The sequence below is a fragment of the Affinundibacterium flavidum genome, from assembly GCF_014284175.1.
Classification (GTDB): Bacteria; Pseudomonadota; Gammaproteobacteria; order Burkholderiales; family Burkholderiaceae_D; genus Undibacterium; species Undibacterium flavidum.
Map to the genome: position 1 here is coordinate 230686 of NZ_JACOGA010000004.1, position 57671 is coordinate 288356.

General features: G+C 46.7%; 47 protein-coding genes (2 of these 47 only partly in view). 28 read left to right on the top strand and 19 right to left on the bottom strand.

The annotated features are described in order from the left end of the window. Positions 1-1984 carry the 3' end of an Ig-like domain-containing protein gene (locus H8K55_RS05765; protein WP_186941124.1) on the top strand. It extends 4439 nt beyond the left edge of the window, so 1984 of the gene's 6423 nt are visible here — the last part of the coding sequence; its start codon lies off the left edge, out of view; the stop codon is at positions 1982-1984. A gap of 170 nt (positions 1985-2154) precedes the next feature. Here the strand turns inward: H8K55_RS05765 and H8K55_RS05770 are convergent, their stop codons facing one another. Beyond that, entirely contained in the window at positions 2155-2853 is a 699-nt protein-coding gene (locus H8K55_RS05770; RefSeq protein WP_186941125.1) for an ArsR/SmtB family transcription factor, read from the bottom strand. Positions 2854-2927: 74 nt separating this feature from the next. Between H8K55_RS05770 and H8K55_RS05775 the strand changes: the two genes are divergently transcribed. Continuing rightward, a complete protein-coding gene (locus tag H8K55_RS05775; RefSeq protein WP_186941126.1) occupies positions 2928-4154 on the top strand; it encodes a cytochrome P450 in 1227 nt (408 codons plus the stop codon). Next, positions 4151-4495 carry an antibiotic biosynthesis monooxygenase family protein gene (locus tag H8K55_RS05780; protein ID WP_186941127.1) on the top strand — a complete coding sequence of 115 codons (345 nt, stop codon included), beginning with the start codon at positions 4151-4153 and terminating at the stop codon, positions 4493-4495. Before H8K55_RS05775 ends, H8K55_RS05780 begins: the two co-directional genes overlap by 4 nt. A gap of 46 nt (positions 4496-4541) precedes the next feature. Here H8K55_RS05780 and mnmE read toward each other — a convergent pair whose 3' ends face one another. From mnmE to rpmH, 5 genes are all read right to left on the bottom strand, one after another. Further along, on the bottom strand, positions 4542-5954 hold the full coding sequence (mnmE, locus tag H8K55_RS05785) for a tRNA uridine-5-carboxymethylaminomethyl(34) synthesis GTPase MnmE (RefSeq protein WP_186941128.1): 1413 nt from the start codon (positions 5952-5954) through the stop codon (positions 4542-4544). A gap of 165 nt (positions 5955-6119) precedes the next feature. Next, positions 6120-7877 carry a membrane protein insertase YidC gene (gene yidC / locus H8K55_RS05790; protein ID WP_186941129.1) on the bottom strand — a complete coding sequence of 586 codons (1758 nt, stop codon included), beginning with the start codon at positions 7875-7877 and terminating at the stop codon, positions 6120-6122. A gap of 30 nt (positions 7878-7907) precedes the next feature. Continuing rightward, positions 7908-8249: a membrane protein insertion efficiency factor YidD gene (yidD, locus tag H8K55_RS05795; RefSeq protein ID WP_186941130.1), complete on the bottom strand. Its 342-nt coding sequence runs from the start codon at positions 8247-8249 to the stop codon at positions 7908-7910. Continuing rightward, positions 8246-8692: a ribonuclease P protein component gene (gene rnpA, locus H8K55_RS05800; RefSeq protein ID WP_268977990.1), complete on the bottom strand. Its 447-nt coding sequence runs from the start codon at positions 8690-8692 to the stop codon at positions 8246-8248. Before rnpA ends, yidD begins: the two co-directional genes overlap by 4 nt. A gap of 188 nt (positions 8693-8880) precedes the next feature. Continuing rightward, positions 8881-9015, bottom strand: coding sequence for a 50S ribosomal protein L34 (rpmH, locus tag H8K55_RS05805; RefSeq protein WP_061535510.1), 135 nt, complete (start codon positions 9013-9015; stop codon positions 8881-8883). Between the two features lie 686 nt (positions 9016-9701). On the opposite strand from rpmH, the gene dnaA reads away from it, so the two are divergent. From dnaA to H8K55_RS05830, 5 genes are all read left to right on the top strand, one after another. Next, positions 9702-11111, top strand: coding sequence for a chromosomal replication initiator protein DnaA (dnaA, locus tag H8K55_RS05810; protein ID WP_186941131.1), 1410 nt, complete (start codon positions 9702-9704; stop codon positions 11109-11111). 373 nt (positions 11112-11484) lie between these two features. Further along, a complete protein-coding gene (gene dnaN, locus H8K55_RS05815) occupies positions 11485-12591 on the top strand; it encodes a DNA polymerase III subunit beta (protein WP_186891296.1) in 1107 nt (368 codons plus the stop codon). Between the two features lie 328 nt (positions 12592-12919). After that, entirely contained in the window at positions 12920-15445 is a 2526-nt protein-coding gene (gene gyrB / locus H8K55_RS05820; RefSeq protein ID WP_186941132.1) for a DNA topoisomerase (ATP-hydrolyzing) subunit B, read from the top strand. Positions 15446-15465: 20 nt separating this feature from the next. After that, positions 15466-16470, top strand: coding sequence for a virulence RhuM family protein (locus H8K55_RS05825; RefSeq protein ID WP_186941133.1), 1005 nt, complete (start codon positions 15466-15468; stop codon positions 16468-16470). Between the two features lie 205 nt (positions 16471-16675). After that, entirely contained in the window at positions 16676-17977 is a 1302-nt protein-coding gene (locus H8K55_RS05830; RefSeq protein WP_186941134.1) for an MvaI/BcnI family restriction endonuclease, read from the top strand. Between the two features lie 21 nt (positions 17978-17998). Here H8K55_RS05830 and dcm read toward each other — a convergent pair whose 3' ends face one another. Together dcm and H8K55_RS05840 are read right to left on the bottom strand one after the other, a co-directional pair. Continuing rightward, a complete protein-coding gene (gene dcm / locus H8K55_RS05835) occupies positions 17999-19282 on the bottom strand; it encodes a DNA (cytosine-5-)-methyltransferase (RefSeq protein WP_186941135.1) in 1284 nt (427 codons plus the stop codon). Between the two features lie 101 nt (positions 19283-19383). Beyond that, positions 19384-19629, bottom strand: a complete 246-nt coding sequence (locus H8K55_RS05840) for a hypothetical protein (protein ID WP_186941136.1) — start codon at positions 19627-19629, stop codon at positions 19384-19386. A 156-nt stretch (positions 19630-19785) separates the two neighbouring features. On the opposite strand from H8K55_RS05840, the gene H8K55_RS05845 reads away from it, so the two are divergent. The 3 genes from H8K55_RS05845 to H8K55_RS05855 are packed head-to-tail and all read left to right on the top strand — an operon-like array spanning position 19786 to position 21138. Next, positions 19786-20265, top strand: a complete 480-nt coding sequence (locus tag H8K55_RS05845) for a MarR family winged helix-turn-helix transcriptional regulator (protein ID WP_186941137.1) — start codon at positions 19786-19788, stop codon at positions 20263-20265. Positions 20266-20307: 42 nt separating this feature from the next. After that, a complete protein-coding gene (locus H8K55_RS05850; protein ID WP_186941138.1) occupies positions 20308-20700 on the top strand; it encodes a DUF1398 family protein in 393 nt (130 codons plus the stop codon). 42 nt (positions 20701-20742) lie between these two features. Then, complete coding sequence (locus H8K55_RS05855) at positions 20743-21138, top strand: VOC family protein (RefSeq protein WP_186941139.1); 396 nt, start codon at positions 20743-20745, stop codon at positions 21136-21138. Between the two features lie 207 nt (positions 21139-21345). Here the strand turns inward: H8K55_RS05855 and motA are convergent, their stop codons facing one another. Together motA and H8K55_RS05865 are read right to left on the bottom strand one after the other, a co-directional pair. After that, positions 21346-22206, bottom strand: a complete 861-nt coding sequence (gene motA / locus H8K55_RS05860) for a flagellar motor stator protein MotA (RefSeq protein ID WP_186941140.1) — start codon at positions 22204-22206, stop codon at positions 21346-21348. A 174-nt stretch (positions 22207-22380) separates the two neighbouring features. Next, positions 22381-23274 (bottom strand): alpha/beta hydrolase, encoded by an 894-nt coding sequence (locus H8K55_RS05865; protein WP_186941141.1) that lies wholly within the window; start codon positions 23272-23274, stop codon positions 22381-22383. A 734-nt stretch (positions 23275-24008) separates the two neighbouring features. On the opposite strand from H8K55_RS05865, the gene H8K55_RS05870 reads away from it, so the two are divergent. Then, positions 24009-24707, top strand: a complete 699-nt coding sequence (locus H8K55_RS05870) for a DUF3334 family protein (RefSeq protein ID WP_186941142.1) — start codon at positions 24009-24011, stop codon at positions 24705-24707. A gap of 109 nt (positions 24708-24816) precedes the next feature. On the opposite strand, the gene H8K55_RS05875 is transcribed toward H8K55_RS05870, so the two are convergent. After that, positions 24817-26130 (bottom strand): type II toxin-antitoxin system HipA family toxin, encoded by a 1314-nt coding sequence (locus tag H8K55_RS05875; RefSeq protein WP_408057953.1) that lies wholly within the window; start codon positions 26128-26130, stop codon positions 24817-24819. Next, entirely contained in the window at positions 26124-26588 is a 465-nt protein-coding gene (locus H8K55_RS05880) for a helix-turn-helix domain-containing protein (RefSeq protein WP_186941143.1), read from the bottom strand. Before H8K55_RS05880 ends, H8K55_RS05875 begins: the two co-directional genes overlap by 7 nt. A gap of 309 nt (positions 26589-26897) precedes the next feature. Here H8K55_RS05880 and aroQ point away from each other — a divergent pair, with 309 nt between their 5' ends. After that, entirely contained in the window at positions 26898-28229 is a 1332-nt protein-coding gene (gene aroQ, locus H8K55_RS05885; RefSeq protein WP_186941144.1) for a gamma subclass chorismate mutase AroQ, read from the top strand. Positions 28230-28288: 59 nt separating this feature from the next. Here aroQ and H8K55_RS05890 read toward each other — a convergent pair whose 3' ends face one another. Both H8K55_RS05890 and H8K55_RS05895 read right to left on the bottom strand, forming a co-directional pair. After that, a complete protein-coding gene (locus tag H8K55_RS05890) occupies positions 28289-28864 on the bottom strand; it encodes a GNAT family N-acetyltransferase (RefSeq protein WP_222612377.1) in 576 nt (191 codons plus the stop codon). 16 nt (positions 28865-28880) lie between these two features. After that, complete coding sequence (locus H8K55_RS05895) at positions 28881-29774, bottom strand: LysR family transcriptional regulator (protein WP_186941145.1); 894 nt, start codon at positions 29772-29774, stop codon at positions 28881-28883. Positions 29775-29923: 149 nt separating this feature from the next. On the opposite strand from H8K55_RS05895, the gene H8K55_RS05900 reads away from it, so the two are divergent. From H8K55_RS05900 to H8K55_RS21715, 4 genes are all read left to right on the top strand, one after another. Beyond that, the gene (locus tag H8K55_RS05900) at positions 29924-30178 is read left to right on the top strand and encodes a CBU_0592 family membrane protein (protein ID WP_186941146.1); all 255 of its coding nucleotides are present in this window, start codon (positions 29924-29926) and stop codon (positions 30176-30178) included. A 15-nt stretch (positions 30179-30193) separates the two neighbouring features. Next, positions 30194-31198: a GNAT family N-acetyltransferase gene (locus H8K55_RS05905; protein WP_186941147.1), complete on the top strand. Its 1005-nt coding sequence runs from the start codon at positions 30194-30196 to the stop codon at positions 31196-31198. An 82-nt stretch (positions 31199-31280) separates the two neighbouring features. After that, the gene (locus H8K55_RS21710; RefSeq protein ID WP_186941148.1) at positions 31281-31418 is read left to right on the top strand and encodes a hypothetical protein; all 138 of its coding nucleotides are present in this window, start codon (positions 31281-31283) and stop codon (positions 31416-31418) included. Beyond that, complete coding sequence (locus tag H8K55_RS21715) at positions 31393-31851, top strand: hypothetical protein (RefSeq protein WP_230408494.1); 459 nt, start codon at positions 31393-31395, stop codon at positions 31849-31851. The genes H8K55_RS21710 and H8K55_RS21715 overlap by 26 nt, the downstream gene beginning before the upstream one ends. A gap of 19 nt (positions 31852-31870) precedes the next feature. Here H8K55_RS21715 and H8K55_RS22140 read toward each other — a convergent pair whose 3' ends face one another. Then, entirely contained in the window at positions 31871-33802 is a 1932-nt protein-coding gene (locus tag H8K55_RS22140; RefSeq protein ID WP_186941149.1) for a methyl-accepting chemotaxis protein, read from the bottom strand. Positions 33803-34140: 338 nt separating this feature from the next. On the opposite strand from H8K55_RS22140, the gene H8K55_RS05925 reads away from it, so the two are divergent. Together H8K55_RS05925 and H8K55_RS05930 are read left to right on the top strand one after the other, a co-directional pair. Then, a complete protein-coding gene (locus tag H8K55_RS05925) occupies positions 34141-34584 on the top strand; it encodes an ExbD/TolR family protein (RefSeq protein ID WP_186941150.1) in 444 nt (147 codons plus the stop codon). A 250-nt stretch (positions 34585-34834) separates the two neighbouring features. Beyond that, positions 34835-35455 carry a glutathione S-transferase family protein gene (locus H8K55_RS05930; protein WP_186941151.1) on the top strand — a complete coding sequence of 207 codons (621 nt, stop codon included), beginning with the start codon at positions 34835-34837 and terminating at the stop codon, positions 35453-35455. A gap of 104 nt (positions 35456-35559) precedes the next feature. Here the strand turns inward: H8K55_RS05930 and H8K55_RS22145 are convergent, their stop codons facing one another. Beyond that, a complete protein-coding gene (locus H8K55_RS22145; RefSeq protein WP_186941152.1) occupies positions 35560-38151 on the bottom strand; it encodes a PAS domain-containing protein in 2592 nt (863 codons plus the stop codon). A 232-nt stretch (positions 38152-38383) separates the two neighbouring features. Here H8K55_RS22145 and H8K55_RS05940 point away from each other — a divergent pair, with 232 nt between their 5' ends. The 6 genes from H8K55_RS05940 to H8K55_RS05965 all read left to right on the top strand — a co-directional run bounded on the left by H8K55_RS05940 (position 38384) and on the right by H8K55_RS05965 (position 46113). Then, complete coding sequence (locus H8K55_RS05940; RefSeq protein WP_186941153.1) at positions 38384-39166, top strand: tRNA-uridine aminocarboxypropyltransferase; 783 nt, start codon at positions 38384-38386, stop codon at positions 39164-39166. A gap of 152 nt (positions 39167-39318) precedes the next feature. Next, positions 39319-39564, top strand: a complete 246-nt coding sequence (locus H8K55_RS05945) for a DUF3297 family protein (protein WP_186941211.1) — start codon at positions 39319-39321, stop codon at positions 39562-39564. Between the two features lie 25 nt (positions 39565-39589). Beyond that, a complete protein-coding gene (locus tag H8K55_RS05950; protein ID WP_186941154.1) occupies positions 39590-39880 on the top strand; it encodes a hypothetical protein in 291 nt (96 codons plus the stop codon). Between the two features lie 180 nt (positions 39881-40060). Then, positions 40061-41269, top strand: a complete 1209-nt coding sequence (locus H8K55_RS05955; RefSeq protein WP_186941155.1) for a hypothetical protein — start codon at positions 40061-40063, stop codon at positions 41267-41269. Between the two features lie 389 nt (positions 41270-41658). Further along, a complete protein-coding gene (locus tag H8K55_RS05960; RefSeq protein ID WP_186941156.1) occupies positions 41659-44541 on the top strand; it encodes a M16 family metallopeptidase in 2883 nt (960 codons plus the stop codon). A gap of 618 nt (positions 44542-45159) precedes the next feature. Further along, positions 45160-46113 carry an alpha/beta fold hydrolase gene (locus tag H8K55_RS05965; RefSeq protein WP_186941157.1) on the top strand — a complete coding sequence of 318 codons (954 nt, stop codon included), beginning with the start codon at positions 45160-45162 and terminating at the stop codon, positions 46111-46113. A gap of 414 nt (positions 46114-46527) precedes the next feature. Here the strand turns inward: H8K55_RS05965 and H8K55_RS05970 are convergent, their stop codons facing one another. After that, the gene (locus H8K55_RS05970; protein ID WP_186941158.1) at positions 46528-47919 is read right to left on the bottom strand and encodes an FHA domain-containing protein; all 1392 of its coding nucleotides are present in this window, start codon (positions 47917-47919) and stop codon (positions 46528-46530) included. Positions 47920-48230: 311 nt separating this feature from the next. On the opposite strand from H8K55_RS05970, the gene H8K55_RS05975 reads away from it, so the two are divergent. The 3 genes from H8K55_RS05975 (at position 48231) to H8K55_RS05985 (ending at position 56357) form a co-directional block, all read left to right on the top strand. Further along, positions 48231-49634, top strand: coding sequence for an aspartate kinase (locus H8K55_RS05975; RefSeq protein ID WP_186941159.1), 1404 nt, complete (start codon positions 48231-48233; stop codon positions 49632-49634). A gap of 320 nt (positions 49635-49954) precedes the next feature. Beyond that, positions 49955-55411: a DUF4214 domain-containing protein gene (locus tag H8K55_RS05980; RefSeq protein WP_186941160.1), complete on the top strand. Its 5457-nt coding sequence runs from the start codon at positions 49955-49957 to the stop codon at positions 55409-55411. 763 nt (positions 55412-56174) lie between these two features. Next, the gene (locus H8K55_RS05985) at positions 56175-56357 is read left to right on the top strand and encodes a hypothetical protein (protein WP_186941218.1); all 183 of its coding nucleotides are present in this window, start codon (positions 56175-56177) and stop codon (positions 56355-56357) included. A 104-nt stretch (positions 56358-56461) separates the two neighbouring features. Here H8K55_RS05985 and H8K55_RS05990 read toward each other — a convergent pair whose 3' ends face one another. Further along, positions 56462-57514: a polymer-forming cytoskeletal protein gene (locus H8K55_RS05990; protein WP_186941161.1), complete on the bottom strand. Its 1053-nt coding sequence runs from the start codon at positions 57512-57514 to the stop codon at positions 56462-56464. Between the two features lie 26 nt (positions 57515-57540). Continuing rightward, on the bottom strand, positions 57541-57671 hold the 3' portion of the coding sequence (locus tag H8K55_RS05995; protein WP_186941162.1) for an SRPBCC family protein. 352 nt of this gene lie beyond the right edge of the window; 131 of the gene's 483 nt are visible here — the last part of the coding sequence; its start codon lies off the right edge, out of view; the stop codon is at positions 57541-57543.

Consider the following 57671-nt stretch of genomic DNA (forward strand, 5'->3'; position numbering starts at 1 on the left):
TTTGGTGATGTCGTACACACCGCAAACTGATTTTATCGGCAGCGATAGTTTTACCTACCTGGCTAAAAATGCATTTGGCAGTTCAAGCCCCGCTTTAGTTAGTATTCAAGTCAATATAGATCCCGCGCTGGCAGTACCGGTCACCAATCCAGTCAACGCTGAAGTCTTAACCAACAGCAGTGCAAATACGGTCGCGGCGAATATCACCGGCACCTACAAACAGATCAATATCACCAAAGCCGCAACGCATGGTACAGTCAGTATCAACGGCAATAATTTTAGCTACACGCCAGCCAAAGACTATACAGGCGGCGATAGTTTCAGTTACGTCGCTCTGAATATCAGCGGTAGTTCGAATGAGGCACTGGTGAGTATCACTGTCAAACCCGTAGCTCCAGTCGCCAAGCCAGTCAGCGCGATAGTTGAAAGTAATCAGGCCAATGCCCAGATACGTCCGGACATCAGCAACAATACCGATAGGATTGCACTAGATACGCCAGCCAGCCACGGCACAGTAACGATCAGCGGATTAGAATTCCGCTATACACCCGCCCTCAATTTTGTGGGAGCCGATAGCTTTACCTATGTCGCCGTCAACGCCGCTGGCAACTCAAGTCCAGCTACGGTCAGCATCACGGTGAAGGCCAAAGCACCCGTCGTCAGCAATGCGAGTATTCAGGTATTAGCAGGAAGTAGTGCGAGTCTGGAACTAGCAAATTTGGTCAGCCAAACAGGTGGTGCGCCAGTCAGCTTTAGCATACTCACACAACCAACGCATGGCAGCGCGACGCTCGTTGGCACGCGCCTGACAGTGAATGCACATTTAAATTATGCTGGTACTGATCAACTGAGTATCGTTGCAAATGCGAATGGACAGGCATCGAACACAGCAGTGATTGCCATCACCGTCACCGCCCGCCCTGATCCAAGCAAAAATCCGGCAGTGCAAGCCTTGCAGACTTCCAAAGCAGCCGTGATTACGCAATTTGAACGCCTGCAATTGGAAAATTTCAATGCGCGTTTGACCGAAATTGCTACGCAAAATTCAGGACTGCGCAGCAAAGAGGATAGGAAGAAAAATGAAGATGCCTGCAACAAAGTAAGCCTATGGGCAGGTGGTTTAAATTCTTTCAGCACGATTGCCGCCGACTACGAAATCAAGCAGCAAAACGGTGGCGCGAGTTTTGGTGGCGACCGTTGCCTAGGGAGCCCAGATAGCGTGCTTGGATTTGGTGTAGGTTATGCAAATAGTCGTGGTGAGTTGCGGGGCCTAAATACGAACATCAATGCGAATGCGCGCAATGTTGCCAATTATGGTCAGATCAAGCCACTGCCATTTTTCAATTTCTCATGGGTGCTAGGCATCAACGATATCAATAGCGACTACACCAGAACCACTGAGCAAATCAATGACACGATGGCGTGGGCAGCGCCACCAGCATTCGGAATCATGACTGGTGCGCCAGCGAACACGACACAACACAGCGGCAAATGGTCCGGAAAACAAAAGCTCGGTTCAAGCTCTATAGGATTTGATATCACCTTCACCGACTTTAAGATGTCACCGTATCTGCGCCTAGATCGCTCGGCAGTCACGATAGGAGCCTACACAGAAAGTGGTGATCCCCGCAGTGCTTTGCATTATCAAGAGCAAAGCTTTAACAGTCAAAGAACGACGCTGGGCATGAATACTGAAACATCGGTCAAAACCAGTGTGGGTGAACTGACTCCACGCTTACGTTTTGAATATCAAAAAGATGTCAGCAAACGCGATGATGTCAAAATTAACTATGTTGATAATCCAGACAGCACACCGTATATCATCAATGGCAGCAAACAAAATCGCAATTTGATCCACATGGGAATCGGTGGCGATTTGTTACTTGATAGCGGTTGGGTCATCATCTTTAATTACGGCTACTATCGTGCGAGCGAAGGTAATCATTCGAACGCGATACGCCTGCGTCTGTCTTACCGTTTATGATGAATGCGAAATTGAAAATGCTTACTGCTCTGCGAGGTCTTAGTAAGTAAGAAATGAGATTGCTAGGACGTGTTGCTGCGTAACTGTGAGACTGCGAGGCCAGACTTTTCTGGCCTCCGTAGCACAGGTCGATAGCATCACAGAAGAAGGGCGAAAAATTTCAAAACAGCTTACAGCACAGTCACTTCAAAATATTTTGCAAACTGACGCCGTCCTTTTGATGTCAATTGCAAAGCCCGACTATCCAAGTCCATTTCCACCCAGGCATGCTGTACAAAATGTGTGAGTAAAGCAGCACCAACTGCACCGCCTATATGCGGACGGCGCTCGCTCCAATCTAAACAGGCACAGGCAAAACGTCGCCGCCCTTTTCTTAGTGCTTCGACCTTGATACCCATCGCAACAAACAATTGTTCACCGTCCGCACTCAGTTCATAAGCAGTCGTATCTTGTTGCGCTAGCAGATAGGATTTGTGCAATAGGTAATCGTGTATCGCCACTGCATATTCACCCGCCATATGATCGTAGCAAGTGCGCGCCTGACGCAAACGCTCAGGTGTCGATGGTGAAAATTTAGGTGCGACTTTTCCTGCAATCGCCATCAAGGATTCCAAAGCAGCTGCGACTTGTGCGCCCGCCAATTGATAGTAGCGATGCTTGCCTTGGGCCAGCACTTGCACCAGACTTTGATCGCGCAATTTACTCAAATGCACGCTCGCAGTCGACGGGCTAACCTCCGCCAACATCGCGAGTTCAGTACTGGTACGCGCACGACCATCCATCAAGGCACACAACATCGTCGCGCGTGTAGGCTCAGCAATCGCGGCTGCGATTTTGGCTAATTGAATATTGATATCATCTGCAGACATAGTTTGATGGTAAGCGAATTAACGAGGGCAAACAAGACTTATACTGATCTCTTACTTCATTCAAAACAGACACTATGTCATCTATTCCTGTTTTAACATTGCCTTCACATCCAGATCCTTATCCGGCGTATCAATGGCATGTATCCCAAGACAAAATACGTTTTGACGAAGACGCACAGTGCTGGATCGTTGCGCAATTCAATGTCGTACAAGAAGTCTTAGCGTCATCACAATTTGTCGTACGTCCACTCACTGCACAAGTACCACCGCATATCGCTGGCAGCAGTGCTGGCGAATTGTTTTCATTGCTGATACGTATGAATGAAGGCGAGCAACATCGTCTGGGAAAACAGGTTCTACAAACTAGCCTGAATCAACTCGACCTGCGTCAACTCGACCTGCTTCTACTCGACTCGAAAATCGCCGAAGTAATAGAAGATTTATCAGGCCGTTACGATGTTAACAAAGCTGATGAACTGAATGCCTGGATAAGGCGTCTCGCCGTTTCCGTCATCGCCAAGCTTTACGGTTTTTCAAATTCTGAACTCGACAAAATCTGTCTCTGGATCGATGAATTCGTGCAATGCTTTTCACCTATCAGTACGCCAACTCAATTAGGCGCAGCCAGTAAGTCAGCCGTTTCCTTGATGGCGGCATTTCAAAACCTGCTTTCTAACGCGGACAGCGATCCCGATAGTTTTCTTTATCAACTACAAGCAGAGGCAAAAGTAATCGGCTGGGATTCCAGCTCAGCCCTATGCGCCAATTTAATCGGCCTGCTCACACAAAGTTATGAAGCCAGCGCTGGCCTAATCGGCAATACACTGATCGCTTTACATCATGATCCTGTGCTCTATACCGAAGTGAAACAGGAGCCGACGAAACTGCCGCAGCTAATAAGCGAAGTCGCACGTCTGGATTCGCCAGTACAAAACACGCGGCGCTTTGTGAAAAATGAGTTGGACATGCATGGCGTTGCTCTACGGACGGGGGATTGTATTTTACTGTTATTGGCCGCAGCGAATCGCGATCCGGCAGCAAATTATGCGCCAGACGAATTGCTCATCAATCGACGTGACAGGCGCATGATAAGCTTTAGTCATGGTCGACATACTTGCCCTGGACAGGGTCTGGCCGTTCGCATTGCCAGCGCAGGCTTACATCATATTCTAAAATCTTTAGCGCCTAGCTCAAACCATCAAGCTGATGTTTTTCCTTTCGCGCATTTATACTGGACGTATAGACCTTCGGCCAATGGACGCTTGCCAGTTTTTTATACCCACGAAAAGGACATGTCATGATCGCCGTAATTTTTGAAGTACAACCACACGCTGCGCATCAGCAAACTTATCTGGATATTGCCACGGAATTAAAGACGCAATTGAACGAAATGGATGGCTTCATTTCTATCGAAAGATTTCAAAGCCTAAGTGATCCCAGCAAACTCTTGTCACTTTCGTTCTGGCGCGATGAAGCAGCCATAGCACAATGGCGCAACACCGAGGAACATCGCGCAGCGCAGAGTCAGGGGCGTCAAACAATTTTCAGTAATTACCGGATTCGCATTGCTGCGGTCGTGCGAGATTATGGTTTACGTGAGCGACAAGAAGCGCCGCTGGATAGTCAACAACGTCATGGCTAAGACGAAGTTCACAATACCAGGGCGTAACAAAAATGTAGTGGTGAAATTATTTGCCTATGCAAAAACGCGAGAAGATCACGCCTAGCAAATCATCGGAAGTGAATTCTCCGGTGATGCTGTTTAAGCGATCCTGCGTTAAACGCAATTCTTCCGCAAACAGATCGAGTGACTGATCGTTTTGTGCAGCGTAGGCAGCGGCTTGTTCCAAATGTTCATGCGCATGTTTAAGTGCGATCAAATGACGTTCACGCGCCAAATACAAAGACTCGCCAGTTTGCTGCCAACCCGCGATGCGTAACAACTCTTGACGCAAGAGATCCATACCCAGATGTTCTTGTGCGGACAAATACACTTGCGTCAAATCACCGACCGTATCAACACTCGCATGGTGTCCTGAGATATCGATCTTAGTCCAGACACAAATGACCGGAATTTCGCTCGGGAAGCGTGCCGCGATTTCTTCATCGGCACGGGTAGGGCCACGACTGGCATCCAGCAAATGCAAAATCACATCGGCTTTTTGCACTTCATTCCAGGTGCGCTCAATACCTATGCGTTCAACCGCATCAATCTTATCGACGACTTCGCCAAACTCAGGTTCATCGTGATCGTGACGGATACCGGCGGTATCAATAATATTGAGAGGTATTCCTTCAATATGGATGGTCTCTGTCACCTTGTCACGCGTGGTCCCAGCGATCGGTGTCACGATCGCGATATCGTCGCCAGCCAAAGCATTGAGCAAGGAGGACTTACCGACATTCGGCTGGCCTGCCAAGACCACATTCAAACCTTCTCTTAATAAAGCACCTTGCGCGGCTTGTTCAAAGACGGCGCGCAAGGATTTTTGTATCTCGCTGAGTTGACCACGTGCGTCGGATTTTTCTAAAAAATCGATTTCTTCTTCAGGAAAATCTAAAGTCGCTTCCACCAGCATACGCAAATGCACAACCTTTTCGACTAGCGCGTGAATCACTTTAGAAAACGCACCTGACATCGATTGCGATGCGGATTTCGCGGCGGCTTCCGTCGAAGCTTCAATCAAATCCGCAACTGCCTCTGCTTGCGCCAGATCGAGCTTGTCGTTCATGAAGGCGCGTTGCGTAAATTCACCCGGCTCGGCTAAGCGCAAACCTTGTTCTTTGCCTGCCTCTAAACAACGTGCTAATAGCATTTGCATGACGACAGGGCCACCGTGACCTTGTAGTTCCAACACCTCTTCACCAGTATAAGAATGCGGTGCTTTAAAAGCGATTGCCAAACCTTGATCAATCACCGTGCCATCGGCTTGTGTAAAGTCGAGATAAGTAGCGTGACGTGGTTTCAGCACTGTGCTGCCAAACAAGTTTTGTGTGATGGCGCTCAGGTCTTTGCCGGAAATACGCACCACGCCTATGCCGCCGCGACCCGGCGCGGTAGCAATAGCAACAATGGGGGTGCTGTCGTAAGTATGAGTCATGGGGAAATTCTAACCTTGCTATAGGGAAATCTGTGAAAAATCTGTAGAGTTTGATACTGACAGATGTATCGTAAACACGACATGATCTGCAGCAAAAAAGACGCTTGAACAAAACAAAAAAGCCCATGACGTATGGGCTTTTTTGTCTTCAAATTACATGAAATCTTATCGGTGCTCAGGCGGGACGATCTTATTATTGATGACCCATTGCTGACCGATTGATAAAACGTTATTCACGACCCAATACAAGACCAAACCGGATGGGAAGAATAAGAACATCACCGAGAATAGCAAAGGCATAAACAACATCATCTTCGCCTGCACCGGATCGGCTGGTGCTGGGCTCAATTTAGTCGTCACATACATAGAAATAGCGTACAGAATCGGCAAAACCAAATACGGATCAGGCTTAGACAAATCCATAATCCAACCCATCCACGGCGCGCCACGCATTTCAACGGAAGCCTGCAAAACCCAGTACAGAGACAAGAAAATCGGCATTTGGATCAAGATAGGCAAGCAACCACCGAGTGGATTGATCTTCTCGGTTTTGTACAGCTCCATCATCGCCATATTCAATTTTTGCGGCTCGTTTTTGTATTTTTCTTTCAAGGCCGTCATTTTTGGCGTAACGACTTTCATCTTCGCCATACTGCGATAACCTGCTGCAGACAATGGGAACAAAGCTAATTTGATCGCAATCGTAAATACGACGATCGTCCAACCCCAGTTGCCCAAAACTTTATGAATCAATTCCATGATCCAGAACATAGGTTTGGCGATCATGGCGAAGTACCAATAATCTTTTACTAATTCCATACCGGGTGCGACTTTTTCCAAGATGGCGGATTCTTGTGGACCAGAATATAAACGTGCATTCGAAGTGATGCTTGCGCCCGGCGCTACACTGCCCAAAGGAATGACAGAGCTAATTGAATAAATATTGTCACGTACACGTTCGGTACGGATTTCACGTTGCACTTTGTCTTCAGGAATAAAAGCGGACACAAAGAAATGCTGAATCATAGAAACCCAACCGTTATCCGCTTTGATTTCGTGATCTGGCTTCGCGTCGGCTTTGCCCTGACGTTTTTCTATGTCTTCAAAACTCAGTTTTTGGAAGTGTTTTGCTTCCGTGTACACCGCTGGCGCATAGAATTCAGTCTGACCAGAGAACATGCCGCCAGAAGTTGGTTTAGTGCCATCGTGAATCAATTGCAAATACAAAGATGGTGTAATTGCTGCTGCAGAGCTATTCGCGACCGTGTGTTTTACATCGATCACATAGCTACCCTTTTTGAAGGTCAAAGTCTTAGTCAACTTTACGCCAGCTTGTTCTGATTCCAACACCAGATTCAATTCATTCGCGCCATCCAAAGAACGTGGACCTGGCAAAGCGACAAAACCGGATTTGTGATTCGGGTAATTACCACCCAACAAACCAGTCTGTGCAGCATAAGTACGGGCTGGTACCGGAACTTCTTTAGTGCCTTTGAATAAACCGAAGAAACCGGTTTCCTCCGTACGAGTCATATCGCCATGACTATCAAATAGCACGACGTTTTTCTTTGCATCATGACTGTCGGCGTATTTTAACAACTCTAAGCGTTTGATCTCGCCGCCTATCGTGTCGATATCCACTTTCAACAAATCAGTCGTGATCGTAATGATTTCACTCTTGATCACTGGCGCAACTGCGGCATCAGCACCTGCAGATGCCACTGAACTTGCCGCATTTGCTGTGGTAGCGGCTGGCAAAGTTGCTGCAGTTGTAGCCGAAGCACTGGCATTTTTGCTTGCCTGCTGAGCTGTCGTTGATGGGAAAAACATCGATTGTTTTCCGTTATGACGCATCCAGTTATCCCACAGGAGTAACAGAGACATCGAGAAAATAACCCAAAGGACGGTGCGCTTTATATCCATTTTATCCACTTGTGTAGGTGATGATATATGTTAAAGATCGGAAAAGTTAACTTGTTGGCTGCGAATCTGTGTGCTCAATTGAGCACCTAATTGCGTGCAGTCTGATGTGGGGGCATTAGCTGATTTTTCATCCTCATCACTCGCCATTTTTTCGCCAGACTTAGGAGGAACCAAATCGATACCGCCCGGATGCCAGGGATGGCATTTGCAAAGACGCTTGCCAGCCATCAACGAGCCCTTGGCCGCACCATATTCACGAATTGCTTCCATTGCATACTCTGAGCAGCTGGGATAAAAACGGCAATTTTGTCCTAACATAGGACTAATCGCCAGCTTGTATCCACGCAAGATCAGCAGTAGCAAGGGTTTCATGAGGAGGACTCTGGAAGAGAAGCAGACTGCGAGGAAATCACGGACTTAGCAGCCCGTTGCGAAACGAACAGACGTAAGACTTCGTCCCGCAAAGCACGCTTTAATTGCGCGTTAGTGGCAGGACCGGCTTTGCTATTGACTGGCTTAGATAAGCGCACAATGCAATCCACCTTCATCAGTTCAGACTGTCGAAAAATCTCGCGTGTAACACGCTTAATCATATTGCGCGTAGCAGCGCGCGGTGCAAAACGTTTTGCAGCGACCACGCCAAGACGGGCATGCGGCAATTCATTCGAGCGCGCATATAATACAAAATGCGCCGTTCTTTGCACAGGACGCAAACGAAAAACGGATGAAAACTCATCCGTTTTAAGTATTCGTCGCTCCCGCGCAAAATCGCCGCCGGACAACTGGTTTTGAGCTAGGTCAGGAGTTGTAGTCAAATTAGTCACAATAAAAATTTCAGCCTATTGAACAAACTAAAATGACGATGTACCAGACCAAGGCGCTCGGTATTCAAGAAATTCAATTATAGGGATGCAGCGAGAGGCGCTTCCCACAGCAATACTAAAGTATTGCGAGGACAAGCAACGAAGCGATGCGCCCTAGAATTGGATTTATTGGATGCCGATTAAGCTGCTAGGCGCTTACGGCCTTTAGCACGACGTGCATTCAAAACTGCGCGGCCACCACGTGTTGCCATACGAGCGCGGAAACCGTGAGTGCGCTTACGACGAACTACGGAAGGTTGATAAGTACGTTTCATGTTGATCTCACTATTTGAGCAAAAAATAAATCGGAATTACGGGTAATAGTGCATTGCGCCGTTGCTTTGATGATGCCCTGTTATGGAAGAGCACAATATAAACAATAGCAACACGCTATTCACACCATTACTGCCCCAAAACCGCTGCTCATGCTTAGTTTCATCATGTGACTTCACTCTAGCAATTAACAAACTATCAAAAATTTCCAGATAGCGTCAGTGCAATAAAAGCGCACATCTAACAAAACAGGGTAGGGAACCCGTAATTAGACACCATTTTGGAAGCCGCTGTCAATCCATTTGACCGGTTTTCTTCGATTTTCAGAACTGTTAATGAAAAGAAATTTCACCGTGCCTGTGGATAACTCTGGCTGCGGAGGGTAGAATAGCAGGGTCTGAAGTATTGCCTCACGTAATCAAAAATACACTATTTATTTCCTACGCAAGCATCATGGGATATCCTTGGATATCTGCTAAATGAATGCACAGTTTGCATTTAGTGATTCAATTTGCTCCGTTATAATTAGCTGAGAATTAGTCAGCTTCGGCTGATGCAGAAGAAATAAGTAGCGGTCACTGAGGTAGCTTTAAATTAAAAGTAGAATCGATAACTGAATCAAAAATCTCAAGTATCGATTTTGACAAGAACAAAAACTTAAGCATTAAGTAAAACAGTAAAGCGATTCATGGAAAATTTCTGGCAAGCCTGCTCTTCACAACTCGAACAGGAACTCACGCCTCAGCAATTTAGTGCTTGGATTAAGCCTTTAACGATGGTGGACTTCGAAGAAGGTCTGCTACGTATAGGCGCGCCTAATCGCTTTAAATTGGATTGGGTCAAAGCCCAATTCGCCAGCCGCATCGCCGAATTTGCTGCGCAATTTTGGGATGACACGGTGCATGTAGAATTCATCATCGACCCGCGCGCAGGCAAAAAACCTATTTCCACTACGACTGCACCTACGAATGCAGGTCAGGGTAATGGTGCCGATCACAGCCAACGTACTTCACAGATCGGCCAAGCGAATGGCATTCCCAACGAAGCGCCGCCAGCAGAATCCGCACCACGTCGTGACAATGCGCGGATCAACTTCGATCTGACCTTTGATAGTTTCGTTACTGGTAAAGCCAATCAATTGGCACGCGCGGCAGCGATTCAGGTCGCGAATAATCCCGGGGTTTCATACAACCCGCTGTTTTTATATGGTGGCGTTGGTCTCGGCAAAACGCATTTGATCCACGCGATTGGCAATCAGATTTTGCACGACAAACCGAATGCAAAAATCCGCTACATCCACGCCGAGCAATACGTGCGCGACGTGGTTACAGCGTATCAACGCAAAGGTTTTGACGAGTTTAAACGTTACTACCATTCGCTCGATTTATTGCTAATCGATGATATTCAATTCTTCGGCGGCAAAAGTCGTACGCAAGAAGAATTCTTCTATGCGTTTGAAGCTTTGATCGCCGCGAAAAAGCAAATCATTATCACCAGCGATACCTACCCGAAAGAAATTACGGGCATGGATGATAGATTGATCTCGCGCTTTGATTCGGGTTTAACGGTGGCGATTGAGCCGCCTGAACTCGAAATGCGCGTCGCGATTTTATTGAAAAAAGCCTATACCGAGGGTGTGAGTTTTTCGGACGATGTGGCCTTTTTCGTTGCCAAGCATTTGCGCTCCAATGTGCGTGAACTCGAAGGTGCTTTGCGCAAGATCTTGGCGTACTCACGCTTCCACGGCAAAGACATCACGATTGATGTGGTGAAGGAAGCATTGAAAGATTTGCTGTCGGTACAGAATCGTCAGATCTCGGTAGAAAATATTCAGAAGACCGTCGCTGACTTTTTCAATATCAAAGTCGCCGACATGTATTCCAAACGTCGCCCGGCAAACATCGCCAGACCACGTCAGATTGCGATGTATTTGGCGAAAGAATTGACGCAAAAAAGTTTGCCGGAAATTGGCGAGTTATTTGGTGGCCGTGACCACACAACAGTATTGCATGCGGTACGCAAGATCGCAGCGGATCGCGCCAAGAGCCCGGAATGTAATCATGAGATTCACGTTTTGGAGCAGACGCTGAAGGGGTAGTTTGAAGAACATTTGCCGCAGAGTACGTAGAGAAATATTTTTGTGTCATTCCCGCGAAGGCGGGAATCCAGTGACGTTAAACGACTGAGATGCGGCTAATGAACGAAAGACACTGGATCCCTGCCTTCGCAGGAATGACAGTAAAAAGGATACGGAAATTTTTGCGTAGCCTGCAGTAAAAGAATTTGAATGTAGTAGATAGCAATCAGCAGTAAAGACCGGCGTAGGATTTACGTAAAATTGGCCACGAAAGATTGGGCAGTTTTTCGCAAGTCCTCCCACAATGTAAGCGTAGTAATTAGTTGCGAACATGCGATACGAATTATTCGTATCGATGATGCATCCTTTAACATTGAATAAGTGAGGATATAAAATGCAATTGGTAAAAACTCACAGGGATACCCTATTACGGCCCCTGCAAATTGTGAGTGGTATTGTCGAGCGTCGGCACACATTGCCGATTCTGGCCAATATCCTCATCCGCAAAGACGGCGAAAAAGTATCGTTCTTATCCACAGATATCGAAGTGCAAATCACCACGCACGCAGAAATCGGCTCGGGTGGCGAAGTGACGGCAACCACGGTTGCAGCACGTAAGTTGCTCGATATCTTACGCGCACTGCCAGATGACAATGACGTCACCTTAAAGCTCGACAATAAAAAGATGACGGTGCAATCCGGCAAATCGCGTTTTTCTTTGCAGACTTTGGCTGCGGAAGAATTCCCTACAGTCGCACAAGCAGAACATTTCAATGCCAGCGTCAGCCTGCCGCAAAAAGCCTTGAAACATTTGTTCAACATGGTGCATTTCTCCATGGCGCAGCAAGATATTCGTTATTACCTGAACGGCTTATTATTAGTCGTTGATGGTAAAAACGTGATTGCCGTCGCAACGGATGGTCACCGTTTGGCGTATGCACAAGTCGAAGTCGAACAAGAATTCGCGCGTCAAGAAGTCATCATTCCACGCAAAACGATTTTGGAATTGCAACGCCTGTTGGAAGACAAAGACGAACCAGTCCAACTCGACATCGCGAACAACCAAGTTAAATTGACGTTTGCGGATATCGAATTAATTTCTAAATTGGTCGAAGGCAAATTTCCTGACTTCAATCGCGTGATCCCTAAAGGTTACAAAAACAATTTCACCTTAAGCCGTGAAAAACTTCTGCGCTCTTTGCAACGCGTCGCGATTATGACATCGGACAAATTCAAAGGTGTACGTTGTGTGATTGAACCAGGTTTGATGCGCGTCTTGTCCACCAATGCGGACCAAGAAGAAGCGGTTGAAGAAATCGAAATCGATTACGGCGGAGACAGCGTCGATATCGGCTTTAACGTCACGTATTTGTTAGATGTATTGAACAACCTCAAAGTCGATCAAATCAATGTTGCGTTAGGTGATTCCAATTCATCGGCTTTGATCACGATTCCTGAGAATGGTGATTTCAAATACGTTGTGATGCCGATGCGGATTTGATGTCTTGCCCCCTTCTCCCGCGGGCGGGAGAAGGGTCGGGGATGAGGGGCGCTCAGCGAGACATGAATTTCTGAAATACTTAGATATGTATTTCATCGCAGATTCAAGCTATCCGAGTGCTTAACCACCCTCACCCCAACCCTCTCCCGCTTGCGGGAGAGGGAGTATAAAAAACAAATGTAGGGCGGGTGCAACCCGCGCCGCTCGTCCATTGGGCACCTGAGCAGCGCGGGTTGCACCCGCCCTACATAAGAATTAAGCAGCTTCGAGTAAAACAAAGCACTAAGAACCGCAGCCAAAAGCTGCTTGTTAATTTCAGAAGGTAGCCATGTCCGAGAATACCCAAGACAACACAGCAACGCCAGCAAACGTACCAGCAACTGAGTCCGCCACATCCGCTGGCTATGGCGCATCGTCCATTCAAATTCTCGAAGGTCTCGAAGCCGTACGTAAGCGCCCCGGTATGTACATTGGTGATACCTCCGACGGCACTGGTTTGCACCATTTGGTTTTCGAAGTCTTGGATAACTCCATCGACGAATCCCTAGCCGGCCACTGTACCGAAATTAACGTCACCATTCACAACGATAATTCAATTTCGATTACCGATAATGGTCGCGGCATTCCTACTGGTATCAAATGGGATGACAAGCACGAACCTAAGCGTAGCGCAGCTGAGATCGTCATGACCGAGCTGCACGCAGGTGGTAAGTTCGATCAAAACTCCTACAAAGTATCCGGCGGTTTGCACGGTGTGGGTGTCTCTTGCGTGAATGGCTTGTCGAAATTATTGAAGCTGACGATTCGTCGCGATGGCAAAAAATATGCGATGGAATTTGTCCGTGGCGTACCGCAAAATCGCGAAATCGAAACCATCGACGGCGTAGTTTGCTCACCGATCAAAGTCTTAGGCGACACCGACAAACGCGGTACCGAAGTCCACTTCTGGGCCGATGAAGAAATCTTCACGCACGTTGAATTCCATTACGAAATTTTAGCGAAACGTATTCGGGAACTCTCTTTCCTGAACAACGGCGTACGCATCAAACTCAATGATCACCGCACAGGCAAAGAAGAATTGTTTGCGTTCGAAGGTGGTACCCGCGGCTTCGTTGAATACATCAACAAAAATAAATCGGTCTTGCATCCAACGATTTTCCAAGCGACTGGCGAAAAGATGTCGGACCAAGGCACTAACATCACGGTGGACGTCTCCATGCAATGGAACGACGCCTACAACGAACAAGTGCTGTGCTTCACCAATAATATTCCGCAACGCGACGGTGGCACTCACCTCACCGGTTTGCGCGCAGCGATGACACGCGTCATCAACAAATACATAGACGAACACGAGTACGCGAAAAAAGCCAAAGTCGAAGTCACGGGCGACGATATGCGCGAAGGTTTGACTTGCGTGTTATCCGTCAAAGTACCTGAGCCAAAATTCAGTTCACAAACCAAAGACAAACTCGTCTCCAGCGAAGTGCGCGGCCCGGTGGAAGAAATCGTCACCAAAACTTTGACCGACTATTTAGCAGAACGTCCAAACGACGCCAAAATCATTTGCGGAAAAATCGTCGAAGCCTCACGCGCCCGTGAAGCCGCTCGCAAAGCACGCGAACTCACACGTCGCAAAGGCGTGATGGATGGTTTAGGCTTGTCTTCTAAACTGGCCGACTGCCAAGAAAAAGATCCAGCGCTATGCGAACTGTACATCGTCGAGGGTGATTCTGCGGGTGGATCTGCGAAGCAAGGCCGTGATCGTAAATTCCAAGCGATCTTGCCACTGCGCGGTAAAGTCTTGAACGTAGAAAAAGCCCGCTTTGAAAAAATGCTGTCCAGCGAACAGATCACCACACTGATCGCGACACTAGGCACCAGCATAGGCCCTGACGAATTCAACGCCGACAAATTGCGCTACCACCGCATCATCATCATGACCGATGCGGACGTCGACGGTGCCCACATTCGTACGCTGTTACTGACCCTGTTCTATCGTCAAATGCCACAACTGGTAGAGCGCGGTCACATCTACATCGCGCAACCACCGCTGTACAAAGTCAAAGCTGGCCGCGACGAACGCTATTTGAAAGACGATGCCGAAGAAGCGATCTACATGACCACCGTCGCATTGAACGGCGCAGCACTCACACCTAGCACAGGCGCAGAGCCTATCGTCGGTGAAGCACTGGGCGAATTAGTACGTCAATTCAACCTCGCCAACGCCATCATGACGCGCTTAACACGCGTCATCGACCGCGCTGCATTGACCGCGATCATGACCGGTGTCGCACTGAAAATGGACACACCAGAAAACGCGGAATTGTCCGCACAAGAGTTGACCAAAACTATGAACGACCCAGCTGTCAAAGCCGTTGTTCGCAGTGACGAACTCTCAGGCATGCTCAGCCTGCGCATAGAACGCATGTACCACGGCAACGTCAAAGTCAGCAGCATCGACGCCGACTTCGTCGAAAGCAGCGATTACAAAGTATTAGAAAACGCCGCACAAACCTTCAAAGGCTTATTAGGCGAAGGCGCCTTCATCCGCCGCGGCGAAGGCGAACGTATGAAAGAAGTCGCAGTCCAAGACTTCCACCACGCCATGCTCTGGCTACGCGAAGAAGCCGAACGCGGCGTCTCCAAACAGCGCTACAAAGGATTGGGCGAGATGAACCCAGACCAATTGTGGGAAACCACCATGGACCCAAAAGTACGCCGTTTGCTCAAAGTACAGATCGAAGACGCGATTGCAGCGGATCAGATCTTTACGACCTTGATGGGCGACGATGTGGAACCACGTCGTGCGTTTATTGAGTCTAATGCTTTAAGGGCTGGGAATATTGACGTCTAAATTACCAAGGATGTCTTAGCATGAGTGAACTCGTTCTTTACCAAACAGAAGATGGCTTAGTTCGAATTCAACTCAGAGCCGAAGATGGTAACGTATGGCTGACCCAGTTAGAAATAGCCGAGTTATTCGCTACCACCAAGCAAAACGTCAGCTTGCACGCAAAGAACATTCTTGAAGACAAAGAATTAGACGAGAAGGCAACTGTCAAGGAATCCTTGACAGTTCAAACCGAAGGCAATCGCCAAGTTAAACGTAGCACCACGCTCTACAGTTTGGCGATGATATTGGCCATTGGCTACCGTGTCCGCTCTCCACGCGGCAATCAATTTCGCCAATGGGCTAGCACTCATCTCTCAGAATATCTGCTTAAAGGTTTCGTCATGGATGACGAACGCCTAAAGAACCCTAGCGGGTGGGATTATTTTGATGAACTTCTGGCACGCATCCGTGATATTCGTGCTTCAGAAAAGCGTTTTTATCAAAAGGTTCGCGATCTATTTGCACTAAGTCGTGACTATCAAAGCAGTGACAGCGCAGCACAAGTTTTCTTTGCCGAAGTACAAAACAAACTCCTGTACGCTGTCACGCAGCAAACCGCTGCTGAAATCATCGTAGCCCGTGCCGATCCCACCTCCCCCAATATGGCACTCACGACTTGGAGCGGCACACGTGTACGCAAACACGATGTTGTGGTTGCAAAGAATTATTTAACGGCCTATGAAGTCGATACACTCAACCGCCTCGTCGTCATCTTTTTAGAACAAGCAGAACTACGCGTTAAAGACCGTAAAGAACTAAGCTTGGATTTTTGGCGTAGCAACGTAGATAAGCTTCTGGAATTTAATGACAAGCCAATCTTGCACAATGCGGGGAAAATCAGCAATGATCATATGAAGCAGATAGTGCAAACACGTTACGATAGCTTTGATGCGGCAAGGCGTGAAGCGGAAGCAACTGCAGCGGATTCTGATGATTTGCAGTTGCTTGAGGCGCTGGCAAAAAAAGTTGAGAAAAAACATGACTAAGAATAATGCTGAAATGTTAGAACACATCCAGCTTTTGCTGGCGTCGCTCCCAGCCTGAGAAATGAAATATGTACCCGACAAACGCCTGTATATCAAGATTAGACAATAGGGTCAGCATTGATAGCGTTTAATCGATGCTGACCCTTTTGATCATTCGCACCAACCGCTTTGATTCAACAATCAATAATTATCTAGGACGGTCACATTGATTCAAAATATTGAAAACTTAAAATCAAGATTTAAAAGCCTTGGTGCAACGCGCTTATTTTTTAAGTGTCTTGCTGAGAATGATAATAGTAAAAATCAAATCTATCTGGGTGGCAGTTTTGCGGTTTTGACTTATTTCCAATATGGAAATGTCGAAACTTTTCCTGATGCTAAATATCCTAATTTTAAAGCACCTATTAAGTTCTATTGGATCGACTCTGAGCAAGTTGAACAAGCAACCTCAGCACAATTGATTTTGTATCCGCAGTATCCAGAAGTTCGGCTTTCAGGTTTTTTACGCGGTTGTACTTTGGCACCAAGCAAATTTTTGCAGCCGACACTTGCTTCTCAAAGAAGTGGAATTGATGGAAGGGTTTTGTTTTTTGGTACTACCGAGGATGGTGCAACTCTAGCGTACTTGGCACCAAGAAACTCTGTCATCGCTAATGCGGCAATTGACTTCGCTAACCTAACTCAAGAAAAAGCAATATTTCATGACCTTCCTTTAACCAATTTAGTCGGAAAATCTTCAAAAATTCTTTTACTCGACGCCTTAAGAGAGATTCACCTTAGTGGTTTTGTGGATTCAATTCGCCTGAATAAACAAGGCGAACGAATGCCTTATTCTGCTCGAAATGGTGGCGGCTATACATTAGAAGCGATGCTAGGAATTAAACCCAATGCAATTGCAGCACCGGACTATTTAGGCTGGGAAGTGAAAGCGTTTAGTAGCTCTAGGATTACATTGATGACGCCAGAACCGAGTAGCGGATTTTATGGCGACAATGGTGTCGAAGCATTTGTAAGGAAATATGGACGGAAAGTTGCGGGTAAAAATCAGCTATATTTCACAGGAAATCATGTGTTTGATCAAACAAATAAAACAACAGGATTAAAATTAGTAGTCGATGGATTTGATCCGAAAACTAAAAAAATTACCGATGTAAACGGAAGTATATTTTTATTGGATCAAAACACTCATGAGGCTGCCAGTTGGAGCTTTTCTCATCTGTTGAATCATTGGAATAAAAAACATGCGTCTGCAGCTTACGTTCCATTTACGAATAACAAAGCTACACCGCCGAAATATCAGTTCGGGAGCCCAGTATACTTGGGCGAGCGAACGGATTTTTCAAAGTATTTAAATGCATTAGCTGAAGGTAAAGTAATATTCGATCCGGGTTCAAAGGTGGAAAATCCTGATGCACCCAATAAATCTGTTAAGGCACGAAGCCAATTTAGAATAAACAAAAAAGACCTATCCCTCCTTTACGAGTCCTTTGAAGAAATTCAACTTTAGAATTGATTCATAAGCGAGAAGTTAAGCTGCTTTTTTTGCGCGCTTACTTTTCATTATTTTTGCTTCGATCAGATAAGGCAACATCGCATTCGCAACGTGGGCCATGACGTCAACTACAACGGAATTACCAAATTGTTTGTACGCTCTGGTATCGGAAACAGGAATTTTGAAAGTATCAGGAAACCCCATTAATCTCGCGCATTCTCTTGGTGTTAAACGCCGTGGATTTTTTGTTTTTCCTTGGCTAACCAAGATTTCTGATCCGTCTTTGTAATAGCGGGCAGATAGTGTGCGCGTCACACTTTCTTTGGTGACGAGGCCAAAGCCAAAGCCATTGCCTTGCGCTTTGTGTTTTGCTGCGTAGTTTTGCAGATAGGTCCAAAGATTATCAGTCAACGTATATTTATCTAACTGCTTTTTCATTTTGTGATCAAAGTAGGCATTGTCATCCCAAGGCAAGTATGGCTCGGAGCCATCTGTCTTATGCAAGATGTCACCTAACTTATGTTCACCTTTTGGCGGCAACACTAACGCATGTAAATCAAAGTCGATTTTGAGATCGTTTCTGAAGCCAACGATCAAGATACGTTCACGGTGTTGCGGTACGAAATGTGCGCCATCAATTACGCGGTAACTCATGGTGTATCCCAATTGCTCGAGGCTACGCTTGATGACGTCAAAGGTTCTGCCCTTGTCATGCGAAGTTAGGTTCTTCACGTTTTCAAGCAGAAATGCGCGAGGTTTTTTCTCATCAATGATGCGGCAGATATCGAAAAATAGTGTGCCTTGTGTTTCATCATTAAAGCCGTGTTCTCGACCCAATGCATTTTTCTTAGATACGCCCGCAATAGAAAAAGGCTGGCAAGGAAAACCGCCGAGTAACACGTCGTGATCTGGAATATCTTTGGCAGCGATTTGCGTGATATCGCCATTGATTTGATGATTGTTCGGGTAGTTGTACAAATAAGTTTTTTGCGCGTAGCTATCCCACTCACTCGTGAAGACGCAATGTCCGCCTATGCTGTCAAAAGCTTGGCGTATGCCGCCGATCCCAGCGAACAGATCGATGAAGGTGAATGCGGCGTCTTTGCCTGCGTTGGGGTCGCTCGTTTCCAATGGCAAGACTTGTTGAAGTGCGTATGACAAATAAGGCGGTGGATCGCTTTCACGTGCTTCCCATCGGCGTACTTGGCGAGCATTGACGCCCAGTATCGTAGCGATATCTTCCTGACTTTTAAACCTGCGCGCTGCGGCGAGATATTTGAGAACTGCTTCTGAATCGTGATGCTGAATCGGGTGTGACATTGATGCCTCGCTGGGAATTTTTTAGGACAATACGTCCTAATTTGTTCCCAGTCAAGGTTTTACTGAATGTAAACACAGTAATTATAGCAATAATCGACTTTTTACAGGTCACGGTTCCAGCTATTTGGTAAATTTATATTCGATAAATTGCTCACACAATAGTTTGCACTCTGTTCGGCAAGTCGACGAGAAAATTCTAAACCACACTCCACTTCGTCATCACCCAAGCTCACTGACCACACAAATCCGCCACGCCACCTGTCAGGATTTTTTTCAATATTGATTTCGTAGTTATCAAAATTCATTGCCTGCTGGTGCCCACTTTCTTGCGATTGAGTATTTTGCATTTCCATCTCCCTTTATTAATAGTATTAAGAATGGTGCTTCATTTGCATGTGGACGTCTACGGACTATGAGTCACATTTGCAATAACATTTAAAGACCATCTTGACTTTGGTTTCCAAGGAAACTAAACTGCCAAAATTAGCCAGCCAACACGCAACATGAAATCCATTTCCAACCCGACCATCAAACCCCAACCCAGTCCCCTAGAAGCCCATCTAGGCTTCTGGATGCGCTTCGTCTCGAATCAAGTCTCCGCTCGCTTTGAAGCCGAGTTAGCTGCGCATGAAGTGAGTGTGACCGAGTGGGTGGCTTTGCGGGCTTTGTATGCGCAGGCGGTGACGACGCATGCGGGCTTGATTGATGCTTTGGGCATGACTAAGGGTGCGGCGTCTAAGGTGATTTCTAAATTAGAGGCCAAGGGTTTGGTGGTGCGTTATTTTGTGGATGGTGGTGCGCGTGAGCAGGTGTTGAATTTGACGGCGGCTGGGCGGCGTTTGGTGCCTAAGTTGGCGAAGTTGGCTGATCAAAATGATGACTACTTTTTTGCGCATCTTGGTGATGAACAGCGCCAGGCATTGATCACTGTCTTGCAAGATTTGGTTGCGCATCATCAAATGAAGCAGGTGCCTGTGAAATAGCCCTATCGTTTCCTTTTTTTTCTTTTCTATTTCGAGTTAATCATGAACGCAAAACAAAATCTGATTCGCGAAACCTTTGAAGCATCGCAAGCGGGCAGTATTCATTTTGGCCAAGTGATTGGTGCTTTGATGAGCATCGATGTGGAATCGTATTTTGTCGATTACCGCACGCGTCAGGTCACTTACTATTTCCCTAGTGATGAAAATTTTAGTTTGAACTATGCATCTGACGCTGAGGTGTTTGGCCAGGCTTTTGTGCAAGCTGATGTCAAAGCGGCGATTGTGGGTGCGCAAAAAGGTGAAGTGATGTATCCCGAGTTCAAAAAGCTGACACAAAAGGCTGGTTGCATAGGCTATTTTGTGTGGATCAAAGGGCGACACGTGTCTTATCTTGGCCGGAATGGCGAAACACACGTAGAGCATTTTCCGAATTGAGCGAGTAATCTGAGATTGTAAAATTAGATAGAGAGGTAGCAATTGATTTCACATGTCTTCATAGGAATTACCGAACACGCGCGGGCCCATGATTTTTATACTGCGATCATGAATGAGTTGGGCTACGTTTTGAAGTTTTGTTACCCTGAAAAATCTTGGTCGGGCTGGGTCGAGAAAGGCACGCTTCGACCTATCGTGGGGATTGGTAAGCCTTACAACGGTGAGCCCATGAATGTCGGTAATGGTCAAATGCTGGCTTTGTTGGCGAAGAGCCGTGCAACGGTGGATGCGACTTATGCTAAAGCCATCGCACTCGGTGCGACTTGCGAAGGGGCTCCTGGCTTGCGACCGCATTACCACCCCAACTATTACGGTGCCTATTTCCGTGATCTAGATGGAAACAAGATTTGTATCTGCTGTCATGAGAGTGAAGGCTAACTACAGTCCCGCAAGAAAAGACGATTCTTCGAGGATGAAAGAGGTGAGCATCAATGGGTTTTCATTGATGCTGAACTTTTTGATTTTTTGAGAAAAATTTTGCGGAAATTTGCTAACTCACAGCCTAACAAATTCACAAACTAACAAATTCACAGATTCACAATTTGCCTAAAACAAATTCGCTTGAAGGTCTTGAAACCAAACACCTCACCGATGTTTAACCGCATGAATATCATCCTCTAATTCTTTAAAAGTAGGACGCACTCTAGCGCTGAGGGCTTTTCTGCCGAACTCGCAGGCGATCATCGGTGGGTAGCCATTTAGGCTGGCGATCAGGGTTACTTTGATGCTTTGGTAGGCCATTGCGTTGGCGTGCAGGCGTTGCTCTAAACGTACTGCAATCGGTGCGACGAAGCCGTAGGAGAGCAAGATACCTAGGAAAGTGCCGACTAGGGCTTTGGCGATAAGTATGCCTAGTTCTGCGGGTGGAATACCGACTGATTCCATGGTGTGAACGACGCCCATGACCGCGGCGACAATACCAAATGCGGGTAAGCCGTCGGCAACTTTTGATAGCGCTAATACGGGCAATTCGGTATCTGCATGATGCACATCGAGTTCGACGTCGATTAGATTTTCGATTTGGTATGCGTCCACATTTCCAGACGCCATCAGGCGCAAATAGTCGCTTAAGAATTCCATTAAATGGGTATCTTGAATGACGTTGGGATACTTGGTAAATAAGGGGCTTTCGTAAACATTGTCGATATCCCCTTCAATTGACATCAAGCCTTCTTTGCGGATTTTTGTCAGGACTTCAAACAGCATCACAATCATATCGCTGTACAGAGCTTTGCTATGATTTTGTGTTCTTGCGATTAATGGCAAGGCGCGCCAAGTGGCGAGTATGGTTTCTTTGTCGTTGCTGATGAAAAAAGCGCCTATCGCTGCGCCTCCTATCATCAGTAATTCAACGGGCTGAAATAGCGCGGCCAGGTGTCCGCCGTCGTAGGCGAAGCTCCCGAAAATCGAAAACAAAATAATTACCGCACCGGCGATGAGCAACATAGTTTAGGCCTTGCTATTTGTAGGGTTCAGGCAAAATTTACTTGATATCTGCTGGCAACACCAGACTTACGGGAATTATTGTGGCGATGATTGCACTAAGTAATAGTTTATTAAATAGTTTATTAATATCAATGAGTAAGCTTAGGTCAACATCCAGCCAATACCGAGGATTTCTTAATACGAGCTCGTCACCACTGCTGGTGTCGGGGCAAATAGCCACAACACGGCTAGCTCAAAATCGCTGCGCCAAAATTTCTCGTTATGTTTTGCATCTGCCACGATCTTTAAGCTGAGATTCTTACTTGGATGCCCTGCTTTCAAAATAGTTTCATAAGCAGCTTGCACATCGGGGACTTGCGAGCCGCCTTCTTTTTCACCGGTGGCTAAATACAAACGCGCATCTTTGGCGGCGGGCTTGGTCAGAATAAAATCGATAGCGACGGCCGAGATCCAATACGAAGGTGAATAAATTCCCGCTTTGCTAAAGACGTCGGGATATTGATTGATGGCGTAATGTGAAATCAATCCGCCCATCGAGCTGCCCATGATGGCGGTGTTGGCACGATCGGGCTTGCTGCGAAAATGCGTGTCGATATAGGGTTTAAGGACATTGACGATAAATTCCACATACTCCTTGCCTTCTGGTGCTCCAAATTCGGCATTTGGCCATGGATTGAGTTCCGTCATGCGTTTGCTTTCGCCATTATCGATACCGACGACGATCAAATCGAGCTTGCCGGCTTTGGATAGGGCATTCATGGTTTCATCGACGCCCCATTCGCCAGCGTAAGAAGTGGCGGCGTCGAACAAATTTTGTGCATCGTGCATGTACAGCACCGGAAAACGTGTATCTGAATTGGCGTAGTTAGGCGGCAGATAAATGCGGATCTGGCGGGAGCGATTTAAGCCTGGCATAGCCAATTTCTCAGGCAACAATATGACGTTGCTTTGTGCGGTGGAGATTTTGTCAGCGGCGGCGACAACGGAGTTCTTAGCTCTGCCTTCGCCGCATGCAATCGATGTTATGGCGACCGTGAGAAGTAAAGCGATGTGGCGAATCTTTTGCATAGTTGAATCCGTCAGTTTGAATTATTGTTATTAATAAGATGTTAATCGCTCTTAGTCCCATCGGAAGCTGCAAGGCAGTATGGCAAAATTTCATTCGTCGCGGTGCATATCGCGCCTTGATCTAGCAAAATTCTCGTCAACTTGTCCCTATAAACACACAAAATCAGCGCCATTTCAGGAAGGCAAATAAGCAGGGCTTTTGAGAAAGTTTAGGCAACATAAAGCGGCGCATAACTAACTAGAGACACTGAGTACAGCCACAGGGTACAGGCACAAACTGCACACAAAGCATAAAACAACTGGACGAGAAGTGCACCTAGGGAATATTCTTGCACTATTCCTATGAGCAAACGCCTCGCCTCGTAAATGGTCGGGCGATGTTCGCTCATAGTGAGCATGCGATTGGAAGCTAAGCTATGGCAGGCCTCACCCATCGCGACAGAACGATGTGCGAAAGTGATGTACGAGAGCGATGTTTTGCAAAGCTTATTCACTCGATACTAGCCTGCCGTCGCAGCTTGAGGAACGTAATTTGCGAATTTGCCGAGGTCGGTTTAGGTTTTGTTTATGGCAGCCGCCAATTAGGGCACGCGCCATGCTTGAACGAAGTGAGGCAGCGCGAGGCGAGGCAAGAATCATATGTTGAAGCCTTAGGCGCATCATGCGCACAATTCGCATTTAGCCTATCGCAATAGCAAAAAAGAATTTTAAAGACAATTTTTCGGGAGTTGGTCATGGGTAAGGATGAAAACGGTGTTGTATACGGAACCGAAGATCTGTTAACAAGTTTATGTAACTCAGTCACTCGCGTATTGAACGTGGCCACGCAAACCAAGATCCACTATTCCGCCATGGTGCAACGCATTACAAAGATAGGACTGAAGCCAGACATTGGCTGCTTCGTCTTATTTGACGGTGGTTTCTCTGGTTTAGTGGTATTGAATTTCTCAGGCTCTGCGGCTTTGGAAATCTACGAAAAATACATGCTGAGTATGGGCATGCCAAAATCCGAACTCGCCTCTGCTTTCACTTCAGACGAAGTCTCGAATATTTTAGGCGAATTGATGAATCAGATCGTCGGTGACTTTACTGGCAAAATCCGTCGCGAGCTGCAAACCAATATCACGCAAAATCAACCGAAGATGTTGGTGCTGAATAAGCAAGTCATGCTCAGTGTAGACACGCCACTTGATCGCCCAGAAATCCGCCGTGTCTCCTTCTTCACTGAGAACAACAATATTTTCTATCTGGAGCTAGCCATCGACCGCACAGAATTCATCAAACTGCACGACTTTGATTCTAGCGAAGTGCTGGACCCTGATGCCTTGCTTGATAGTGAGCAGGCTGGTCGGGCGCAAGCAGTATCTGCACCAGCGGCACCACCTGCTGGCGACGATGATAGTGATGAGCTGTTGCGGTCTTTGGGGATGTAATTTTTTGGAGGATGTACTACCGTTCAAATTTTAAATAACTCAATCTACGTCGATGAAAGTGTGCTACACATCAATCGACGAGATTGCCAATGCTGCCAATGAGCTCTCGCTAGCTCCTTGGCTCCGACAAGAAACGTTTTGCTTCCCTACGCATACCGTCAAAAATCAATTCAGCCGTGTGTGCCGGAAAATCTTTGGGCAGTTGGGCAGTAACGATTTCTATCGCTTTATCAACGTTCGTCACCATCGCGATCATTGCTTCCCATATTGCCACGCCGCCGTTTTTCATAGCCAGCTGATACCAATGACGTGCGTGTATTTCTTTATAAGCATAGTGTGCGTTCTTCGAGCGTAATGCCATCGCCATACTTACCTTGTAACTGTCAAGTTGATTTGCACCTTTTCCTATGTACGGCCATGCTGATAATACGTCGTATAGCGGCGTCATTTCATAGCTGCCGCCACGTTGTAAAAAGACGGAAAAATTTTTAGCGTGTCCATCTGTTGCCGCCATTAAGAAAAATGCTAATTGTGTGAGAACAAAGAAAAGAATGTCTTGCTGATCTCGACTCCCCTGCAGTAATTGCAGGCATTTTGCCATGCCTGGGCCGCCATCTTTTTCGTATTTTTTTTCAGGTGGAATGCCGAGTGCCTGACAAAAATCTTCTTGGGGTAGACGCGCTATCCATGTGGAGTTGTCCATCCATAGTCGGTCAAATCTCTCGACAACTAGGACCCTTTGATCGCCAAAAGTGGCCATGGATGTTTTGGCAGTTGGCAAGCCCAGCGCAGTCATCATATGTGCGCATAGCCATTCATTTTGAACAGAATCAGAAAAGTCAACACGTGAGCTACGCCCTGCAATGACACCTAGTGGCAATTTCAAAATATGTGTCGTCGGTGTAGAACCTAGTGGGCGACACCATTGTCCTTGATAACGCAGCAGCGCTGTTTTCTCCTGCGCCCCTGCAATAGAAATCCGAAAATGATCATCATGATCGCTGAAACGATCATCGGAAATCACAGTATGCAATTCTCGCTCAACGTCTAGATCGGAAAGTACTTCGTAATCAATCTTATTCCAGCCCTGCGGTACTGCGGCTTCCGGCAATAATTGAACCGCACCGATGCAATCGCGACCGATCGCTTCGAGTAAACTAAAAGTGTCCGCTTTCGCTTTATAACGTCTACTCAAACGTGTCCGGATTTTTTCATTATCCGGCAACAAATTATCGAAATAATTTTTTACCTCCTCGCCTTTGATCGTGAGCGAAGCTGTCATTGGTAATGACAGAGAAAGCGCACGACTATATAGCGATTGTGGCCACGACTCATCGTATCGAAAGCTATGCGCACCTCTATCGACTGCCCATCTGCCGACAAGTTCGCCATTCATCCACACGTTTAATGCTTGTGTCACCAAGAACCTTTCTTTTCGATTAATTTTCGTACTTGCGTGCTGGGATCATTCTCCATCAGTTTTCTCATTTGCTCTACGACACCAGACTCATTAATGCTGTGTATCGGTTCGACAACTAGGTCAGCATTGGTCTTGGAATTTTGCGCATATTCTTTGTATCCTTCAGGTACATGAGTTCTTTGGTTGTGCTCTGCGGAGAATGGCTCGCCCTCACTGGCTATCTCCCTATCAATCTCACTATCGACATCACTAAGAAGCAAATGAATCTTAAGGGCGGATAATAGCTGCATCATTTGGTCAAAACTGACCAACCCTGGATTCGCTTCAATTTCGGCAATACGTGCTTGACTAACTCCAACGAGCGCGCCAAGCTGAGCTTGCGTCAGGCCACGTTTTTTCCGCAATGCGCGAAGATGTTGACGCAGTTGCGAGGTAAACTGAATGGAATAAGTATTAGTCATAAAAGTGAAATATAGGCTATGAGCTATTTAGTGCAATAATCTATACCATACTACATCAAAAATTGACCGAAACAATGTATTTTTATAAGCTTAGGCAAGTAAATGGAAAATATATCTTAAAGCCTATATTTACCATTTATCTCCTTAAGCCTATAAAATATATTTTAAGCAACTGAACAAAGGCACGCGAAACAAAATGCATTCTTCATTTAATTAAACTCGCCATTAAATTTGTAATTCGGCTCACAACTAGATTCACAACTTAGCTCGCGTCCCCAGTATCACGATTTTCCTCACAACATTGACACTATGCGTTTTCATTACCTTTTTCTCCTATTAGGTCTCACATTCAGTGTTGGATCGACATCCACAGCACAAACTACCGATAGCGCATCGACGCGCCTCGAACAAATCAAAACCCGCAACACCTTGCGTGTAGGCACCACCGGCGATTACAAGCCTTTCAGTTATCGCGCCACTACAAATAGTCCTTATATCGGTTTCGATATCGAGATGGCACAAGCTTTGGCGAATACGCTAGGCGTGCAATTAGAATTGGTGCCGACTTCGTGGCCAACTTTGATGCAAGACTTGGCGTCGAATCGTTTTGATATCGCGATGAGCGGGATCTCTATTTCTGCCGAACGTGAAAAAGTAGCGATGTTTTCTGATCCGTATTTGCGCGACGGTAAAACACCCATAGTCTTGTGTGCCAAGCGTGAACGCTTTCGGACTTTGCAGCAAATTGATCAGCCAGCCGTCAAAGTGATCGTTAATCCTGGCGGCACCAATGAACGCTTTGTGCGGGATCAATTGCGCCGAGCGCAGATTATTGTGTACCCAGATAACAATCACATTTTTGATCAACTAGCGGAAGGTCAGGCTGATGTGATGATCACGGATGCGGTCGAAGCACGTCTGCAACAACAACTAAAACCTACGCTCTGCGCGATACATCCAGAGCAGCCTTTCAATCTTTCGCAAAAGGCCTATCTGCTACCGCAAGACGCGGCATGGAAAGCCACTATCGATCATTGGTTACGCAGCTACGTTGCCGGGAGTGATGTTAAAGCCAATGCTGGTGCAGACAAATTGGCGCAGACGATGGAAAAGTGGCTACACCACCCGTGGCCGTCCAGCAGCGTTGATCGCATCGCATTTGAACCCTTGCGCGATTTACTGACACAGCGTTTGGCGTTGATGGAATCTGTCGCACGGCATAAATGGAATCAACAAAGTGCGATCGAAGATTTACCGCGCGAACAGAAAATCATCCTGTCATTGCAGCAGCAGGCGACGGCGCTAGGTATTCCGGCGGCATGGGCAGAACATTTCTTTCGGGCGCAGATCGAGGCTGCCAAACAATTGCAACGCGAATATTTCGTGCAATGGCAATCCCAACAACAAGGCCAGTTTGCTGATGTGCCCAATCTAGATACCGTGATACGCCCGCAATTGGATCAACTCACGACTCAGATCTTGCGACAATTGGCGATGAGTTGGCCTGCGCTGGCTGACAAAAATCAACAGTCAAGAATTGCCAAGACCATGCAATCAGCTGCGTTGTATCAATTTAGCGAAAAAGCAGCGCAAATGGCAGTGCAAGCATTACTCGATGGCAGTACTTGGGCTCAACCTTAAGCAATGGACATTGCGCCTGAATTTGATCAACAAATTTGGTCAACAAATTCGCCAGCAAATTAGCTGACAAGATCGAAGGTATAGCGTTTTCCGTCAAGCTCGAGCTGGTTCACTCTAGCAAGATTGGGGATCACTTGATCTGCGATAAATCCGGCCTTTTGCAACACACGTGACGAAGCCGGATTTCCATCAAGCACATACGCATGCAGGCGTTGCAAATGCCATTCAAATCGCGCACTCGCGATCAGGTGCAGTAATGCTGCCGAGGCAAAGCCTTTTCCCGGATGTTGATACGCGATGCGATAACCAACTTCGGCACTGCCTTCATCTTGATTGATGTTTTTTAAATTCGCACGCCCCAGAATTTCGCTTTCAGCATTGACCAACAAACACGGATGAAATTTGCCGGCAGCATAGTCCACTAGCAGTGCGGAAATATGCCGCTGCACACCTTCGAGGGAATAGAAAGCAGTCGGTCGTGCTTCAATTTGTGTCTCAAACCAAGCGCGATTATTGAGTTCAAATTGCAGCAACGATGCTGCATCCTCGCGGCTAAGTAGACGAATGTGTAAAGACTTTGAAGCGTCAATAATTTTGTCTTCCATAATTTTGGCTCCCGTAATTTCAGCGCTCATCATTTCTGCTCAAATATCAGCGCTTCAGTTTAAAATCAAACGCCGCAATCACCTTCAAAAATATCTGCAAAGCCGGATTCACATCGCCCTCGCGCCAGAGTGCTAACAGATCTGAAGTCGGTGGAATTTTGATGAAATGTACTTCATGCTTCATATGGTGAGAATAAGAAATCGGCATGATGGAAATGCCTAGTCCTTTCGCAACCAAGCCCAATAGTGTCACGCCAAAATCAGATTCAACGTGGATGATGGGATCAAATCCCGCCTCTTGGAAAATCGCCCTGAGCTGCGAAGCGTGTTCGCTTTTTCCAGTCAGCGCGGGGAGTACGAATTCTTCGTCCTTCAGCTTATATAAATCCTGCAATTTCAATTCACGTTTTCTGGCGAAGCGATGCTGCGCTGGCACGACTAGCGCAAAGTTTTCTGTCATCAAATGGCTGGAAATTAAATCCCTGGCTTTTGCAGTTTCACGATTAAAGGCGATATCAATACGATGCGATTGTAAGAAGGGTTCGACGTCAACAGCATCCACTTCTATCATTTGCGCCACGATATGCGGATGTTGTTGATGCAAGGCGAGTAGCAAATCGGGCAGTACCGAAAAAGTAATCGAAGCTGGGTGTCCAATCCGTATCGCGCCGATTTCACCCGAAGCGATTAAGCTGGCGCGGCGCGTGACGCTTTCATAATCCGCCAGCAGTTTGGCGTATTGGTCACGTAAGAATTCACCGGCTGGGGTGAGTTTGACATTCCGCTTATCACGTTCAAATAGATCGAAACCGAGTTCATCTTCCATGCTCTTGATGTGTCGGCTGAGTGCAGATTGGGTGATGAAAACTTTTTCGGAGGTTTTCCAAAAATGCAGTTCATCGGCTAGCGCCAGAAAGTATTGAATTTGTTGGAGGTTCATCGCTACACTACCTTCTCAAGTTGACACATTAACTCATATTTCGCATTAATTGACTCGAATTTAGCATTTTTACGCATTAAACAGAAGCGTAAATTACGTCTCTGGTGGGCACAATCCCCCCACAGCAGAAGACATTTAAAGGAATCAGTATGGAAATACGTCAAATGAAACAAGATAAGTACTTGGATAGCTTAGGCTGGGGCGGTGGGATTGTGTGCTTGATAGCTTATGGCTTGAATACGCAACAGATTTTGGCGAGTACCTCGCTTGCATTTTTGACGATGAACATATTTGGTTGTTGCTGCCTGATTTACTACACATACAAAAAGCAAGCGTTCGCAAATACTTTTCTGAACGGCGTCTATTTGTTCATGACTGTGCTGGCACTCGTAGAGAAATTTTAAGTTGGAGATCAAGAGATGATTACTTTAAAACGTACCGATTCAAACAATGCCGATTTTCAAGGACTTGTGGTGGAACTCGATCGTTATCTTGCCATCACGGATGGCGATGAGCACGCGTTTTACGCGCAATACAATAAATCCGACGGTTTGAAATACGTCATCGTGGCTTACGATGGCGATAAGCCAGTTGCTTGCGGTGCGATCAAAAATTATGCAGACGATGTGATGGAAGTAAAACGTATGTACGTCGCCCCAAGTGCACGCGGTAAAGGTGTTGCCTCATCTGTATTGAAAGAATTGGAAAGCTGGACTGTGCAGTTATCACGCAAGAAAATTTTGTTGGAAACTGGCGTGAAGCAATTGGAGGCGATACGCCTGTACCAAAGAAGCGGCTACCAAATTATTCCTAACTATGGACAATATCAAGGCGTAAAAAACAGCGTTTGTTTTGAGAAAACATTGGAAGTGCTAACGCAAGATAAGCGCGCTGAAATCAATATTCGTTACGCTAACGCGGATGATGCTGAGGTGCTCACTGCACTCGGCAAAGAAACTTTTCACGATGCGTTTTCTGTGTATCCACAAATGCCGCCTGCCGACCTTGCCAGCTATTTGATAGCAGAATTTACCGTCGCCAATCTCAAAAAGCAATTAGCAGATGAGAAGGCTTTCTTTCTGTTAGCGGAACATGCTGGTGAGGCAGTTGGCTATGCAAAGATGGAAGTCCATCAAGGCATGCCCGGCGTACAACTGAATAATCCTATCAAACTCAGGCGACTGTATTGTAAGCAGCGTTTTCTAGGATTGGGCGTCGGCGCCAGTTTGATGGAGCGATGTGTATTAGAGGCGGCAAACAGAAAGCACGATGGCATTTATCTCACGGTCTGGGAGCATAATCATCAAGCTCAGGGCTTCTATAAAAAATGGTCGTATGAGCCGTGCGCCATGATTGACATCATTTTGGGACAAGCGCCGTTGCGCGATGTGGTCATGCAGAAACGCATTACGTCTGTTTGTTAACGTCAGCTTCTTTTCGCATCACCTTCTCGCTGACATCGCAATCGATTAAAATCTATTGCGAAGATATTGAGAGGAAATCAACATGGACATGAAACGCATCAATGCTGGCAAGCTACGCGCCATTGGCTATGACACGCGTGAACGAATGCTGCGCGTGGAGTTAGGGCGTGTTGACATAATATTTGGGTATGCGAATGAGTCGAAATGGGCACAGGGCTAGGCGTCAAGGCGCGCCGCAGTGCGAGCACTGCAAGCGACTTGCAACGACGTCATGTGCCCATTTCGGCCATTCCCGAAGGGTTCCTGGTAAAACGCACGATGGACAGCGTTGCATCTCTTGCTGGGGCGGCCAGCCGCAGCGGCGAGATGCGCCTTGCCATCCTGCGTTTTACCAGGAACGCATTACCCAAATATTATGTCAACACGCCCTAAATGACGGCACGGCGATTGATTACGCTGGCGTAGGGCAAGAAGTCTGGCGACGTTTATCGACCGCGTCATCAAGCGCGGCCTGGAGTTTTTATCGCGATAATATTGAAGAAGAATTTCATGGTACACGTGGTCGGGCATCTGCATCGCCAACTTCTACTGCCAATCGTAGCGCTTTAGATGCCTTGTTTCAAACGCCTAGCGCTCATGACGATGAGGCTTGACCGCCTATGCTTCACAGATTTATTTCAATTTAAAAACCGCAATTAATTCCGTCAAGGTATCGGCTTGTTGATTCAGACTTTCAGCGGCAGCAGCGGCTTGTTCGACTAAGGCCGCATTTTGTTGCGTCATATCGTCCATGTGAGAAATCGCTTGATTGATTTGTTCTATGCCCGAGCTTTGCTCGCGTGATGAGTGCACCATTGCCGACATAATCGAAGTCGTGTTTTTAACGCTGGTAACAATTTCTTCCATCGATTTGCCCGCTTGCCCTGCGAGATTATTCCCAATATTCACTTTCTCTACGCTAGCATCGATCAAACTCTTAATTTCTTTTGCAGCACTGGCGCTGCGCTGCGCAAGACTTCTGACCTCAGAAGCGACTACCGCAAAACCACGCCCTTGCTCACCCGCACGCGCAGCTTCCACCGCGGCGTTCAACGCCAAAATATTAGTTTGAAAAGCAATCCCATCAATAACGCCGATGATGTCGACAATCTTCAGCGAGCGGTCATTGATATCTCGCATCGTATGCACAACCTCTGCCACCACTTTGCCGCCTTTGATAGCAACATCGGAGGCGTTATTCACCATGCTATTTGCTTCAATCGCGTTATCGTTGCCGACTTTCACGGTTGAGGCGACTTCTTCCATTGAGGCTGCGGTTTGCTCCAGGCTCGAGGCTTGTGATTCAGTCCGGCTTGATAGGTCTGCATTGCCGCTAGCGATATCATTGATCGCCATACACATATTGCGGATGCAGTCGCGAATATTGCTGACGATGATGAATAAGCTGTCGTTCATTTCTTTAAGTGCACGCATCAATTGCGCTGATTCGCTACGACCATCAACATCAAAATTGGCAGTCAAATCACCTGCTGCTACTCGTTGAGCGATATTGACTGCATTGGCGAGAGGTACGGTCACAGAACGTGCGATCAAATAAGCAATCAAGCCGGCACACAGCACCAAAACCGACATCATGACGATCATCATCCAGAGTTTGAAGTGCAGATCATCAACTCTATTGGCGAGGATTAAATCGATTTCTTTGCTTGCTTCTTCATTGACTTTGAATTGCGCGTCTATCGCCTGCGTCGTCAATTTCACATACTCAACAGAGGAGTAACTCAGCGTTTCCGCCTTAATAATATTGGTGTCCGCAATCAACATGACATTGCTAGTTAGCTCAAATGCTGCCCTTAAACTTTCATTGAGTTTTTCTTTAATCATGGGATTTGCATTTGCCGCTTTATTAAATGCACTATTGGTCTGTTGTAGGCGGTCATTGACACGACCTGCAATACTTGCCAATGCCGAACGATCGTCCGGAGTAGCTTCTTTTTTGGCCAAAAGACCCGCACCTTTGGCGCGAAGTTTTCCAGTTTCTTCTGTCAAATAGGGTAGTTGATAATACATCGATTGAATTAATTGATAGCTATCGGCATCTGGATCCAGACAAAGACCATAGTAGTCAGCAATGAGCGTGTTGACGACTAATAATTTGATGACGAGTTCGGTATGCGCGGTGTAACTTTGCGGTACGCTAAATGTGCCATTGCTGACACCGGTGCGGATAGCCTCCCAGTCTTGGCGTGACTTTTGCCAAGCCTCATCGATTGCTTTGTCATTGATGCTTTTGACGATGGCATCCAGTTTGACATAGGCTTGATCAGCATCTCGTTGCTTGGCTTCTCGATTTTCTTTAGCGCTTGCAATACCACCCAATACGAGCGCAGAAAGTCCTCGGTGTTGCTGGCTGAGTTGTATGGTTTTAAGGCTGGCAGCGGCTGGCAGCATGCCCTGTTTTTCGAGCTTGGCGGCCGCCAGGCTGGTTTCTGATAATTGCAAATACAATATGGTAGGTGTCGCTATCAACAAGAGGGCGACAATGCCAAGAATGAGGAGCTTCTCCCATAGCAGAAGTCGCTCTAACAAAGACTTGACCCGCATAATATTCTTTCGTGGTCACGTGTTTATTCAATGTGTCTATTCAATATAGACCACCACAGAAAAATCACCAGATACAAGCAAAAAAATCCAAAAAATTGTATAGATTGAAAAGACAATAATAAAAAATTGACTGATTCACCCCTTTACGCATTTCCTTCTTGAATTTTGTGTTTGTATCGTCCATATTGTGATGAAGCAACTTACTTTCTCATTCCTCGTTTGCTTACCTTGATTCTATTGCCACGTCGCGCAATTCCAGTTGTCACTAGCATTGCTCTATCTGATCGCCTTTTGTACTCAGTCTGATTTTTTCATTCACTATTCGAAAGGGTATTTTTATGGAACTTAGTAAATCTCCCGCCAACACAGGCACCACGACCGAAGACGATAAATCAGTTCCCATGTTGGAAATGAATATGACACCAATGATAGACGTCATGCTGGTCTTGATCATTATGTTTATCACGACTTTGCCGCTGTCCCAAAATGCCGTGAATATGGCGATGCCCGCCGCTTGCAAAGGGAATTGCCCTCAAGCTGATGTGGTGCGCGTTGATGTAGATTTTGATGGCACCTTGAGCTGGAATGGCGTAGTGCTGGATAAATCGCAATTGGACGCCAACTTTACCAGTTTGGCAGAGATGCGCAAACAACCCGAGGTGCAATTACTCGCGCACAGATTAGCGGCGTATAAAAATGTGGCGGCGGTTTTGGCGTCTGCCCAGAGTCGCGGAGTGAAATCTTTAGGCATTATTGGCAATGAACAATTCATGCCGAAATAGTCGGCATCTAAAGTTTACTGATGCTACCAGTGCGTCGACGCTGCGCTTATTTACGTTTAGTTGCATTTGACTTATGCGAGTCAGCGCAGCTTTTTTATTACCCCTTGATACGACAATTCGATACGGCAATTCTTATCGATGCCGCACAAATTGATCGCCCGACGATGCACTATCAAAACTTTTGTTACACTAAGCCCGCTGCGCATCTTTGTACGCCATCAGGCGTTAACTCTTTTTGTAGGAATTGACTATGCCAAAACTTAAGATCACCTATTTTGATAACCACGGTGGCCGTGCTGAACCAGTTCGTCTGGCCTTAGCAATAGGTAATATCGCTTTCGAAGATCATCGTTTTTCATTTCCAGAATTTGCTGAAGTTCGTAAGAGCACACCATTTGGTCAAGTACCTACATTAGAAGTAGACGGTGTGCAGGTAACACAATGTGATTCTATGTTGCGCTATGCAGGTAAGCTGGCTGGTTTATATCCTACAGATGCCTATCAAGCTTTGTTATGTGATGAAGTAATGTATGTGGTGGAAGAAGCTGGCGTAAAGATGGGGCCTACGTATCGCATGACAGGTGAAGAGCAAAAAGCTGCGCGCTTAGCTTTGGTGAATGGTTCTATCCCGGTTTTTCTGCGTTGGTTAGAGAAGCAATTATTGGCACACGGCGGCGAATATTTTGCAGACAATCGCCTCACCGTCGCTGATCTCAAAGTCTTTATCGAAATCCGTACCTTGAATTCTGGTCGCCTTGATCATGTGCCGACTGACTTGGTCGAGCAAGTCGCTCCTGCACTCAACGCACACGCTAAACGTATCGCGGAGCATCCAGCCGTCGTTGCCTATTATGCTAGCTTCGCCAAGTAAATTTGATTTGTGCGCATTGGCAAGCTGATGCTCGAAAATTGAAAATTACAAAAAACCCGGAGGTAGTCATCTCCGGTTTTTTTCAACCGTAAGTTCGAGCAGATTCAATTTTCCGTAGTTCCTGAAATTGTCGCACCTTCTGCGTTTATCACATCTTCAGCATTTACCACGATGGGCAGTGTGAACCAGAATCGGCTTCCCCTATCTGGCACGGATGAAAAATCAATTTCACCACCCATTGCTTCCACAATTTTCTTCGTAATATTTAAGCCAAGGCCGGTACCGCCTTGTTTTCTGGTGGTCGCGCTGTCTGCCTGCGAAAATGCCTCGAACACGCGCGCTTGAAACGCATTCGGCATACCGCAACCATAATCCTCAACTTCTATCCGCATCATCTTTCCTATTGCTTGTGCGCGAATATCCACATGCCCGTCTGGAACAGAGAATTTTGCCGCATTCGACATCAAATTCGCCATCACTTGCATCAGCCTTTGGTAGTCAGCTTGCACCAAAGCTAGTTGATCATTGATGGTGTAGCGATACTCGATTCTATAGTTTGCTGCATAGGGCGCGTTAACTGAAATCGCATCTTGGATCAATTCATTCAAATCAATTTTGTCCAGATGCAAGCTCATTTTTCCCGACAATAATTTATCCATGTCGAGGATGTCGTTAACGAGGGATAAAAGGCGCTGACTATTTCTATGTGCGACTTTCACAAAATCCATCGCCTTGGTCGGCAATTCGCCGAGCACACCCGCTTCCAGTAAACCTAAGGCTCCTCGTATCGAGGTCACTGGCGTACGTAATTCATGGCTGACTGTGGAGATCAATTCGGCTTTAATGCGCTCTAGCTCCTTGTGCTGTGAAATATCGGTGTGCGTACCGATCATGCGCAATGCTTTTCCTTCGGCATCGCGTGCTACCACCTTGCCGCGATCAAGTATCCACAAATAACTGCCGTCTTTACAAAGTATTCTATTTTCAACCGAAAACGACTCGGTTTTGCCATCAAGATTTGCCTGCACTTCATTCATCACGCGTGGCATATCATCGGGATGAACCCGTGACGACCATTCGATCAGTTCATCCCCAATTTCATGTTCTTCATGACCTAACATTGCTTTCCAGCGTTTCGACAATAGGACTTTATTGGTCTGTATATCCCAGTCCCAAACCCCATCACCACTACCATCAAACGCGAAAGCCAGGCGCTCCTCTACTATCCGCATTTCTTCCAATGCCGCGCTGGTAATCTCATTGGCGGCCCGCATTGCCAGTTCATTATTCTTACTGGTCGTGATATCGATCCGGATGGCAACGTATTTTTCTATCTCGCCGTGTATATTCGTAAAAGGAGCGATGAAGGTATCTACCCAATAAATGCTACCGTCTTTTGCGCTATTACATACTTCGCCACGCCATGGTTTTCCACTAGAAATCGTGCGCCACATCTCAGCCCAGAACGCGGCATCTTGCCTTCCGGAGTTCACCATTCTATGATTTTTCCCCAGCAATTCACTTCTGCTGTATCCGCTACGCTGACAAAAGGCCTCATTGACATCCAAAATATTTCCTGAAGCATCGCTGATTGATACGATGGCATGTAGATTGAGTGCATTCAGTAAAGCATCTTTGTCGCGCACAGCGCTGCTAAGTTTGTCCGCCATCGCATCAAAAGTGCGCGCCAGAGTCTCAATCTCGTGGTAGTTGGCGTCAACAAATTGCATCGTCGCTTGTGAACCCACCAAAGCAAGATCAAATTCCGCCATATTTTGCGTGACTTCTTCTATCGGTCTGGCAATTTTATTTGACAGTGCTAAGGCCAAAATGGCGCCAACGACGCTCAACAAAAACGAGATTAATATGATGACAGCACTTAAGCCCTTCACTGGCGAGAACGCCTCAGCTTGATCGACGTGTGCCATCACGCAACCACCTCCGATTGCCTTGACATAGCGAAAGCCATGAATAATTGGGATTTCGCGATAATCAAGGCCTAGCGACTCTCCACTTTCCAGCGACAAGCAGCGTTGCATAGCGGTGGAAGAAATCGGTTCAACGCCATGCCCTTGCAAGGATTTATAACGTGCGCTGGTAATGAAAAATCCTTTGGCGTCAGCCAAAAAAGTTTCACCGGAATTACCCAACTCTTTGGGTTTCACGAAAATATCTTGTAAGTTGCTGACTGAATAACTCAAATACAACTGCGCCTTCGCATCTTTGGTACTGGCTTTCATGAGAAAGCTTGGGATACGTCCTGTCTCGCGTGGCAAAAAATAGGCTAGTTGATCTTCTGCAAATTGAATACGACTAATGTCAAATGGACGCAACTCGCCGAGCTGAATCGGTGCTTCTGTTTGCATTAAAAAGAGCGCGCTCTCTGCTGCTTCAAAATGAATTAGATTGCGTAAATTTGACTCCACGCAAGCACGATTTTTTTGAACAGGAGCGCAGTTTTTTTCAAGATCAGCCAATCCAATCTCAAGTTGAGTCTGGTTTTGGTGTAGCAGATAGAGCAAATTATTGTATTGATTTTGCGCGGAGATACCCACCACTTCTATCGCATGATTGCGGGTGGTGATGTAATTGACGTAATAGGCTAGGCCAACGATGGTGCTACTGGGTAGCAGTAAACACAAAAAGATAATCAACGTCAGGCGCCAGCGCAGCGAAATCCTGCTTCTTTTCTCCACTAAAATCTCCGATTGAATGAGTAGATAGTAATCTAGATAAACACCGAAAGAAATATTTGCCCACGCAATTGCGAGATTTCAGGCGCAAAATTGAGACACTCACCGACACTCACCAACATTCACCGCAGCACCTTCATAGCCCCTCACAGCAGCGCAGGCGTAGCCAATTCTGTATAGCACATCGCGAATCGACTAAAATGCGGGATTAATTCTGTCTACAGCATCAGGTCACATGACATCACCTCTTCCGCAAAGCCATCCTCCACACGCCGTTTCACGCCTGCGTGCTGCACGATTAACACGCAGCACCCGCCCATTTCTGGCGCGTGGTGGGCCGAGTGGCGAACGTTGTGCCGGTTGTCGTTTGATTCTCAGTCATTGTTTTTGTGCACTGCGTACTATCGTCCCCACGCAAGCAGGCGTCTGCTTATTGATGGCAGAACATGAATCATTAAAGCCCAGCAATACTGGTTGGTTGATTGCCGACGTCGTGCCCGACACAGTCGCTTTTCCCTGGGCACGCACTACGGTGGAGCCGGCTTTATTAGAGCTATTAGCAGATCCGCAATGGCAACCTTATATTGTATTTCCCGGAGAATTCGTCGCGCCCGAACGTGTGGTATCGACAGTATTTGTCGCCGATGAAAATGCAGCGAACACCGCGGACACTAAACGTCCCTTATTTATCCTACTCGATGCAACTTGGCCAGAGGCAAGAAAAATCTTCAAGAAAAGCCCCTATCTGGATCGATTCCCGGTACTGAGTATCGAGCCTGAACAATTATCACGCTATCGCTTACGCCGCTCGCGCCGCGATGATCATTTATGTACGTCCGAAGTCGCGGCAATCTGCTTGGGTTTAGCAGGGGAAACACTGGCCGCCAAAACCTTAAGCGCCTATCTGGATGTATTCACCAATCACTATTTGAGTGCAAAACAACAGCTAAAAATTGATTGGGACGATGAGGTGCATCAGCAATTGCAGCGCTTACGATCACCATCAAAACCTACCTAAAATCGCTCAGATGCTGACAGAGCGTCAACCAATTATTTCGCAAAACCAGATAAACTAGCGAACTTCGCGCCGCAGACCGATTGTCAGACAATATCAAGTATGACAAGACAATTAGCACGGCACACAATTTGACCATGAATGATGAGTACAACATGACCGATATCAGCAAACCCGCCTTTCCAGATCGCCTTTCTGTAGATCCACGCAGCAAATATTATGTAGCTGAAATTTTTGATCACGAAGTAGGTATTTTGCTCAATGGCAAAGAGCGTTTAGGCGTAGAAGAATATTGCATCAGCGAAGGCTGGATCACCGTGCCTGCAGGTAAGACATTAGACCGTAAGGGCATGCCGATGATGATCAAAGTCAAAGGCACGGTTGAGCCGTTTTATCGTTAAATAAGCGTTGTGCATCGAGAAAATCATGCCAGTGAAACTTTTAACTAACAATGAACTAAACGCCTTCGAACAAAAGTGGCGACGGGTTTTTTCAGCTTATGGCACTGTATTAGCAAGTGCATTAGTGTATTTGGTTGCTTTCTATCCGAGAGGAAACGAAAAGAGTGTTTGTTATGTACTAGGTTCACTTTCGGCAATTGGTTGTCTTCATGCCGCGAAAAAACTCCGTGACACGGAAAGAGTTGATTCAGTTGTTGACGTCGAGAATTTAATAGGCGGGCATATGGATGGAGGAGTTGGCGACTTAGATGATTAAACTACGCCGCAAGAGGTTCGTAATGGACACTGCGCATGTAGGTATCTCAGCAATCGGCTCTTACTTACTTACTTACTTACTTACTCACTCATCACTCATTCACCCTTCGATTCTCTTGCAGCGCGCGCAGTTCCGGGTAGCTCAACATTAACTTATAAGCATCCACTAAATCTCAAGCCTATGTCCAACTACAGCAAAGTTCAATTCATTTCCTGGGAGTTGTACACCGGGCCTTTTAAAAATCCCGCAGATACGCCACAAGGTTTTTATAACGGTCTATCAAGTTCGACCGTGGATTTCCGCACTGACGTGTTAGGTCAATGTTGGGACATTGAAGCGCGTCTGGCATTTATCGCAGATGCGATCGCCAAAGCCTATGCCAGCGCCGATCTGTCATCAAGCACCTTAAAGATTTTTATGGCACCCGAGTTTTTATGTCGCGGTGCTGGTGGCGCTTATCTGCATGATCTTTTGAATGGCTGGGTCGGTCCGGCACCCAGCAGTTTTGCTTTGCCCGCACCATTTAATTATGCTTGGGATGGCTTATTTGGCGGATTGCAAGCCTTGGCGGCGGATGCGCGTTATGAGGATTTTTTATTTGTATTTGGCACCATGATCAGTGCCTCATTCCCCACGGCTGAAGCCATTGATGGTCAGTATTTACTCGATCCCACAAAACCTGGCGAAGTGTATAACACCGCATTAATACAACGAGGCGGTGTCAGCCATACCGCAGATAACTACGCAGCTCGCAAACAATACATTTCAGGGATAGATTTTCTGAAATGGAGCGGCAGTGTCGCCCAACATACTTATCATACGGTTTTACCTGCAGATCCAGAAGCTGTCATACCGGCCGACGTTTTGGGTGTGACTGAGGGCGGCGCGGTATTTCAAATTGCTGGGTTAAATGATGTCAACGGAGCAGTAATTGATTTCGGTATAGAGATTTGCTTAGACCATGCGCTCAGTGGCGGTAGTCGTGCCAATAGGTTTGGTCGTTTGCGTACCGCAAATCAATGGGTGAAAATCCAATTAGTACCGTCGGGTGGCATGGGCTTATATCCGGATTCCATTCGCTTATTACCTGCCGCTGGGCCTACGCCGCATGCCTATGCATTTAATTGCGATGGTTACACAACGCTGGATTCCAAAGTATTTGGTAGTCACACCCAAATCTGGAATGGTGCCAATGGTGCCAAAGTACCCGCTGCAAACAAATTAATCGAAGTCAGTGGCGGCGAAAGCCGTTCTGGCACCACACTGACCGCAGTGACGAATAGCGTCCTCACACGAAATGGCGAAGTACTGGCCAGCCAACTTTGGAATAATGGTAACGGCGTGCAAGGCGCCGGTCATGTGCGGGTAATAAACGCTATGCCTTTATAGGCATCGATTCAATTTGCAGACTACACCGATTCCGTATTGGAACTTTTTGATTCTTCATTAGTCACTAGATACATGTCTAGTCGCAATAAACTATAGTCGTCTTGAATTTACTTGAGACCTCTACACAACCGTAGCGAGCGGTCGAAGTTTAAATCGAGAAGCGCACCTGTGCTAGAGCACAGCGACGCATTGACAAATCCGCCGATTCAAAATTTGGTCGCGCAGTAGGTTGTGTAGAGGTCTCTTGAATTCACTTGTGATTTTGGCTTGCTTAGGGAATACTTCTGGCACTATTCTATGGTCCTCGCAGATGCTGCGGCCACAGCAAAGATACATAAAAATACCGTCATTTCACGCAACAATAATCAAAAACGAAAAAAGGAATACTTATGAAAGTCGCTTCAAGAGCTGTCTCATCCACACTAGTTCTGGCAGCCAGTTGTCTATTGCCACTCAGTACAACGCTGGCGCAAGACGCGCCCAAACCACCTGCAAAGACACCACAAGCGGCACCATCAAAGGGCAAAGCGAAAGCCGGACTAAAAGTCGACTATCAAAAATTCACTTTGGCGAATGGCCTGGAAGTGATTTTTCATGTGGACAGATCTGATCCTGTCGTCGCAGTTAATTTGACAGCCCATGTCGGCTCTGCCCGCGAAAAAACCGGGCGTACTGGCTTCGCGCATCTGTTCGAGCATTTGCTATTTTTAGAATCCGAAAATCTCGGCAAAGGTGGCTTGGATAAAATGACAGCACGCATCGGTGGTTCTGGTGCAAACGGTTCAACTTCTCAGGACCGCACCAACTATCTGCAAACCGTGCCGAAAGATGCCTTGGAAAAAATGATTTGGGCAGAAGCCGATAAACTGGGTTGGTTTATCAACACCGTCACCGATCAGGTGCTGGCGAAAGAGAAGCAAGTCGTCAAAAATGAAAAGCGTCAAAGTGTCGACAATAATCCTTACGGCCACACTTCGTACGTGATCGACAAAGCCCTGTATCCGGCCGATCATCCTTACAACTGGCAAGTCATCGGCTCGCTCGAAGATTTGCAAAACGCGACAGTCGATGATGTCAAAGAATTCTTCCGCCGTTGGTATGTACCGAATAATGTGACGCTGGTGATCGCAGGTGACTTCGATACTGCACAGGCAAAAAAATGGGTAGAGAAATATTTTGGTGAAATCAAACGTGGTGAAGAGATCAAGCCCATCGCCAAGCGCGCCGGCTTTGTCAAAGAAACCGTCAAGCTCTATCACGAAGATAATTTTGCCCGCGTCCCTGCACTGACCATGGTATGGCCAGCGGTTGAACAATTGCATGCTGATTCCTATGCCCTGGATGTTTTGAGTGAATATCTGTCACGCGGAAAAAAAGCACCGTTCTACAAAGTGTTAGTGGAAGATAAAAAGCTCACCTCGAATGTCAGTATCGGTAATCGCACTTCAGAAGTCGCCGGTCAATTCATGTTGAGTGTGCGCGCTTTTGATGGCAAATCATTAGATGAAGTCGCTAGCGCAGTCAGCGAAGCTTTTGCGAAATTTGAGAAAGAAGGTATCGCGGAAAAGGATCTGAATCGGATTAAGGCTGGACAAGAAACCCAATTTTATAATTCGCTTTCCAGCGTGCTTGGTAAATCATCGCAACTGGCGGAATACAACTACTTAACGGGCAATCCCGGCTTTGTCGAACAAGACATCAAGAATATACTCGCCGTAACGCCAGCCGATGTGATGCGCGTGTATGAGAAGTACATCAAGGGTAAAAATTATGTCGCCACTAGCTTTGTACCTAAGGGCAAAGTCGCACTTGCCTTGAGTGGTTCCGGCAAAGCAGAAGTGGTAGAAGAAAAAATCGTGCAAGGTGCGGAAGATGCGGTGGATCCTAGCATCAATGCGACCTATACTAAGACGCCATCCAAAATTGCGCGTGCTACCGAACCAGCGTATGGCGCTGCTGCCGAAGTCAAATTGCCAACCGTGTGGAACGACAAGTTGAAAAATGGTTTGCGCGTGTACGGCATACAAAATGATGAAGTGCCTTTGGTGCAATTTGAAATTCTGATCGACGGTGGTTTATTAATGGAAGACATCAATAAAGTCGGCGTGGCGAATTTAATGGCACGCATGATGACGCAAGGCACGGCGAAAAAGACACCACAAGAATTGGAAGAAGCGATTCAGCAATTGGGCGCGTCTATCAACGTCAGTGCCCGTACTGAAGACATCCGCATCACCGTCAATACGCTCGCACGCAACTATGCGGCGACCTTGGCTTTGGTTGAAGAAATTTTGTTAGAACCACGTTGGGATGAGAAAGAATTTAGCTTACTCAAGCAAAGTGTTTTGAGCCAGATTCGTCAACAAGATGCCAATCCAAATATGCTGGCGGCAAACGCGTATAGCAAGCTCATCTACGGTAATGAGAATATTCGTTCACGCAATATTTTAGGTAGTGCGGAAACCGTGAACGCGATTAACATCGACGACTTAAAAGCCTATTACAACAAAAATCTATCACCATCGGTAGCGCGCATGCATGTAGTCGGCGCCTTGCCAAAAGCGAGTATCAGTCATTCTTTAGGCGAGCTGGCGAAAAAATGGCAAGCCAAAAAAGTTGACTTACCTGCGCCTATGAAAGCCGCTAACTTGAACACGGCAAAAGTGTATTTTGTCGATGTGCCTGACGCGAAACAATCCGTGTTGCAAATCGGTTACCCGGCGCTCGCTGCAACGGACAAAGATTTTTATGCGGCCAATGTCATGAATTACATCTTAGGCGGTGGTGGCTTTGCTTCACGTTTAACGCAGCAACTACGAGAAGGCAAGGGCTATACCTATGGCATCCGTTCTGGTTTTTCGGGCAGCCGTAGCGTGGGCGATTTCAGCATCAGCAGTGGTGTACGCAGCAATGTGACGCTGGAATCAGCACAACTGATCAAACAGATTTTGCAAGATTACGCGGTCACTTATTCCGATGCTGATTTAGCGACGACCAAGAGCTTCCTGATCAAAAGCAATGCACGCGCTTTCGAAACCTTCACTGCCAAACTCGGCATGCTGGAAAACATCAGCAAATACGACTGGACCGCAAACTACGTGAAAGAGCGCGAACAAATCGTGAAAACCATGACGCTAGAGCAGATCAAAGCCTTATCGCAAAAATATCTGGATCCAAACAAAATGATCTGGTTGGTAGTCGGCGATGCCAAAACTCAATTGCCGCGTATGAAGGAGTTGGGATTTGGTGAGCCTGTGCTGCTGAGTAAGTAAATAAGTAAGTAATTATGTAAATAAGCACATCCCACCTAGATCAGTAGTTGAATGAGCCCGTCACGACGCCAGTTTTGACGGGCTTTTTTATAAGGAAAATAAATCTAAGGCTTACGCGAATTTGCACTGACTAGAGCTCATCGGGTAGGGTGCGCCGTGCGCACCACACTCATAGTCTGCGGCCTCGGTGCGCACGGCGCACCCTACCTTACCCCATCTATTCTTGTGATTCATTCTTAAGATCAATAGGCTTTCCCTTCTATCGTGGACTCCAAGGGAACACAACGACCTCAGCACTCATTCAGCGTAAATCCTACAACCAAAAAAATTATGTAAAGGATGCTTGACAAAGATTTTTTTTGGTTTAATATGTCAAACATGCTTTACACACATGCTCTATGCATCAAGTGCTTAGCAAATAACAAGCAGCTCAAACGGATATTCCAAGTGCTGCTTATTTTTTGAATTCACATGTCAAGCAGGCTTTACATAGCGAATGGCATGGGTTGTTAGTGAAAATACAGAACGGCAAGGCATCTACGGATTCCCTGCTTTTTTTATCGCCAAGTGTGTCAACTTTGCTTTACATAAAACTTCATCAAGGACAAGGAAATCATCATGAATATCAGCAAAACATTAACTTCCACTTTCTTCAGCATCGCCTTCGCCACCGCTATCGGTGCGGCGACCTATGAGACTGCCTATGCCGCGGCTAACACCACGATTAGTACCACTTCAGCCGCAGAGCAATTTCAAGTCGGTAGTATGTATGTAGAAAAGTATGCGAATCCACAAGCCAAAGGCGCACCGGTGATTTTGATTCCGGGCTTATCTAGCGGCGGCTATGTGTGGGATGAAACCGTCAAACAATTGCGCGCTGAACACGAACTGTATGTGATTACGCTGGCTGGTTTCAACGGCAAACCAGCGCTGCCTGGTGCCAAACTGCCTAAGGCAAAAGATTCGCTATTGGAATTAATTCAAACCCAAAAAATCAATCAACCGATACTGGTCGGTCATAGTTTGGGATCTGCGTTGTCAATCTGGTTCGCTGAATCTCACTCAAATTTAATCCGCGGTGTATTTGCGGTGGATGGCTTGCCGGTTTTCCCTGGTACGCAAAATATGACTCTGGAACAACGTACTGCAATGGCGGAAGCTGGCCGTCGCCAAATGGCGAGCGCGGATGCAAAAACGTTTTCCGAACAACAGTTGCAATACATGCGGATGATAGGTCTGGTCGATCAGGCACAAGCAGAAAAAATTGCGGTGCGTAGCGCCACCAGCGATCCTGTTGCAACAGCAGATTACATGGCAGAATTATTGATGATGGATACACGCCAAGATTTGCCAAAAATTAGCGTGCCAGTCGCCTTGGTGTCGCCTTACTATGCCACCGATTTCGCCCGCATGAATATGTCGGAAGACGCGAAAAGTGCTTACTACATGAGCTTTGTGCAAGGCATACCTAAACTGAATTTAGTCAGCATCAAGGATGCGCGCCATTTCGTGATGCTCGATCAACCTACAATTTTCCACGAAAAATTACTGAGCTTTATCAATCAACTGTAAGCCAAGCTAGCGGCAAAAAGCGAGCGTGAAGAAATTTCAGCTCGCTTTTTCTATACGGTTTTGGTTAGGGTCTGTTGACATATATTTTAGTCAAGCGTTTCACTCAAAACGCGGGATGGCAAGGCACATCTCGCCGCTGCGGCTGGCCGCCCCAGCAAGAGATGTAACGCTGTCCATCTTGCGTTTTGATTGAAACCCTCCGGGAATGGCTCAAATGGGCACTTGGCGTTGTTGCAAGCTGCTTATAGTGCCCGCACTATAAGCAGCTTGCGGTGCAGTCAGGGTTTCGGACAGCATGCTGTCCGCTGACGTAACGAAGTTCCCTTACAAGGGAACTTTCCCATAGCGATAGCCTAGCGCAGTGCCCATTTGCGCGCATTCGCTTGCCTAAAATATATGTCAACAGACCCTAGTTCAAGCATATTCAAAGCGGTAGGAAAATCCGGGCTTTGTGGACGCAATGTCCGAACTGAAATGCATCAAATTCGTATCTTCCATCGTCACAGGATCGTGTGCATAAAACTGGCCTTGTGCATGAAATAGCAAAGGCAATTTGCCACCTGCGATCACTGGTGCAGACAAGCTTGCTTCAGGGCGTAAATCTGGTGTCAGCAAATAGTATATTTCCAAGAGTCTTTCTTGCGCTGCCCCTGGCTGCAGTCGGCCAAGTATCAATGCATGCGGCAGTATGTGTAGTACTCGCAATTGCACCAAGCCTTTGAAGTTGGCACACAATTCTATCTGCATACCCGACAACAAAGGCATAGGCTGATGTTTTTCAAGAATGACCGAATTAAGCAAAGTGCCGTAGCGCGAGCTGTCTATTATCTGAACACCGCCTAAGCTCCGGCGAATGATGGCGTGCTGTGCGCTGATACGTCGCTCTGAGCTGAGATGGTGCAAAACGATATCCGCAGTCACTTTCGTCGTTTGACGTCCTAGCGTCCATTCTCGTCGCACTAATAGCTGAATCGGAATGTTGGTCGGGATGTTGGTTGGGATGTTGCTCAATTGGTCTGCAAGCGGCACAAGTCGGGCGCTTGTCAGCATGATTGTAGGTTGCAATGTTGGTTTAGCCACTGCAGCTGGTGCACCTAGCAGATTTTGATAGGTCGGCACGGCGACTTCGACCAAGTTTTCGTCCCAGGCTATGCTGCTTAATCCCATTGCTAAAGGTGCGGATGCATCCTCGCGCTGCCCGGTCGCTACTTCCCATTGCGCAATGGCGGCATCTTTGGCGTAAATATCAATATTCAACTGACGGTGTTGGCTCTCTTGCATACCCGATAGTCCACCAAGTTTAGCAATCGCACCATCCTCCGCATGCACACGCACGTTCTTTTGCGAAGCTAAAAAGACTTGATGAATTTCACTCAAACTAGCGTTCGCCCTGGGAATCAAGATCGTCGTCGTGCAAACCCATAAGCGCTGACAACCACTCGCATCAAGATAGCTAAGTTGCACATCCAAAGGATATTGCCCATGTTCTTTGCCCTTGCTCGAGAAGCTCAACAGCACGGCCTGCCAGGCACCAGACGGTGAGCGCTGTAAAGTTTGTTGCGATGTCTGTGGAAGCAGTAATTCCGAACGGAATTCAAAGCGTAATTCTTGAATAGCACGATCTAGTTCAGCACGTAATTCCAGCTTCAAAGTCTGACGCCCACCCGCAGCGCGCGGATCATAGCCACTAAAATGCAAAGAGCTCGCACTTTTCTCTGCCTGATATGACAACGACTCAGACACAGGCACGGTCAAAGCCTGAGGAAGCAGACTTTGCATGGTTTGATAAGCTTGACTTTTATTCATGACTGCACAAGGCCAGAGAACGCAAAAGAACACAAATGAGTTGAGTGGACTACAGCATTACTGTAACCAACTACGCGGCGAGCGAAACCTAGAATAGGCGGGGCTTTGTGAATCTACTCTGTGCTTAAGTTCTGTACCTAAGTTCTGTACCTAAGTTCTATGCTCGTACTTATCAAAAATAACAAAACCGCTAATTGACCCAACACCGACAGTGCAGTAACCTAGCCGCTCTCCGCAGTCGTGCTAAACAAAGTGCCGCAGCAATAGCGCACAGTCAGCAGCGCTGACATCTCATCCCATTGGAAACTGTCATGAAAAAGATCGTTGTAAAATTTGGTGGTTCTAATTTGCGTCAACCACAAGATATTGATCGTGTGATCAATGTGGTGCAAACCTATAATCGTCCTCTCATCTTAGTCGTCTCAGCGTTTTACGGCATTACCAATGCCCTGATTACTTGCGTACAAAATGCCAAAGAAGGTGCTGGCACCAAAGCGGCACTGGCGGAAAGTCAGGATTACACGCAGCACCTGCGTCGCCTTAAACGTGAAATCATAGAAGCTAATGTCACGAGCCCCGCTGACCGCGATCGCATAGAAAAAGCCTTAGCCGTACGCATCGATCAGCTAGACCGCTATTTAACTGGCATTCACTGCATAGGCGACGTGCCGACTTTTGTCTACGATGCGATTCTCAGTTATGGCGAACGCCTGTCGAGTTTGCTGCTCACCGAAGTATTGCTCAGCCGCGGCATTCAGGCGCGCGAAGCTTTACCGGAAGACATCGGTCTGATTACCGATGGCGTATTTGGAAATTCTGCTTGCGATTTCGAAGCGAGTGCAGCCTCGGTTGCGCAGGCCTTACAAGGCGATGAAGTCATCATCGTACCGGGCTTTTATGGTATCGACAAAGAGGGCAAAGCAACGCTATTTGGTCGTGGTGGTTCGGATTATTCCGCCGCCTCCATCGCTTGCTGTATAGGCGCAGAATCATTGGATGTGTGGAAAGATGTGGATGGCTTCTTAAGCGCGGATCCCGGCTCGGTCAGTGCGCCCCGTTCGATTTCTCAATTAAATTATTTAGAAGCCGCCGAGCTGTCCTATTTTGGTGCGAAAATCTTACATCCACGCACAGTCGAACCCTTGTTTAACCAAGACATTCCTATCCGTATCTTGAACATCACCAAACCCGAACGCGGCCTGCAGCCTTACACCGTGATTAACGCACAGCGCAAAGTGACCAAAGATGTGGTGAAGAGTGTGACCTCCACCGAAGACGTCGCAATTCTCAAATTACACGGTCCAGGCGTTGGATTTAAATCTGGCATTTTGGCGCATGTGACCAACGCACTCGACAGCAATGGCATCAATATCAAGAGCGTACTGACGGCACAAACTGCGATCAATATTTTACTGGCGCGCGATCATCTGGATGCCGCCTATGCGATCGTGGCAGAACATCATTTAGCAGGCGTGGTCGAAGTCTCACGCAACGCGGAAGTAGCAATCGTCGCAGTGGTCGGTGATGGCGTATTAGAAGCTTCTGACGTTGGCAGTGCAATTGCTAGCCGCGCCTTATCAGCGGCAATTGCCAGTGGCGTGCGAGTTTGTTTAGCCGCGGCCGGTGCGAGCGAAGTGGCGGCGTATATGCTGGTGCATCAGGATGACCGCAAGCTGGCTTTGCAGGCGGTGCATGCGGAGTTTTTTGGGGTTTAAATCCTAGTGCGTATTGATCAACAAAAGATCAATACGCATCTTGGCCACAACCATTATTTACGCAATCTAAGTTCGACTCACCACCTGGCATTTGTAACATCACTCCCAATGACGTTACCACAAGGGCATATGGCAGCGCGAGTTACATTGCAGCCTAGCTCTCACCACCAATCTAAAGCTTGTCATTTACCCAAATTAGATCTCATCAGAAGATTGATGAGTGACATAAATATCAATATATTTCACTGGTGAGCTTCATTTTTTGTGCTATAAACTCGCGTGCTTTTTTGACAAACAACGTTCCTACCTTTCTTCGCAAAATGACTCAAGCAAACAAAACACTTTATCTCAATTCGACCAGCCCATCGTATGGGAGCAACGTTGCGATCAATAGCAATATTACCTTCACGTTTAGCGAAGCGATTTTCGCCGGAGTTGGCTACATCACCATTAAAAATAGCATTGGCGAAGTGGTTGTATATGAAAGTGTTACTGGCCCGAATGTTTCTATTTCAGGCAATGTCTTGACACTCAACCCTAGCGTTGATTTTGCTTTTCTGACGGATTATCGCGTCACCTTATCGACCGGAATCGTCACAACGAAAGAAGGCTTGGCATATCAAGCCCCTTATTATGACGTGGCAAGTTTTAAAACAGAACTCAGTAATATCGCCATCAACTTCACCGGTACTGATAGCTCGGACACCATCCATGGGGGAAGCAAGGCAGATATTCTGAATGGCGCAGGGGGATCTGATTACATTAACGGCTATGACGGTGACGACATCATCAATGGCGACAATGAAACCGACACTTCGGCCTATGCGAATGACAATATTTATGGTGGTGCCGGCAACGACATCGTGCATGGTAATACCGGCAGCGACTACCTGTATGGCGATGAGGGGAATGATAGCTTATATGGCGATACGGGCAACGATACGCTATATGGCGGCAGTGGCAATGACACTTTGTCTGGTGGCGCTGGTGACGACTACCTCTATGACTACAGCGGAAGCAACATCTTTTTTGGCGGTGATGGAAACGACAGAATAATCTCCAGCGCTAACTATACACTGGGCGAGTTTAACCAGCTATCCGGCGGTACGGGCAACGATGAAATTAGCGCGAACGGCGCAGATGATGTTAACGGCGACGACGGTGATGACACCATCAATTTTCAACCCAATAATTATCAAACACGCACTGCCAATTTGGATGCGGGCAATGGCAACGATAAATTGACACTAGGGCTAGGAGGGCACAAAAATGTCATCAATATCAAACTCGGTGCTGGAACGGATACGATCGCCTTTGGGTATGGTTACGATTCTTCCCAAGGCACGCATTATATCGTGCAAGATTTTGCCGTCGGTGCGAATGGTGACCAAATAAAACTGAGTAATTTTGTACCTTGGAATTCCAATACCAATCCCTTTGCTGCCAATGGCACTATGCGCCTGCTCAAAGTAGGTACTGACACACAATTGCAATATAAGCCAACTACACAAGGCAATTCAGATTTTCTGACTTTGCTGACATTCGCAAACATCGCACCTAATCAATTAACAGCAGCAAATTTTGTGGGCGGCTTTAATCCAGATGGCAGCCAGGTTGGAATGACCATCGTTGGCACTAATGGCGCCGACACTTTAAGTGGCGATATCCTCAACGATCATATTTCTGGCTTGGCTGGCCCCGATACGCTTTACGGTGGTGCTGGTGATGATACTCTCATCGGTGGCAACGAAGATTCCGCACAAGATTCAGATACGCTTTACGGAGACGATGGTAATGATTTATTGAAAGGCGGAGCCGGTAATGACACGCTTTATGGCGGAAATGGAAACGACGTTTTAGAAGGTGGTAGCGGCGACGATATATTCTTCGACTCTAATGGTTTTAATACGCAACGTGGTCAGGATGGCGATGATCGCTTCAATATTGCATCCAATGATGCTTTGTCGTTTGAAGGAGGCATATATGAGGGCGGCAATGGCAACGACACATTTAGCATTAACTCTTATAGCAAACTAAAAAATATCAGCATTAATGGTGGCGCTGGTGTTGATACGATCATCTTCTATAGCTCCAATATTAGTGACGCAAAAGTAACTGATTTCTCCATCACAGATGGCGATATGATTGATCTTAATCCACTAATGCCGTCTTCTGTCGCGAGCAATCCTTTTGGTAGCCTTGGCTATTTTAAAGCGAGTCAAGACGGTAACAACGTCGTCATTTCATTTGACCCAGATGGAGCGGCGAGCAGCCTCTATGGAATGCGCACTCTCATTACTTTAGAAAATATTCTACTGCAGAATTTGAGCTCTAAAAACTTTGCCAAAGGCTGGCACCCAAATGGCAGTGAAATCGGGGAAGAAATTCGTGGCACCAATGGCGCCGATATTCTCGCGGGCAAAAATCTCAACGATACAATTTATGGTGTGGATGGCGATGACCGTATTCAGGGTGGTGCGGGCAACGATACATTGTATGGAGACGCGGGGAATGATGATTTAAATGGGGACAGTGGTAACGACGTCCTATCGGGTGGTACTGGAAATGATCGATTAGATGGCGGAGCTGGTGACGACACTCTAGATGGTGGTGATGGCGACGACAATTTAAGTGACGAATACGGCACCAACATTCTCCGTGGCGGCGCCGGTAAAGATCAAATTAACCTCAATGGCGAGGGAAGTATCGCAGAAGGTGGTGACGGGGATGACTTAATCCGCACCTCGGGTGGTCTCGTCACGATAGATGCTGGCTCAGGCAATGATCGTGTCGAGTACGGAGGCTACTGGGGAAATCCATCCAATAGCGGCATAGGGACAATTAATCTGGGAGTTGGCGACGACACTTTCATGTTTGCGCCACGGTCGCCAGACTCGATTGCTGTTGTCAATGGTGGTAACGGCAAAGATACTTTTGAAATAAGCTCAACAAGCATCAACGGACATCTCATCATCAACGATTTCCAATCAGGGAATCAAGGTGATGTCATTGAATTGGCTGACCTATTGAGCAGCTACAACTACAAAGGAGGCAATCCTTTCGGCGCTTCTGGTGTATTGAGAATTGTCCAAAAAGGCAGCGATGCCGTGATCGAATATGACTTCGATGGTCCAGATCATTTGATGTATAGCTTCCGACCTATCATCACACTCAAGAATCTACAGGCAAATACGCTCACACTCACTAACTTTACCGGTGGCATCAATCCGAATGGTTCGGAAGTTGGTATGACGCTCTACGGCACCACAAAAAATGACACACTTAACGGAAAAATCCTCAATGACACTCTATTTGGTGGTGCAGGAAACGATACATTATTCGGAGAGCGTGGTAACGATGAATTACACGGCGGTAATGGCAACGATGAATTAAACGGCGGCCTTGGGAATGACATTTTATATGGCGATGCTGGCAACGATAATCTCTACGATTCCGAATCAAGTGGCAACAATACCTTATACGGTGGAGAGGGTAACGATATACTCTCCACATCAGGAACCGGGTCCAATATTCTCAATGGCGGCAATGGAGACGACTTTCTTACTGCTGGGGCCGGTAATGATGTATTGAACGGTGATGACGGTAACGATAAGCTAGTGGTACGCTTTTATTACTCAAGCATCAACCAATTGAGCGATCATGTTGTGCGTGTTAACGGTGGTAATGGCCAAGACAAGATTAGCCTGCAAAATAATTACAGCTCCAACGACATAGCAAAACTCGAAATTAGCGGTGGCAATGGTATCGACACCTTTTCAATGGACTATGTCAACGGTAAGGTGCAGTACCTCATCAATGACTTTGTACCCGGTGTCAAAGGCGATTACCTTGACATCAGCAACTTACTTGATTATTCCATTCGAGAAAAAAATCCATTTGGCCAGACAGGTTATGCGCGCCTGTTACAGCGTGGCAACGATACCATCGTACAAATTGATCTTGATGGCCCAGAGGATTACAAGCAGTTTCAGGATACCTTCATTCTAAAAAATGTGAAGGCTAGCGATCTGATCGCCGCGAATTTTGTGAATTACTATTCACCAGATGGTATTTTACAAGGCATAGAACGCGAAGGCGACGAGCAAAACGATACTCTGCTTGGCACTAAACTCAACGATATACTCAGTGGCAATGGAGGCGACGACAAGATCAGTGGTTCAGCAGGCGACGATCAATTATTTGGTGGCTCAGGAAATGACTGGTTGGAAGATAACGCCGGTAACAATAGTTTTTCAGGTGGTGAAGGCAATGACATAATCGTCATCAATAGTATTGGCAGTAACAAAGCAGACGGCGGTGCTGGCGATGATACGATTAATATTAACAATGGTAGTGGCGTGCTTATTGGCGGTGACGGCAATGACACCTTCAATCTCAGCGCCCAATACATCAGCGGAACCTTCGGCAATTTGACACTCGATGGTGGTGCAGGTCAGGATCTGTTTTCCCTTGGAAATTATTCTTCTAATAAGATAGAAGTGAATATCACTGGCGGCAGTGGCTCTGATACTTTTGAAGCCGGCTGGTATTCAGAAAATGCCATGGTCGCTATTTTAGATTTTGATGTTGCCTCCAATGGAGACAAAATTTCATTGCAATCTATCGTCAACCATCTCAATTACTCCACCAATTCTATCCAAAATCCATTTACAAACGGCTATGTGAGTCTCCGACAAAATGGGAAAGATGTAGCACTCGTTCTTGACCTAGATGGTACAGGTCCGATTGCAGGTAAAACGATACTGACGCTAAAAAATACCGACATCAATTCCCTCAATCAAAATCACTTTGTAGATTTATATGATCCTAAGGGCTCCATCGAAGGGCTTACGCAGGTCGGTGACAGCGCATCCAATCAACTCCTCGGTAGCTGGGCATCCGATACCTTATCCGGACTTGCTGGCAATGATACTTTGGATGGCCGAAGCGGTGATGACACGCTTGACGGCGGTGCCGGCGATGATATTTTAATTGCTGGCGTTGGCAATGATAAATTAATTGGCGGTGCTGGTTTCGATACCGTACTCTTCAATGCAAGCTTTAGAGAATACAAACTCACCAAAACTGACGCTGGATTTAGTACTGGGGGAAGATACTATACAAACGGCGAAGGTACAGACAATCTCAGCGGAGTGGAGTATCTCAAATTTTCCGACCTGCAATTGAATCTGACGGTCAAAGAAAAGGCGAGTAGCGTTGCCGCCGGCGATGTGAAAACCCTCATCGAGTTATATATTGCTTTCTTCAATCGTACACCTGACGCCGATGGTATGTCGTATTGGATCGACCAATTGAAAGGCGGGCAGACGATGGCAAAAATTGCGGAGTCATTTTATTCAATTGGCTCATCCGATCAATTTACAGCACGCACCGGTTTCACGAAAACCATGACTGACGACGACTTCATCCATACTTTTTATCGCAACGTTCTTGGGCGTGATAACGGTGCCGACGAAGCAGGTCTCAGTTATTGGAAAAATAAACTAACGAATGGCACGTCAACGCGAAGTACTTTAGCGCAAGATATCTTAACGTCTGCCCATACGTTTAAAGGTAATGCAGATTTCGGCTATGTGGCCGATCTGTTAGACAATAAGTTTTTGGTTGGTAAAACTGTAGCGATTGATTGGGGTATCAACTTTGTCGATAATGCTTATGAACGAAGCATCGATATTGCTGGCGCAGTAACAGCCACCAGCACCCAGGCTGCATTGCAATTAGTCGGTGTGAATGCGGAGGATTTGCAGTTCTTTTGATTTTCAGACTTAAAATTCTTCGAATTTGAGAATTAGAAAGTAAGTGAAGCGCCACATGCAACAATGTGGCGCTTTTTTTATCTCAAAATTAATCAATAACGATCAATTACCGTCTTAAGGCATAGTCAAATACAAGGCAATCCGGCGTGATTCGCCAGGTGCCAAAGGCTTGCTAGTCGCTTTGTCGAAAGCGGCCATCGCTGCGCGGTTGCGTTTTTCGACTGCGTCCAGATGATTGCGCTGGGCTTGGCACTAATTGAAGCTTAATTCTCTGCCTTCCAATCTGTAGCTGTAGAGGGCTGTGCGCTGCTGACTGGTGTGTAGGCCATGATAGTTTTATCTTTGGCGGTTGCTTGCGGGCACACCGCCTAGATATAAGTCACTTTCCCACGGCTATCGGTACACTTTTTGACTTTCGCTTGTGCGGCAGTGCTTATAGCTATGCTTATAAATGCCAAGGCATAGCCAAAGATCAGACGTGGAATATTCATGGGGCAGGCTTTCATCAAAAACCCTTGCGATTTATGTGGTTGATAATAGTATTCCTCAATTCATTTTTTTGTAAAACCGGAAGTGGTGTAATGCATAGTTGCGCTGGGCAACAGAGTCACAGAATTTGCGCTAGCTCATGAATAGATCAAACTCTTCGGTTAGCTTTCTTTGTGCCATTTATGATGGAGCGCTGCTGGTAGAGTGAGAAGTTTTCGCTTAATTTTTCACCTAGGCCCAGCAACTATCAACGAATTTGGCAGAAGCGATCAACATGCAAACAAAAGATACGGGCGACTGGTTATCCGCGCAACAGGCGGTACAGCCCGATGGAACTGAATTGAGTAATCTTCCCTTAATTAACAAAAAGCTGCCGCCCTTAGTGCAGCAGCAAAGCGAAGTACCGGTGATTTCTAGCATCCAAGAAAATAGTTCAGAATTCCCTGCGTCAACGTAGTCGCTCATTCATAAAAACACGAAGGGCGATGTCACCTATGATGAAATCGCCCCTCTTTGTACAAGTCGGAATTATTGCAGCTTATTGCAACTTAATGATGCGACTTAACCTATCATGTCTCGTTGCAGGCGACGTGGCACTTCCCAATCCAATTCCCAATCGCGTTTCTTTTCTAAAGCATCGATATGTTTGAGTTTTTTGTCTTCTACGAATTTGCCGGACAATACCAATTTAGGTTTAGTCGGTGCAGAGACAAAGCCGCGTACTTCCCATAGTGAACGCTTAACTGTGGTCGCTGCCAGAATGCCGTAATCAGCACCACAAGTGATGCCTTTTTCTGCTACCAGAGCTTCACCGGCTTTAATGTATTTCGCGGCATAGATGGTGCCTTTCGTGGCAATCCAACGACCGCTATGGATTTCGCCGTTTAGGCTGGTGATTTGACCGACTGCGCGTATCGTTCCCCAAGCGCTGATGTCGCCGTGACTGTGAATCGAGCCCACGTTTAAGTTGCCCTGACAAATCACTTCGCCTGCGAACAAGCCGCCGTTAACCGCGATGTCGGTCTCACTAAAAACTTCACCTTTGACATTCACATCGCCATCGACGGCAATCGCAATCGCGCTTAAATGACCGCCGACGTATTGCACTTCGGCGACATCCAAGACGTCATCCAATTGCAAATTGCCGTGGCAATCAAGCACGTCGCATGACAGATAACCGAGCACTTGGATATCGCCGTAGCCACCAAAAGTTTCGTGACGTGCATCGCGCTTTAAGATGGCTGGATGAACTAACTTGTCCATGTAAGCACTACCGTCTTTGGCTGGCTTAGCTTGATCCAGTTCTAGCAAACGCGCCATCCATTCGGCATTGCAACCAGTCTTAAGCAAAAATTCGACTTCGATATCGCCCGCGCAATCGAGTGCTTGACCAACATACAGAGACTGCACTTTGATGTCGCCAGTGACGGTCAATTTGCCGAGACAAAATACTTCCTCGGCTTCGAGATTACCATCGACTAATAAATCGCCACCGATGATGACTTGATTCGTGATCTGCAAATCACCTTGAATATGGGCGTCGCCGGTGCTGGCGAATTGTTTGCGTTTAAGTTTTTTCGCCAGGAAAGGCGCGGGTGCTGTCGTCATCGTCATATTGGGCTCTTAGTCTTGGTGAAAAATCAGGTTGGCAAGGAATCTAAACGTCCGGCTTCGGCTAGTTCGCGGATCAGGCGTATGGTATCAACATCGGCTTCTTCATAAGCAGAACGACGATAAGCGTTATACATCTCATTCTCCGCATCTTGTTCGA

Bases quoted from the DNA above. Each gene is read 5' to 3' on its own strand.
- H8K55_RS05770 (WP_186941125.1), bottom strand. From the start codon at position 2,853: ATGTCTGCAGATGATATCAATATTCAATTAGCCAAAATCGCAGCCGCG.
- H8K55_RS05775 (WP_186941126.1), top strand. From the start codon at position 2,928: ATGTCATCTATTCCTGTTTTAACATTGCCTTCACATCCAGATCCTTAT.
- H8K55_RS05780 (WP_186941127.1), top strand. From the start codon at position 4,151: ATGATCGCCGTAATTTTTGAAGTACAACCACACGCTGCGCATCAGCAA.
- mnmE (WP_186941128.1), bottom strand. From the start codon at position 5,954: ATGACTCATACTTACGACAGCACCCCCATTGTTGCTATTGCTACCGCG.
- yidC (WP_186941129.1), bottom strand. From the start codon at position 7,877: ATGGATATAAAGCGCACCGTCCTTTGGGTTATTTTCTCGATGTCTCTG.
- yidD (WP_186941130.1), bottom strand. From the start codon at position 8,249: ATGAAACCCTTGCTACTGCTGATCTTGCGTGGATACAAGCTGGCGATT.
- rpmH (WP_061535510.1), bottom strand. From the start codon at position 9,015: ATGAAACGTACTTATCAACCTTCCGTAGTTCGTCGTAAGCGCACTCAC.
- dnaA (WP_186941131.1), top strand. From the start codon at position 9,702: ATGGAAAATTTCTGGCAAGCCTGCTCTTCACAACTCGAACAGGAACTC.
- dnaN (WP_186891296.1), top strand. From the start codon at position 11,485: ATGCAATTGGTAAAAACTCACAGGGATACCCTATTACGGCCCCTGCAA.
- gyrB (WP_186941132.1), top strand. From the start codon at position 12,920: ATGTCCGAGAATACCCAAGACAACACAGCAACGCCAGCAAACGTACCA.
- H8K55_RS05825 (WP_186941133.1), top strand. From the start codon at position 15,466: ATGAGTGAACTCGTTCTTTACCAAACAGAAGATGGCTTAGTTCGAATT.
- dcm (WP_186941135.1), bottom strand. From the start codon at position 19,282: ATGTCACACCCGATTCAGCATCACGATTCAGAAGCAGTTCTCAAATAT.
- H8K55_RS05840 (WP_186941136.1), bottom strand. From the start codon at position 19,629: ATGCAAAATACTCAATCGCAAGAAAGTGGGCACCAGCAGGCAATGAAT.
- H8K55_RS05845 (WP_186941137.1), top strand. From the start codon at position 19,786: ATGAAATCCATTTCCAACCCGACCATCAAACCCCAACCCAGTCCCCTA.
- H8K55_RS05850 (WP_186941138.1), top strand. From the start codon at position 20,308: ATGAACGCAAAACAAAATCTGATTCGCGAAACCTTTGAAGCATCGCAA.
- motA (WP_186941140.1), bottom strand. From the start codon at position 22,206: ATGTTGCTCATCGCCGGTGCGGTAATTATTTTGTTTTCGATTTTCGGG.
- H8K55_RS05865 (WP_186941141.1), bottom strand. From the start codon at position 23,274: ATGCAAAAGATTCGCCACATCGCTTTACTTCTCACGGTCGCCATAACA.
- H8K55_RS05870 (WP_186941142.1), top strand. From the start codon at position 24,009: ATGGGTAAGGATGAAAACGGTGTTGTATACGGAACCGAAGATCTGTTA.
- H8K55_RS05880 (WP_186941143.1), bottom strand. From the start codon at position 26,588: ATGACTAATACTTATTCCATTCAGTTTACCTCGCAACTGCGTCAACAT.
- aroQ (WP_186941144.1), top strand. From the start codon at position 26,898: ATGCGTTTTCATTACCTTTTTCTCCTATTAGGTCTCACATTCAGTGTT.
- H8K55_RS05890 (WP_222612377.1), bottom strand. From the start codon at position 28,864: ATGAGCGCTGAAATTACGGGAGCCAAAATTATGGAAGACAAAATTATT.
- H8K55_RS05895 (WP_186941145.1), bottom strand. From the start codon at position 29,774: ATGAACCTCCAACAAATTCAATACTTTCTGGCGCTAGCCGATGAACTG.
- H8K55_RS05900 (WP_186941146.1), top strand. From the start codon at position 29,924: ATGGAAATACGTCAAATGAAACAAGATAAGTACTTGGATAGCTTAGGC.
- H8K55_RS05905 (WP_186941147.1), top strand. From the start codon at position 30,194: ATGATTACTTTAAAACGTACCGATTCAAACAATGCCGATTTTCAAGGA.
- H8K55_RS21710 (WP_186941148.1), top strand. From the start codon at position 31,281: ATGGACATGAAACGCATCAATGCTGGCAAGCTACGCGCCATTGGCTAT.
- H8K55_RS21715 (WP_230408494.1), top strand. From the start codon at position 31,393: ATGAGTCGAAATGGGCACAGGGCTAGGCGTCAAGGCGCGCCGCAGTGC.
- H8K55_RS22140 (WP_186941149.1), bottom strand. From the start codon at position 33,802: ATGCGGGTCAAGTCTTTGTTAGAGCGACTTCTGCTATGGGAGAAGCTC.
- H8K55_RS05925 (WP_186941150.1), top strand. From the start codon at position 34,141: ATGGAACTTAGTAAATCTCCCGCCAACACAGGCACCACGACCGAAGAC.
- H8K55_RS05930 (WP_186941151.1), top strand. From the start codon at position 34,835: ATGCCAAAACTTAAGATCACCTATTTTGATAACCACGGTGGCCGTGCT.
- H8K55_RS05940 (WP_186941153.1), top strand. From the start codon at position 38,384: ATGACATCACCTCTTCCGCAAAGCCATCCTCCACACGCCGTTTCACGC.
- H8K55_RS05945 (WP_186941211.1), top strand. From the start codon at position 39,319: ATGACCGATATCAGCAAACCCGCCTTTCCAGATCGCCTTTCTGTAGAT.
- H8K55_RS05950 (WP_186941154.1), top strand. From the start codon at position 39,590: ATGCCAGTGAAACTTTTAACTAACAATGAACTAAACGCCTTCGAACAA.
- H8K55_RS05955 (WP_186941155.1), top strand. From the start codon at position 40,061: ATGTCCAACTACAGCAAAGTTCAATTCATTTCCTGGGAGTTGTACACC.
- H8K55_RS05960 (WP_186941156.1), top strand. From the start codon at position 41,659: ATGAAAGTCGCTTCAAGAGCTGTCTCATCCACACTAGTTCTGGCAGCC.
- H8K55_RS05965 (WP_186941157.1), top strand. From the start codon at position 45,160: ATGAATATCAGCAAAACATTAACTTCCACTTTCTTCAGCATCGCCTTC.
- H8K55_RS05970 (WP_186941158.1), bottom strand. From the start codon at position 47,919: ATGAATAAAAGTCAAGCTTATCAAACCATGCAAAGTCTGCTTCCTCAG.
- H8K55_RS05975 (WP_186941159.1), top strand. From the start codon at position 48,231: ATGAAAAAGATCGTTGTAAAATTTGGTGGTTCTAATTTGCGTCAACCA.
- H8K55_RS05980 (WP_186941160.1), top strand. From the start codon at position 49,955: ATGACTCAAGCAAACAAAACACTTTATCTCAATTCGACCAGCCCATCG.
- H8K55_RS05985 (WP_186941218.1), top strand. From the start codon at position 56,175: ATGCAAACAAAAGATACGGGCGACTGGTTATCCGCGCAACAGGCGGTA.
- H8K55_RS05990 (WP_186941161.1), bottom strand. From the start codon at position 57,514: ATGACGATGACGACAGCACCCGCGCCTTTCCTGGCGAAAAAACTTAAA.